Source organism: Alteripontixanthobacter muriae (assembly GCF_013336795.1).
Lineage (GTDB): Bacteria > Pseudomonadota > Alphaproteobacteria > Sphingomonadales > Sphingomonadaceae > Pseudopontixanthobacter > Pseudopontixanthobacter muriae.
In genome coordinates this window covers 57672-113611 of sequence record NZ_JAAFZT010000035.1, presented here as the reverse complement: position 1 = coordinate 113611, position 55940 = coordinate 57672, and the positions used below count along the sequence as shown (strand labels likewise).

The window sequence follows — 55940 nt, the reverse complement described above, 5'->3', positions numbered from 1 at the left end:
CTGAGCGTCCACAGGATCGGGTCCACGCGATCCTTCATCATGGTACGAATCGTGCCGGATTTCACCGCGCTGAAATCCAGCCCGTCGGTCAGCGCGGCAAGCGCCCATCCCCGGTCCGGGTCGGGAGTAGACCGCAGGTAATCCGCAATCAGCGCCAGCTTGGCATTGCGGCTGCCGGTATAGACCAGCCGGTCGATCAGGGCGGCGAATTCTTCCACGCCTCAGCCCGCCCGCTCAATCATCTTCATCCTCATACCCCACCATGGAAAGGGCGCGGGCGCGGCGCTGCGTTAGCTGGCACCAGCGCAGCAGCGCTTCCTCGCGTCCGTGGGTGATCCAGGTTTCCTGCGGGTTCACCTCTTCGATGGTGCGGGTCAGTTCGTTCCAGTCGGCATGATCGGAGATGACGAGGGGCAGTTCGACGTTGCGCTGCCGGGCGCGCTGGCGAACCATCATCCAGCCGCTAGCCATTGCGGTGATCGGGTCGAGCAGGCGGCGGCTCCACCGGTCGTTCAACGCGGAAGGCGGGCAGATGACGATGGAGCCGCGCATATCGTCCTTCACCTGATCGGCAACGAGCGCCAGCGGGCCGAGATCGATGCCGAAATCCTCGTAAAGCCGGCACATCTTCTCCATCGCGCCGTGCAGATAAATTATGTCCTTGTGCCCGGCAGCCCGCAATTCGGCGATCACGCGCTGGGCCTTGCCCAGGGCATAAGCGCCGACCAGCACGCAGCGGTCGGGATTGCTTTGCAGCGCGCTAAGCAGCTTCGCCATTTCGTCCGCGATCGGCGGATGTTCGAAGACAGGCAGACCGAAAGTCGCTTCGGTGATCAAAATGTCGCACGGAGTGACCACGAAAGGCGGGCAGGTCGGATCAGCGCGGCGCTTGTAATCGCCGGTGACGATCACTTTCTCACCGGCATGTTCCAGCAGGATCTGGGCGCTTCCCAGCACGTGGCCTGCGGGAATATAGGTCGCATCCACGCCGCCTGGCAGCCGGATGGTCTCGCCATATCCGACAGGCGTTGCACCGTCGGCGGTATTGTAGCGCAACTTCATGATGGCGAGGGTTTCGGGCGTGGCGACCGTCTGCCCGTGCCCGCCGCGCGCATGGTCGGCATGGCCATGCGTGACCAGCGCCTTGTCGACCGCTTTCGACGGGTCGATCCAGCAATCGGCCGGGCCAACGTGGATGCCGTGCGGGTCGGGTCGTATCCAGGAAAAAGGAGGGCTCACCGTTCTTAAATGAACGGCGAGCCCTCCCTGTTCCTCAACCGATGGTCGGCGCGCGGCTATTCGGTGCTTTCGCCTTCGCCGCCGCTTGCGCCATTCTCTTCGTCGGCATCGTCATCGTCGTCGATATCGGCTTCCGGCTCGTCCGCTGTTGCCTTGCCCTTCTTCTTGCGTTCGGGCTTGGGCGGGGCAGGGGTCAGCTCGAAATTCGGCTTGCCATCCTTCATGCTGACATGGACCTCGCCGCCATCCGACAGCTTGCCGAACAGCAATTCCTCGGCCAGCGGCTGCTTGATCTTGTCCTGGATCAGGCGGCTCATCGGCCTTGCGCCGTACAGACGGTCATAGCCCTTGTCGGCGAGCCAGTTGCGCGCATCACTGTCAAACTGGATGTGGACGTTCTGTTCCGCCAGTTGCAGTTCCAGCTGCAGCACGAATTTGTCGACCACGCGGCTGACGGTGCTGCGGCCCAGATACGCGAAGGGCACGATGGCATCGAGGCGATTGCGGAATTCCGGCGTGAACATGCGCTTCACCGCTTCCTCGCTCGCATCTTCCTTGGACACGTCGCCGAAGCCGATGCCGCTGCGCGCCATGTCGGCGGCGCCCGCATTGGTCGTCATGATCAGCACGACATTGCGGAAATCGACGGTCTTGCCGTGGTGATCGGTCAGCCGCCCATTATCCATCACCTGCAGCAGGATGTTGAACAAATCGGGATGGGCCTTCTCGATCTCGTCCAGCAGCAGCACGCAATGCGGATTCTGGTCGACGGCATCGGTCAGCAATCCGCCCTGGTCGTAGCCGACATAGCCCGGAGGCGCGCCGATCAACCGGCTGACCGAATGCCGTTCCATATATTCCGACATGTCGAACCGCTTGAGTTCGATGCCCATGATGCTGGCCAGCTGCCGTGCGACTTCGGTCTTGCCGACGCCCGTGGGGCCGCTGAACAGGAAGGAACCGATCGGCTTGTCCGGGTCGCGCAGACCGGCCCGGCTCAGCTTCATGGCCGTGGCGAGGCGGTGCACGGCAGGATCCTGACCGAACACGACATGCTTCAGATCGCGCTCCAGGTTTTCCAGCGCCTTCTTGTCGTCGCTGGAAACGGATTTCGGAGGGATGCGCGCCATGGTCGCGATGACCTGTTCGATCTCACGCGCGGTGATCTTCTTTTTCCGCTTGCTGGGCGGAACGAGCATCTGCATCGCACCGACCTCGTCGATCACGTCGATCGCCTTGTCCGGCAGTTTCCGGTCGTTGATATAGCGCGCTGACAATTCGACGGCCGTCTTCAATGCTTCCGAGGTGTATTTCACCTTGTGGTGATCCTCGAAGGCGGTCCGCAGCCCGTCCAGGATCTTGACCGTGTCTTCCACCGTCGGTTCGTTCACGTCGATCTTCTGGAACCGGCGCAGCAGGGCGCGATCCTTTTCGAAGTGGTTGCGGAATTCCTTGTAGGTGGTCGAACCGATGCAGCGGATCGTGCCGCCAGACAGCGCGGGTTTGAGCAAATTGGACGCATCCATTGCCCCGCCACTGGTCGCGCCGGCACCGATCACGGTGTGAATCTCGTCGATGAAGAGCACGGCTTCGGGCATCTTTTCTAGTTCGTTCACGACCTGCTTGAGCCGTTCCTCGAAATCCCCGCGATAGCGGGTGCCCGCCAGCAATGCGCCCATGTCGAGCGAATAGATGACTGCGTCCTCCAGGACCTCCGGCACATCGCCTTCGACGATCTTGCGCGCGAGGCCCTCGGCGATGGCGGTTTTGCCAACGCCGGGATCACCGACGTAAAGCGGGTTGTTCTTGCTGCGGCGGCACAGGATCTGGACGGTCCGGTCCACTTCCGGCCCGCGGCCGATCAGTGGATCGATCCTGCCGTTCTCCGCCTTCTCGTTCAGATTGACGCAGAACTGGTCGAGCGCGGTTTCCTTCTTGCCCTTCTCGTCCTTGGCTGGCTCGCCATCTTCCACGCCTTGAGGCGTCCGCGGATCGCTCTTGCCGCCCTTGCCGATGCCGTGGCTGATGAAACTGACCGCATCGAGGCGGCTCATATCCTGCTGCTGCAGGAAGTAGACGGCGTAGGAATCGCGTTCGGAAAACAGGGCGACCAGGACATTGGCACCGGTCACGGTGTCCTTGCCGCTCGATTGCACATGCAGGATCGCGCGCTGGATCACGCGCTGGAACCCGGCCGTGGGCTGCGGGTCGCCGCCATCGTCGCTTTTCAGCGATTGGTATTCCTGGTCGAGATATTGTTTCACCACGTCCGACAGTTCGGCAATGTCGACACCGCAGGCATTCATCACCTGCATCGCTTCCTCGTCATCGACAAGCGCGAGGAGGAGGTGTTCGAGCGTGGCATATTCATGGCTGCGGCTGGACGCATTGGTCAGCGCGGCGTGGAGCGTCTTCTCGAGGTTCTGGGCGAAACTTGGCATCAGTCGTCTTTCGTGCAGAGGGGCATCGTGAGTTCCGGTACGAAGCCGGTCGGGCAGATCATGCCCCGATGCAGTGAACGCAGCCTATATGGGGCGCGATTTCGCGATTTCGAGTAGGTAATCGCCAGCGGGTCCGGCCGCGTCTCCGGCAGCATTTTCAACAGCGTGGCCATGCGCCATGCGGTACCGGGGGCCGCTGGCGCCGCCATCATCGGTCCGGTGCCTTGAAGAAGGCTTCCGCCGCGCTGCGGTGGGCCTGTGCCTTTTCGGCATGCGCCTTCGTTCGGGCGATTTCCGCTTCCAGCGTGGCGATCCGTACGGTGAGTTCTTGCTGGCTGTAGGGGGACAGGTCCTCAGCCTTCAGCAGGCTGGCATGGTCGCCCTTGCGGCGAGGCAGGTCGGCTTCGTCCATCGGAAACGCAGCATCGCAAGCTATCGCGCTTGCTGTCAATGGCCGCCGACGCTAATCCTCAGGCAGGGCATCGGGGCAACAGGGGCGAAAAATGATCGACGCAGCACAGGATCGCGTGCCGGAACGGATGCGCGCGGTTCATTACGATGCGCCGGGCGGTGCCGAGGTGCTGCACCTGGTCGAAATGGACGTGCCGAGGCCGGTTGCCGGGGAAGTTCTGGTGAAGGTCGAATATGCCGGGGTGAATCGCCCCGATGTCATCCAGCGCAAAGGGCTCTATCCGCCGCCGCCGGGCGCTTCGCCGCTGCTCGGGCTCGAGATTTCCGGCACCATCGCCGCGCGCGGTCCGGATGTAGATTGCCTCATGCCGGGCCAGCCGGTTTGCGCCCTGACACCGGGTGGCGGCTATGCCGAATATTGCCTCGTTCCCGCCGGTCATTGCCTGCCGGTGCCGGGCAGTCTGACGATGGAGCAGGCTGCGGCCATTCCCGAAACGCTGTTTACCGTCTGGCACAATGTCTTTGAACGCGGCTGGGCGTGTGAAGGGGAGACCCTGCTGATCCACGGCGGCACCAGCGGGATCGGCACCATGGCGATCATGCTGGCGCGGCAGTTCGGGATAAAAACCCTAGTGACCTGCGGGACGGAAGAGAAATGCGCCCGTGCACTGGAGATCGGCGCGACGCACGCGATCAATTACAAGACGCAGGACTTCGTGGCTGAGGTGAAGGCGCTGACCGACGGGCGCGGCGTCGATCTCGTGCTCGACATGGTGTCGGGCGATTACGTCATACGTAACCTGCAATGCCTCGCCGAAGATGGTCGCCATGTGACCATCGCCGTACTTGGCGGCATGCAGGCGGATATCAACATGGCGGTCGTCATGCAGAAGCGCCTGTCTCTCACCGGATCGACGCTGCGGCCGCGGTCCGAGCAGTTCAAGACCCTGCTGGCGGACGAGATCGCGAAGAATGCCTGGCCGCTGTTCGGCGATGGCACGCTGGCCCCGGTGATGGACCGGACCTTCCCTCTTGCAGAAGCCGCCGCCGCTCACGCCTATATGGAGGCGGGCGAGCATATCGGGAAGATCGTTCTTTCGCTCGGTTGATAGCATCGGACGCTCCGCTCACTGGCGGCGGTAAAGACCTTGCCGTTATCCGCGCAATAGCGTAAATCCTGATCGGCAGGCCGCTCCGCAAGGGGCGGCCCTTATATTTTCAGCGCGCTCTCGGGCAGCCCTTCGCCGCCGCGCGACCGACAGGCAGAAAGAACGATCATGGCCAAGCAACCCACCCCCCTGATGCCGCATGCGACCGCCACCTGGCTGATCGACAACACCGCACTCGGCTTTAGCCAGATCGCCGAATTCTGCGGGCTCCACATCCTGGAAGTGCAGGCGATGGCCGACGACCTCGCCAGCAGCAAATATACCGGACGCGATCCGGTACATTCGGGCGAGCTGACACAGGAGGAGATCGAGCGCGGTCAGCAGGATGCCTCCTACACGCTCAAGATGCAGAAGGCGCCAATCGAGGTGACCCGCACCAAGGGTCCGCGCTACACGCCTGTTTCCAAGCGTCAGGACAAGCCCGACGGCATCGCCTGGATCCTGCGCAACCATCCCGAAGTATCGGATGCGCAGATCGGCAAGCTGATCGGCACGACCCGCAACACCATCGGCGCGATCCGCGAACGCAGCCACTGGAACATCCAGAACATCCAGGCGAAGGACCCCGTGACTCTCGGCCTGTGCTCGCAGCGCGAACTGGATGCCGTAGTCGCCAAGGCGGCGAAGAATATCAAGACCGAAGATGGCGAGGAAGACCCCGTCGCAATCGATACCGGCAGCGACCGGGAACGCCTGATCCAGGAACTGCGCGCCGAGCGCGAGGCCCAGACCAAGGCGGCGGGCGAGGCTGCACAGAAAGCCGAAGCCGCGGCATGGCTGGAGCGCCGCCGCGCAGAAGGCGCTGCCGAACCGGAAAACCCGCATGCTGACGAGAGCGGGAATGCGCTGGATAGCAATCGCGAAATCGACGAAGGCTGACCTTCCCGGCAGGGGGTCGCAACAGCGGCCCCTGCATGGCAAAACACTTGCCGCACAAGGCCTGATCCGGCATTGAACTTACATGAATGTAAGCAGAGTAAGCTCAGCCTCGTCCGGACCTGCGGCCCCTGAACATCCGTCTCCTGCCGATTACGGGCATCCGCTGCCATGGGACACGGAATTCGAGGCAATTGCGCTGCCGGAACTGCTCGAACGTACTGCAGCGCGCTCGCCGCACGCTCATTGCGTCGATTTTCTCGGGCGGCGCTATTCCTACGTCCAACTGCTGAACGAGGCGCGTCATTTCGCATCCGGGCTTCAGGCTATGGGGATTGCCAAAGGTGACCGCGTCGGCCTGTTCCTGCCGAACGTGCCGATCTATGTCTCTACCTATTACGGCGCGATGATGGCCGGCGCGACGGTGGTGAACTTCTCGCCGCTCTACACCGCTGACGAACTTTGCGCCCAGGTCGAGGATTCGGGCACTCGCCTGCTCGTCACGGTAGATGTCGCTGCCCTGTTGCCGACCGCGATCGAGGTGATCGACAAATCCTCGCTCGAGCGGCTTGTGGTCGGCCGGCTTGCCGATATGCTCCCGGTCAGCAAGGGGCTGGCTTTGCGCGCGTTCGGCCGCAGCCAGACAGCGACTGTTCCTGATCGCGGCGATGTGCGACTGTGGGGTGATTGCCTCCAGAACCGCGACCCGAAGCCCGTCAGCATCGATCCGGAAACGGACCTCGCCGTCCTGCAATATACCGGCGGGACGACCGGCGTGCCCAAGGGCGGAATGCTGACGCATGCCAATCTGTCGATCAACGCGCAGCAGGTGCAGGCGCTCGATCCGTTCCCCGAAGAACGCGACATGATCATGGGCGTGCTGCCCCTGTTCCATGTCTTCGCCAATACCTGCGTCTTGAACCGGACGGTCCTGAAGGGCGGCTGCATCGCCATGCTGCCGCGTTTCGATGCCAAGCAGGCGCTGAAGACTATCGACCGCGTCCGCCCGACGGCTTTCCCCGGCGTGCCCACGATGTATCAGGCGCTGCTCGACAATCCGCGCATTACCAAGACGGATTTTTCTTCGCTGCTGATCTGCATTTCCGGCGGTGCGCCTCTGCCCGCGCCGGTACGCGACCGCTTCGAAGAAGTGAGCGGCGCACGGCTGGTGGAAGGCTACGGATTGACCGAAAGTTCGGGCGTCGTTTCCGTCAATCCCTATGAAGGACTGCGCAAGCCCGGAACCATCGGGCAGCCGCTAATGCAGACCCGGCTTCGCCTGCGCGACAAGGAAGACGCCACAAAGCCGGCACCGTCAGGTGAACCCGGCGAAATCGTGATCCGCGGCCCGCAAGTGATGAAAGGCTACTGGAACCGCCCCGACATGCAGGCGAGCGCCTTTGTCGAGATCGACGGCGAGGAATGGCTGCGCACTGGCGATGTTGCCACCATCGATGAACAGGGCTTCGCCAGGATCGTCGATCGTACCAAGGACATGATCTCCGTCGGCGGGTTCAAGGTTTTCCCAAGCCAGATCGAGGACGTGCTGGTCGAAAACCCTGCGGTGAAGGAGGCGCTGGTGATTGGCGTTCCTGATGATTACCGCGGGGAGATGCCCAAGGCTTTCGTCACCTTGCAAGCTGACGCGGAAGCCAGTGAGGAAGCACTGGCGGAATGGCTGAACGGGCGGATCGGCAAGCATGAACGCGTAAAAGGCGTGGCTATCCGGTCGGAATTGCCGAAAACCATGATTGGCAAGCTCGATCGCAAGGCTTTGAGGGAACAGGAACTCTAAGCGACCGGCATACCGGTCGCAATTTCTTCTAGCCTGCCAGCGTCAGCTTCGGCTCGTCCTCGTTCTGTGCAGTAATCCCAGCGGCTACGATCATATCTGTTCGCGCAAACAGACCATCTACTGTAGCGCCTTCCTCGATGGTCAGCGCCTCGTAACGCACATCACCCTCGATCCGTGCGCTGCGCAGGACGACCAGATTGCGGGCCGATATGGAACCCGCGATGCGGCCTGCAAGGCGGGCCGTTTCGGCCTTGATCGCGCCATGGATTTCGCTGTCTTCACCCTGAACCAAAGCGGTGCAGCTTATGTCGCCGCGCACTGTCCCGTCGATATGCAAATCGGCGCTCGCAGCGATATCGCCGGTGATGGTCACGTCGCTGCCGATGATCGAAAAGGACGAAGCCGGGCGATGCGCATGCTTTGACTGCGATCTCGTCATGTCAATTGCCACGGGCTTTTTCGAGAACATCGGGTGCAGCTTCCAGGAAGGGGCGCGGGTCGACTGCGCGGCCATTGATACGAACTTCGAAATGCAGATGCGGGCCGGTGGAGCGGCCGGTGCTGCCGATGGCACCGATGATCTCGCCGGCCTCGACCGTCTGACCGGGACGCGCATTGAAACGCGACATGTGGGCGTAACGCGTCATCAGGCCGTTGCCATGCGTGACCTCGACAACTTTACCGTATCCCGATTTCAGGCCGATGAAGCTGATTCGCCCCTTGGCTGCTGCATAGATGGGCGCGCCCGTAGGGCCGCGAAAGTCGAGGCCGCTATGCATCGCGCCGCTGCCGTTGAACGGGTCGCGGCGGAAGCCGAAGCCGGACGAGATTGCGTCCATGCTTGCGGGCATCGCCTGCGGAATGGATTGAAGGCCGCGTTCCAGCGCCGCCATTCGCTCGACCGACAGGCCGAGTTTCTCGAAACGCGGATCGAGACCTGCCGATTCAAGCGGACCACCCATGCCTGCCTTGCGTTCGCTGCGCAGGATGGCGTCGGGGTCAAGACCGAGCTGCCGAATGGCGGAAGATGCCCGCTGCGACCGGCGGTCGGCATAAGCGGTCAGGCGATTGACGAAATCAACTTGCCGCGCTTCTATGCGGGCCAGCATCGCCGTTTCCGGCAGGACAGCGCTGATCTTCGCCGCTGTCTGCGCGGCCTTGCCACTCTCTTCGAGGCCTTCGCTGGCGGCGAGCGCTTCGTCTTCCTTCAGATCTGCAGGCAGGCTGTCGACCATGTCCTCGATGAACTGCTGGCGACGGGCAAGATCGCTCGCCACGGCGTCGATGTCATCGCGATAGGCGTCGACGCTCTCCTGCGCGGTCGCGGCTGCGGCAGCGCGGGACAGCAGCATGGTGCGGTCCGCTTCGGCGCGGTGCTGCGACCAGGCCATCGCGCCAAGCGCTCCAAGCCACAGCAGGAGCGCCAGCAGCACGGCGCTCGCGGCACCGATCTGGAGGCGCGAGGAAAGCCTGATGAATCGGACCTGTCCTTGTGACCGCATGATGAACTCACGGTCAGGAAACAGGCGCAGAAATCGGCGGCTTGCACCGCGCGTATTGTTCATGATGTTCAAGACGACCCAAGTTCCCGTCGTTGTTTTCTGACCGGCGCGCTAACAAAGGTTCATTCCTGAATCGAATCTCGAGGACCGATTCAGGGGTGAGTGGAGGCAGCAACGGGGTGAGGTGAAGAAGATTAACGGAACTTAATCTGAATCTTCGGGAACCGAAGGCTGGGAAAGCGGTTTAGAAGGGATTTTTGCGCCACCAGTTGGGTCGGCAGACGGCTGTGCGATTATGCGCTACACCTTACTTTCTCCAGCAAGGATTTTTGACAATGCGCTATAATCGCCTCGGTCATACTGGCCTGTTCGTTTCGGAACTCTGCCTCGGCACGATGACCTTCGGCGGGGAAGGGATGTGGACTGCGATTGGCACTCTCGACCAGTCGGAATCGAACGCGCTCGTCAAATCAGCGCTCGATTCCGGCGTCAATTTCATCGACACCGCCAACGTCTATTCCAACGGACTTTCCGAGCGGATTACCGGACAGGCGCTGAAGGATTGCGGCATTGCGCGGCACGATGTGGTGCTGGCGACCAAGGCGCTCGGGCCCATGGGAGACGGCATTAACGACCGGGGTGCCTCGCGCCATCATCTGATGAATCAGGTGGATGCCAGCCTGAAACGGCTTCAGCTCGAGTATATCGACCTATACCAGATCCACGGCTGGGATCCGGCGACTCCGATGGAGGAGACCCTGCGCACGCTCGACGACATCGTGCGTTCGGGCAAGGTGCGTTACATCGGCGTGTCGAACTGGGCAGCGTGGCAGATCGCCAAGGCGCTGGGCTTGTCCGAAAGGCAGCGCCTGGAACGATTCGCATCGCTGCAGGCCTATTATTCGCTGGCCGGGCGCGACCTCGAACGGGAGATCGTGCCCATGCTGGAGAGCGAGGGCGTTGGCCTGATGGTCTGGAGCCCGCTTGCAGGTGGCTTCCTGTCCGGCAAATACACCCGCGATGGCACGGAAGAAGGCCGCCGCAAGGAGTTCGATTTCCCGCCGATCGACAAGGAAAAGGGATATGACGCGGTCGAGGTGATGCAGGCTATCGCGCGTGAGAAGAGTGCGTCCGTCCCGCAGATCGCCCTTGCATGGTTGCTGGCCAAGCCGTTCGTCAGCAGCGTCATCGTCGGCGCGCGCAAGCCCGAGCAGCTGAAAGACAATCTCGGCGCAATTTCCGTCGAACTGTCTGAGGAAGACATGGAACGGCTGAATGCTGCGGCACCGCCGGTCTCGACATATCCCGGCTGGATGATTGATCGGCAGGGCGAGTATCGCAAGGGTGCCATGGCCGGCGAACGACCGAAGAACTGAACCAGGGTGGCGGCGAGACTGACAGGATTGCTGGGCGGCAGCTTCAACCCCGCGCATGGCGGGCACCGGCGCATCACCCGCTTTGCCATGGCGGAACTGGGGCTCGACGAAGTCTGGTGGATGGTCAGCCCCGGCAACCCGCTGAAGCCGAAAAAAGGCATGGCGTCGCTGCACGCCAGGGTTAGATCGGCGCAGGCTCATGCCCGGCGAATGCCGATACGCGTTACCGCCGTGGAGCGCGAACTGGGCACCCGCTACACTGTGGACACTTTGCACACCCTCACCCGCCGCTGGCCGAAGCGGGACTTCGTCTGGTTGATGGGCGCCGACAATCTGGCGCAGTTCCACCTCTGGAAGGATTGGCGCGAGATCGCCCGCACGATGCCGATTGCGGTAATTGCCCGGCCCGGCTATGATGTCGCGGCGATCGCAAGCCCGGCGATGGCATGGCTGCGGCGCTATCGCGTGTCGCCCGCCAGTTTCAGACAAGCGGGCGGATGGGGCACACCGGCTCTGATTTTAATGCGTTTCGATCCCGATCCTCGTTCGGCAACGGCCCTGCGCCGCGCCGATCCCGATTGGGCGATGCGCCGGTCGCCATCCGACATTACCTTGCTTCGCGATGCCGTGACCCGGCGTCTCATTCCCATTACAGGCGACCCGGCAGCTGCCGGCGCGCCGACGTGACCCCAGGAGAAAATCGACCGCCGATGAACCAGGCGAACACCCCATCCGACAAGAGCGGCCCCGAATCCGGCAAAGCGCCCGGCGAAACCGGCTCGCATTTCTCCGACGCTGCGCCTGCGGGACAGGCCGCCAGCCGCCACGGCCGCGCGCCGACGCGCATGAGCGCCGAGGAAAAAGCCACCCTGCACAAGCTCGTCCTCGACCAGCTCGATGACGACCAGGCGCAGGATGTCGTATCCATTCCGCTCGAAGGCAAAAGCTCGATCGCCGATTTCATGGTGATCGGTTCCGGCCGCTCGACCCGGCAAGTCGCGTCCATGGCGCAGAAGCTGGCCGAAAACCTCAAGAAGGCAGGCTACGGTCCGATCCGGCTCGAAGGCCTGCCTGCCGCCGACTGGGTTCTGGTCGATGCGGGCGATGTCGTCATCCACCTGTTCCGACCGGAAGTCCGCAGCTTCTACAATCTGGAACGCATGTGGGCCTTTGGCGACGCGCCGCCGGTCGGCGAAAGTTGAGCGACTTCGCGTAGCGCGGGAAGGGAGCATCGGCGTGCTGCTGCATGTCATCGCCAGGGGAAAGATCGCCCGTTCGCCCGAAGGGGAACTGGTCGCGCGCTATGAAAAGCGCATCGCCTGGCCGCTGCGGCTGACAGAATTGCCCGAGAGCGGCGGCCGTTTGCCCGAAGCGTCATCGCCAGTGCGCAACGTGGTTCTGGACGAACGCGGCAAGGCGCTGGGATCGGAAGATTTCGCGGCAATCCTGGGCGATTGGCGTGACAGTGGCATTCGGGAAGCACGATTCAATCTTGGCGCGGCCGACGGGTTCTCCAGTGCCGAGCGTGCCGAAGCGGACCTTGTCCTGTCCTTCGGAGCCGCGACATGGCCGCATCTCCTGGCCCGGGCCATGCTGCTGGAGCAGTTATACCGGGCGACGACTATCATCGCCGGACACCCCTATCATCGTGCGTAGCTTGCGTCCCTGGCCCTGGCTCTCGGGCCGCAGGGCCGCTGCGGCAGCGCTCGTGGCGGCGGCGCTGTTCGGCACAGCGGCCATCGGTTTCGCCGGTTCGCAGGTTCTGGCACAGGCAAGCACACGCTATGGAACCGCGAGTTCGGGTGATGCGCAGGAAATCCGCGAGGCGCTGAACCGCGCCCGGACAGCGGCGGCAACCGCCCGCCAAAGAGGCGCTTTGCTCGACCGCAGGGCGCGCTCTACCACCATGGCGGCAGAGCGCACCGCGAACGAGGCCGCAGCGCTCGCCGCCAACATCCAGGAGGCAGAAGCAGGCGTTGCTATCGGCACCGCGAGGCTCGCCTTGACCGATGCGGAACGCCGCGTGCTGGGCGAAAGGCTTGCAAAGCGGCAGAAGCCGTTGGTGCGGTTGACGGCTGCGTTGCAGAAACTGGCACGGAGACCCCTGGCCCTGTCCGCGCTGCAGCCCGGATCGCTGCAGGACACCGTCTATCTGCGAGCGATGCTGGAAACGACGATCCCGCAGGTGCGACAACGCACCGCAGCTTTGCGCGCAGAAATTGCCCGCAGTGAACGGTTGGCAGCCGAAGGTCGCCGGGCGGTGGCGGGTTTGCGCGCTCAGGAACAGGCGCTGGGCGAACGGCGGCGGGAACTCGCCACGCTGGAAACGCGCCAGCGCCTCGCTTCGCGGCAAGCCGTAGGCAATGCGGATAGGGAAGAGGAAAGGGCGCTGGCGCTGGCGGAAGAGGCGCGCGACCTGAACGCGCTCGTGGGGCAATTGGACGCTGCGGGTACTTTGCGGCGGGACTTGGCCGCCTTGCCGGGGCCGATCATACGCCCGGTCCGACCTGAAGCTTCAGAAGTCGTGACGGCAGCTTCCGCCGGAGCTGACGTCGCTCCGCCGCCTGCTGCGTTTGCCCCGCCGCGCGGTTTTCAACTGCCGGTGCAGGGCAGGACGATTGCGGGTTTCGGCTCCATAGGTGAAGCGGGTGCGCCGCGCCGCGGGGTCTCGCTGGCACCGGCCGGCGGGGCGCAGATCGTGGCACCTGCTGCGGGCAGGGTCGCCTTTGCGGGGCCGTATAGCGGCTATGACAATATCGTCATTCTCGAACATGCCGGAGGTTGGACCAGCCTCGTCACCGGTCTCGCCCGTACGGATGTAACGGTGGGTGAGACCTTGGTCGGAGGCGCATCGCTCGGCACGGCGACCGCGCGCAATCCGGTCGTTACTCTGGAACTCCGGCGGAGCGGGACGCCGGTCAATCCGCTCACCTATCTGGAGTGATTCGCGTGATGGAAGGCCCGCCCTGCTCTTGCAAGCGGGCCGTCGATCCTCATCTGGTATTCAGGCCTGCTTCGTTATAGGCTTGGTCCTGATCTGAAAGGCTGCCTCGCTCCATGAATTTCGCCGCTCTCGCCCGTTCCGCCGCACTTGTCACTGCCGTGGCACTTATCCCCGCTACGACCGCCGGCATGGCGCAGGTGGACGGCCGTGCCGGCCCCGAGTTTTCCAAGCTGTTCGCCACCTATCAGCGGATCAAGTCCAGCTATGTCGAACAGGTCGATGACGAGAAGCTGATTCGCGGTGCCATCGACGGTATGCTCGCCAGCCTTGATCCGCATTCCGCCTATCTCGACGGATCGGATCTTGAGCGGCTGGAAACGATGATCGACGGCAATTATTCGGGCCTTGGGCTGTCCGTCATCATGGAAGATGGCGCGGTGAAGGTCATTTCGCCTTTCCGCGGCAGCCCCGCCGACCGTGCGGGCCTGAAAGCTGGCGATTACATCACCCATCTGGATGGCGAACTCATCTATGGCGGCGATCTCGACGATGCGGTCGCCCGGATGCGCGGCAAGGCGGGCACCGACATCCGCCTGACCATATTCCGCACCGGACGCGAAGAACCCTTCGACGTGAATGTCACGCGGGGCGTGATCGAGCTGGAGCCGGTGACGCATGAGTTGATGCCGGGCAATCTGGGCGTCATCACCGTCAATGAATTCTCCCGCGACGTCGGCAGCGACGTGTTCGCCGCCTGGGAAAGCATGCAGGCGGAGGCGACCGGGCGCATGAACGGCCTGATCCTCGACCTGCGCTCGAACCCCGGCGGTTCGCTCGACGAGGCTGTGGCCTTGTCCGACCTGTTCCTCGACGATGGGCAAATCGTGTCGCAGCGCGGCCGCGCGCGCGGCGAAACCATCATGTATGATGCGGAAAGCGTCTTCCGGGGCGAAATCGCCGAGGGCGTGCCGATGATCGTGCTGATCGATGCGGGGTCGGCCAGCGCTTCCGAAATCGTCGCCGGTGCCTTGCAGGACCATCGCCGCGCAGTGATCATGGGCGATCGCAGCTTCGGCAAGGGCAGCGTACAGACGCTGCTGCCGCTCACGCGCGACAGTGCGCTGAAGCTGACGACGGCGCGTTACTTCACGCCCTCGGGCCATTCGGTGCAGGAAGGCGGCATCAAGCCCGACATCGCCGTTCCGCAGATTTCCGATCCCGATCTCGCCCGCCGCGCCAAGTTCCGCCTGCGCGAATCCGATCTGCGCGGGCATCTCGTGAATGAAGCCGGATTGAAGGACGAAGCGCTGGAGCAGGACGCTATTGCCGACCCGCGCTTCCAGCAGACGGCGGAAGAGCTGAAAGAGCAGGGTATCGAGGATTTCCAGCTGCATTACGCCTTGCAGACCCTGCGCCGCACGGCACCCAATTCGGTCGCCCGCCGCCAGTAAGCATCGAGGGAGGCGCGCCATGATCGACACACCCTCGGCCCTTCTCGCCCGCAGGTTAGCCTTCGGTATTCCGGCGCTGGCACTGGGCGGAGCCTATGTCGCGCAATATGGCTTCGGTCTTCCACCTTGCGAGATGTGCTGGTGGCAGCGTTATCCGCATTTCGCGGCACTCGGCCTTGCTTTCGTGTCGCTGGTGGCTGCTCCGCCGCGCCTGTGGGTTGCCTTCGCAGGCATCGCCATTGTCCTATCGGGAGCCATCGGCGGATTTCATGCCGGCGTGGAATATGGCTGGTGGGAAGGAATCACCGCCTGCACCGGACCCGCTGGCGCTGCGGGCGGTGATGCGCTCGAAGCGATCATGAATGCACCGCTGATTCGCTGCGACATGGCACCCTGGACCATTCTGGGCATTTCGCTGGCGGGGCTGAACTTTCTGCTCTCCACATTCGGCGGCCTCTGGATATTGTGGCTGCTGGCAAGGCGTAAGGTGCCGGGCTTATGAGTGACATTGCTGCAACTACAGATCTGCCTGTCAGGCTCATCGCCACCTCTGGCCCAAACGCCACCTCGGTCAACGAACATGCCGGCGCTGCAGCGGCACGTGCGCGTGCCGGCATCCACAGGGGCATCGATGTCGGTCGGATGATCCGCGTCGATCAGGCGGGCGAGTATGGTGCCACGCGCATCTATGCGGGACAGCTTGCCGTCATGGGCGACCGTGCGTCGCATTCGGCGGAGATTACCGCCATGGCGCGCGAGGAGGACCGGCATAATGCCGAATTCAATGCGTTGATGACCCGGCGCGGGGTTCGCCCGACCATCCTGCAACCATTCTGGTCCGCTGCCGGATACACGCTCGGAGCGGTAACGGCCCTGCTGGGGCCGGAAGCGGCGATGGCCTGCACCGCCGCGGTGGAGGAGGAGATCGACCGTCATTATTCCGACCAGCTCGACGAACTTGAGATGCATGGCGTCTGCACCGACAGCGCCGACCCCGAACTTTCCGACATGATCGAGGATTTCCGCGAAGACGAACGCCAGCATCGCGACACGGCTCTGGCGCATGGGGCGGAAAAGGCCTTGGGCTATCCGCTCCTGTCCGGCGCCATTCGCCTTGGCTGCCGCGCCGCCATTCGCCTGGCGGAGCGGATCTGATCGACTGCCGCTGCCAGCACATAAACCGTTCGATCCGGAACACCGGCGCGTTCCGCACGCTTCATATATGGTTCAGCGCAGGAATTGCCTGTTGCAGACCAGCCGAACGCCAGAAACGAGTCCAGAAACGAGTATCGCCATGAAAAGCCTGATTTCCGCCGCCCTGTTCGCCGCCACTCTCGGTTTCTCCGCGCCTGTCATGGCGCAGGCCGCAGCGGATGGTGTCGTGGGTACGGGCGAGGAGCAATACCGTATGGTGATCGTCTATGGCGATGACGAAGTGCCCGCCGCTGTCGGTGAGGAGATTGTCGTGGTCGCCCGCCTGCCCGAGGCTGACCGCTTCCGCATTCCGGAAAATCTGCGCTTCAGCGACGATCCAGCGAACGAAAGCTGGGCGCAGCGGGTCGAACGGCTGGAGATGATCGGCGACTTCGGTACGCTGTCCTGTTCGACCGCGGGCGCGGGCGGTTTCACCGGCTGCACGCAGGAACTAATCCGCCGCGCCTATGGCGAGAAGGAAACGGCTCAATCCGTCCGTTTCGGACAGCTGATCGCGGCCGCCCGTGCCGAACGCCTGTCGACCATCGATGCCGAAGCTGCAGCGGAACAGGAGCGGGTCGAACAGATCGAGCGCGAATATATGCAGCGCCTGGAGGCCGAGCGCGAGGCCGAACTGCCGGACGCTGCTGCACCTGAAGGCAGCCTTGTCGTGCCGCCGCAGGGCTGACGCTGCTCGCTCTCTGGCCGCCTTCGTGCCTGTTAACCGGCGTCAGGTAAGGCACGCAGAATGACCGTGCTGCGCAAAGTTCTCAGTATTTTCGGGACCCGTCCCGAAGCCATCAAGATGTTTCCGCTGTGCCACGCACTCGCGGCCGACGCCCGGTTTGATGCGCGAATCTGCGTGTCGGGCCAGCATCGCGGCATGCTGGACCAGGTGCTGGAAATTGCGGAGCTGCGCCCCGATCACGATCTCGACCTGATGAAGCCCAACCAGTCATTGGACGCGCTCACGTCGGGGCTGCTCACCGGCATCGGATCGGTGCTGGATGCCGAGAAGCCTGATATAGTTGTGGTCCAGGGCGACACGGCAACCGCCATGTGCGGCGCACTGGCGGCCTATTACCGCAAGATCCCCGTCGCGCATGTCGAGGCGGGGCTGCGCAGCGGCAATATTCACCACCCCTGGCCGGAAGAAGTGAATCGCAAGATCGTCGGCAGTTTCGCACGGTGGCATTTCGCTCCGACGGAAACCGCCGCCGCCGCTCTCAGGCGGGAGAATGTGGAACCCGGTGCCATTCACGTCACCGGCAATACCGTGATCGATGCGCTGCACTGGATCAGTAGTCGCATTGCCGATCAACCGAGCTTGGCGGCGGGACTTGCGCCGGTGGAGCAGCGCTTCGAAGGGCGTCGCATAATCGGGGTGACCAGTCACAGACGCGAGAATTTTGGCGAAGGCATGGCGTCAATTGCCGCCGCCATTCGCGACATCGCGCAGTTGGAAGACGTTGCGATCATCTTCCCTCTGCATTTGAATCCCAATGTCCGGAAAATCATGGACAGCGAGCTCGGCGGTCTGGACAATGTCGCGCTGATGGAGCCGCTGGACTACCTGCATTTTGCCCGCCTGCTCGATATCTCTACCTTGATGCTGACCGACAGCGGCGGCGTGCAGGAAGAAGCGCCGGCACTGGGCAAGCCAGTCCTGGTCATGCGCGAAACCACCGAAAGGCCGGAAGGTGTGGAGGCCGGAACGGCGCGGCTGGTGGGCACGGACCGGCATCGCATCGTCGCCGAAACCCGCCGCCTGCTCGAGGATCGGCACGCTTATGCGGCCATGGCCCGGGCGCATAATCCTTTCGGCGATGGCAAGGCCGTGCCGCGGATCGTCGACGTGCTGGCCCGCTGAACCGAGATCGTTACTGCAATCTTTACCGGCACCGCGCTATGGCGATCGGCACTGACTGAATGAAACGGGAAAAGCGAATGCGCGGCGAGAGCAAACCTGAGGTCTGCGTGATCGGCCTTGGCTATATCGGGCTGCCGACTGCGGCGATCATCGCACGGGCCAATTGTCGTGTCATCGGGGTCGATGTGTCGCAGCAGGTGGTGGATACCATCAATCGCGGCGAAATCCATATCGAGGAAGTGGATCTGGACGGGCTGGTCCACGGCGTAGTGCAGCGCGGTTTGCTCAAGGCCAGCAACGAAGTGCAGGCTGCCGATGTCTTCGTCATTGCGGTGCCGACTCCCTTCGTGAAGGATGGCGATCACACGCCCGACCTGTCCTATGTCATGAGCGCCGCCGACGATCTGGCGATCGTTGTGAAGAAGGGTGACACGATCATCCTCGAATCGACCTGCCCGGTTGGGACAACGGACAAGATGCGCGACCGGATTGCCGCGTTGCGTCCCGATCTGGGCATGCCGGGGCTTGCCGTCGGCACGCCGGACGTGGCCATCGCCTATTGCCCCGAACGCGTGCTGCCTGGACGTATCCTCGAGGAACTGGCGAATAACGACCGCTCCATCGGCGGCATCACCCCCCGCTGCGCGCGCAAGGCCCTGGCCTTCTACAAGCGCTTCGTTCGCGGCACCTGTGTGACCACCGACGCACGGAGCGCGGAGATGTGCAAGCTGGTCGAAAACGCGTACCGCGATGTGAACATCGCTTTCGCGAACGAGCTTTCGATGATTTCTGACACCATGGGGCTGGATGTCTGGGAGGTAATCCGCCTCGCCAATCGCCATCCGCGTGTGAATATCCTGCAGCCCGGGCCCGGTGTGGGAGGCCATTGCATCGCCGTGGATCCTTATTTCATTATCCACGGCGCGCCCGAACAATCGCCGCTGATCCGCACCGGAAGGGCCGTAAACGATGCCAAGATGCGGCATGTGATCGAGCATGCGACGCGTCTGGTCGGCGACAACCCGGGCCTGAAGGTCGGCTGCCTGGGCCTCGCCTTCAAGGCGAATATCGACGATTTTCGCGAAAGTCCCGCGCGGCTGGTTGCGGCAACCCTGGCCCGCCGCTTCGGCGAGCGGATCGCCATTGTCGAACCTTATGCTGAAAGACTGCCGAGAGAATTCGAGGACACCGGCGCAGCGCTGGTCGACATCGACACTGCTCTTGAGGAATGCGGCATCCTCATCGTGCTGGTAGACCACGATCTGTTCCGCGTGATTCCCGCCGAAGAACGCAGCCGCGCACTGGTCTATGACACCCGCGGCATCTGGCCGGATGTGGACGGAGAAGCGGCCGCAGGTGACTTGCGGCTGGCAAGTTGAAGCAGGCCTCAGTCAGACCCCGTGATAATCGCGGTACCAGCGCACGAATTCAGGCACGCCCTGCTCGATTGAAACGGCGGGTCTGTATCCGAGATTGTCGCTGATCGCGTCGATGTCGGCAAAGGTCTTGGGCACGTCGCCCGCCTACATCGGCAGAAATTCCGTGTTGGCCTTGCGGCCACAGGCATCCTCCAGCAATTCCACGACGCGCATCAGATGCTCGCTGCGGTTGTTGCCGATATTGTAGATGGCATGCGGCTTCATGCTGCCGCCCGGCTTGGCGATTCCATCATCGGCCGGCGGATTGTCCAGGCACGCAACGATGCCGCTGATGATGTCATCGATATAGGTGAAATCGTGGTACATGTCGCCGCCGTTGAAGATAGGAACGACGTCGCCGCCAGGGATTGCGCGGGTGAATTTCCAGAGCATCATGTCCGGCCTGCCCCATGGGCCATAGACGGTAAAGAACCGCATGCCGGTGAGCGGAAGGCGATAGAGATGCGCGTAGGACTCGCTCATCAATTCATCCGCTTTCTTGGTCGCGGCATAAAGCGAGAGCGGGTGATCCACCCGGTCCTCCACCGAAAAGGGCATGGAGGTATTGGCGCCATAGACCGATGACGAACTGGCATAGACCATGTGGCCGACCTCACAATGCCGCGCCAGTTCCAGCATGTTGAGATGGCCGAGTTCATTATCAGTATGATCCCGTGCAGACCACGAAAACAAGCGTCCATGGTGCCATTAATTGCTAGGTCTTGCGAAGCGCACGGGGGCTAAGATCCTGCAGGCGAGCACCTCAGAAGTTTACGGCGACCCCGCCATGCATCCTCAAAACGAATGCTACTGGGGTAATGTAAATCCCATTGGTGTACGTAGCTGCTATGATGAGGGTAAACGATGTGCCGAGACGTTGTTCTTTGACTATCATCGTCAAAACGATGTCAAGATAAAAGTCATGAGGATTTTCAACACGTACGGCCCGCGCATGCACCCAGAAGACGGCCGCGTAGTATCGAACTTTATTGTTCAGGCGCTACAAGGCGAGGAAATCACCATCTATGGAGACGGTTCTCAGACTCGCAGCTTTTGCTATGTCGACGATCTTATCGAAGGATTGATTCGGCTAATGGATACACCCGACGAGGTTACAGGGCCGATCAACATCGGCAATCCGCATGAATTTACAATATTAGATTTGGCAGAAAAGGTCGTCAGAGCGACAGGCAATAGGTCGAAACTTAGTTTTCACCCGCTCCCTTCCGATGATCCAACTCAACGGTGTCCTGATATCGCACTTGCAAGAAAGGTGCTCAACTGGGAACCGCAGATTCAGCTTGAGCAAGGCCTGGAAAAGACTATTCGCTATTTTGCGGCCTTGATTGCCGACGCTCGGACAAGCAAGCAGAAGCCGCAGGCGGGTTAATTTCGGCAGAGCAGAAAGAGTGCATATTTCGATGCATAGTAAAGATGCCATTTACTTCCCGACGTAAATACTTGTGAGATGCTTCTGTAGATAGGCTTTAATTATTTTCTAAATAGACGATTTGACGGCCAGGACGACAAGAGTACAGCCAATCCTGCTCTTACTTTTCGAAGTTCTATGATGACTACCCCAAATTAAACGTTAGCCAAAGAGCGGTGGACCACGTACGGCGTTCTTTATGCGGACAGTCAGCACTGTAGTTAACCCGAGTAGGTAAACCTGTAAACGCCCGCTCTTTACAATAAGGAGCAAGTTCGCGATCTATCTCGCCGAACTGTATTCTGTTGCCTTAAGCTCTTCGATCGAATAGCCGTTAATACAACAAATTGGCCACCGGTGATTTGCGTACCGTTTCAGGGCCTTCTGTATGCATCAACTGAAAGCTACAGAGAGCCGCTTGTCTTTTTGTTTGGAAAAGGTGACGGCGCTCAAGTCAAGCCGATATCTGGCGCATCTTCCTGTTTCATGCCGACAAGATGGTATCCTGCGTCGACATGATGAACTTCGCCGGTAACGCCTGACGACAGGTCGGACAGAAGATAAAGGCCTGCACCGCCGACATCGTCTATGGTGATGTTGCGGCGCAGCGGTGCGTTCAGCTCGTTCCATTTCAGGATGTAGCGGAAATCGCCGATGCCGCTGGCGGCCAGCGTCTTGACCGGCCCGGCGCTGAGCGCATTCACCCGTATGTTGCGCGGCCCAAGATCGTTGGCGAGATATTGAACACTCGACTCCAGCGCCGCCTTCGCCACGCCCATCACGTTGTAGTGAGGAATGACCTTTTCCGCGCCGTAATAGGTCAGGGTGATTATCGAGCCGCCGCTTTCCGGCATCATTTCCACCGCGCGCTTGGTCACGGCAACGAGGCTGTAGGCGGAAATGTTCATCGTCATCAGGAAATTGTCGAGGCTGGTATCGAGATAATGGCCGCGCAATTCGCTCTTGTCGGAAAATCCGATGGCGTGGACCACGAAATCGAGCGTTTCCCAGCGGCTCTTCAATGTGTCGAAAGCGGTGTCCAGCGCCGCCATGTCGGACACGTCGCATTCGAAAACGAAGTCGCTGCCAAGCTGAGCGGCCAGCGGTTCGACCCGCTTCTTCAGGGCGTCGCCCTGATAGGAAAAGGCGAGTTCGGCACCATGCTCCGACAGCTTCTTCGCAATGCCCCAGGCGAGCGACTTGTCGTTGGCGAGACCCATGATGAGGCCTCTCTTGCCGTGCATCAGACCGTTCATCCCGCGCCTTCCTCCATCGCCTTGTCCTGCCGGCGCCGTTCGTCCGCCTGGCCGATAACGTCCATTTCTTCAGGCGTTTCCGCCAGGGCCGCGTTCAGTTCCGCGCCGACGACGACCCCTAGCCCGACCAGCCAGAAAAAGAAAAGCGCGATCATGATCCCGGCCATGCTGCCGTAGGTCAGGTCGAGCGTGAAGAAGCTGCGCAGAACCGGCGGCAGGGCCATGGTAACGACCACCCACCAGACGGTCACCGCCAGTGCACCCGGCCATTTGGGATAGGCGCGGTCGCGATAGCCGTGAGGCGTCAAGGTGTAGAACAGCAGGTAGATCGAACCGAACAGGCCCAGCGCGGGCACGATCCGCGTCAGTTGCAACTGCGTGGCTGCACTGACGAGATTGGGCAGGTATGCAGAGATTACCTCCTGAACGGCACCGATCACCACTTGGGCGATCAGCGACAGCATCAGGATGATCACTGCGGCCAGGATGATACCGAAGGACAACAGCCGATACCGCCAGAACGCCAGCGTCGCCAGAGTGCCGTAAGCCCGGCGCAGGATGTCGCGTATGGTTTCGACAAGGCTCGATACCGTCCAGAGCCCCACCGCGCCGCCGATCCAGAGCAGCCACCCGCTGCGGGCGTTGATCACATCGAGGGCAACGGGTTCGATCACGTCGGCAACAACGGGCGGCAGTGCGAGGAGAATGGCGTTGATCGTCGCCGCGCGTTCGCTTTCTTCGCCAAAAACGGAAAAGATCGCCGCACCGGTGATGAAGAAGGGGAAGATCGCCAGCAGCGCCATATAGGCGAGATTGCCCGCGTGAATGAAACCGTCGTTATACGTGCCGATCGCGACCCGGCGTAGCACTTCCCACGTCCGGCTCCCCGGCCCGACCTTGCGCGTGACCCGGTGCCGCAGCGCCTGCTGGCGCCGGGCCTCGGGCGTGAGGTCTTCGGGAAGGCGTTCTTCCGGCGGGACAATCGTGCTTTCGGCCAAACCTACCCCGTCTGCGTGGTGCGCTGGTTGGGAAACTGGTCGCGGAACGTCGGACCTCCGTCAGACTTTCCCTTCAGACTCCCAAGCCGCTGCGTGGGTTGCTGCCGTCTTTCCAGCCTTCCAGCCGCTTTGCAAGTTCTGCGGTATCGCCGGGCAGTTCGATCTGCAGCGTGACGCGCTGGTCGCCCCGGCCGCCCGCCTTTGTCGTGAAGCCCTTGCCCTTGAGGCGCAGAACCTTGCCGCCGCTGGTGCCGGGCGCCAGAGTCATCATGACCGGCCCGTCCACGGTGGGAACGCGCACCTTCGCGCCGTTCACCGCCTCGTCCAGGGTGATCGGCAGGTCCAGTTCCACATTGTCGCCTTCGCGCCGATAGAAGGGATGCGGGTCGATGTTGATCGTAACCAACCCATCGCCAGCGCCGCCGGGGCCTGGTTGTCCCTTGCCCTTCAGCCGCATCTGGGTTCCGTCCTCAACGCCGGCGGGCAGTTTGAGGTCGATCGTCTTGCCGTCCGACAGCGTTATCCGCTGGTCGGCGCGGGTCGCCGCATCGACAAAGGGAACGCGCAGCCGATACTGGATGTCGGCGCCTTTCTGCGGCGGGGGCGGTCTGCGGCCCTGAAAGCCGCCGCCCATACCGCCCGGTGCCCCGCCTGCACGCCCGCCGAACAGGCCTTCGAAAATATCGCCGAGATCGGGCTCGCCCGCCCCGCCGAAGCCCTGAAAATCCTCGGGCCGGAAGCCGCCTTGTGGCCCGCCTGCCGACCGGCCGCCGCCCATACCGCCGAAGCCGCCGCCCATTCCGCCGCCGAAGGGGCTGGTCGGATTGCCTTCGCCGTCGATCTCGCCCCGGTCGAACTGGGCGCGCTTCTTGGCATCGGACAGCAGATCGTAGGCGTTCGTCACCTTGCTGAACTTCTCCGATGCCTGCGGATTGTCCTTGTTGCGGTCGGGGTGCAATTCCTTCGCCAGCTTGCGATAGGCGCTCTTGATATCCTTCTCGGATGCGGAACGGGTTATACCAAGTGTCTGATAGGGGTCGGCCATGGTGTGACAGCTAGGTAATGCACCGCGGCAGCGCAAGCGTGCCGCAATGGCGCGGTGCACTTTCCTCCCGCCGCCATTGAAGCTAGGGCCGGCTCACTATCGGCAGCGACCGGATATGGTCGGAACAGGAGCCTTCGCATGGCGGACGATCTGGCAACCAGCGCTATACCCGGCGTCAGCGATCAGGACGGCGATCCCTTCCGCTTGTTCGACCTTTGGTTCGCAGAGGCACAGGACAGCGAACCCAACGATCCCAATGCGATGGCCCTGGCGACCGCCACGCCTGACGGCATCCCGTCCGTACGCATGGTGCTGTTGAAGGAGCATGCGCCGGAAGAGGGCTTTACCTTCTACACCAATGCGCAGAGCCGCAAGGGCACCGAGATCCGCGCCAATGGCCATGCCGCTCTGCTGTTTCATTGGAAGAGCCTGCGCCGTCAGATCCGCATCGAAGGGCCGTTGCAGGAAGTCAGTGCCGAACGGGCGGACGCCTATTTCCATTCCCGCGGCCGCGATTCGCAGATCGGTTCAGCCGCATCCGACCAGTCGCGCCCCTTGCCGACCCGTGCGACCTATCTCGCCCGGATCGAGGAACTCGCCGCCCGCTTTCCCGAAGGGGATGTGCCGCGTCCCGATCACTGGACGGGCTTTACCCTGAGACCCGACCGAATGGAGTTCTGGCTCGACCGCCCCAATCGCCTCCACGATCGGCGCCTGTTCACGCGCCGACCGGGTGAAACGGGCTGGGCAGATACGCTGCTGTACCCGTGAGCACGCACTCATCCGATGCCGCGCTGACCCGCAGCGCTGCCTATGCCTCCATCGCCACGGCGCTGTTCCTGGCGGTGCTGAAGGGCTGGGCGACATGGCGCACGGGCAGCGCCGCGATGCTCGGCAGCCTCGCCGATACGGGTCTGGACCTCGTCGCCAGTATCGCGACGCTGGCAGGCGTCTGGATCGCCGCGCAACCGGCGGACCGGGAACATCGCTTCGGCCACGGCAAGGCGGAGGCCTTGTCCGCCATGTTCCAGGTAATGCTGATCGGCGTGTCGGCCGTTGCCATCGCTTGGCGTTCCGCCGTGCAATTGGTGGGCGGAGGACGCACGGCGGCGGCAGAAGAGGGCATCGCCGTCTCCGTCGCCGCGATTGTCGCGACTCTTGCGCTTATCGCCTGGCAGCGCCACGTGATCGCCCGCACCGGATCGGTCGCGATCAAGGCCGACAATGTGCATTACCAGTCCGACCTGCTGCTCAACGCGGCGGTCATCGCTGCGCTGGTGCTCGATCAATATCTCGGGCTGGGCGCGGCGGACCCGGTCATCGGCCTCGCCATCGCCGCCTGGCTGGCCTGGGGCGCGTGGCGCGCGGGGCTGGAAGCGGTGGACCATCTGATGGACCGCGAATGGCCCGAAGACAAGCGCCAGCGCTTCGTCGAGATTGCGGCCACGCACCCGCAGCTCAGCAATCTGCACGATCTACGCACGCGCACCAGCGGAGCGCATGATTTCGTGCAGTTTCACGTCGACATGCCGGCTGGAATGACGGTGCAGGAGGCGCACGATATCCTCGAAGACGTGGAACGCGACTTGTGCCGGCATTTCCCCGGCATGGAACTGTTGATCCACATCGACCCCGAAGGCCATGTCGATAAGCCCGACGATCCGCTGGTGGAGGAAAATCTGTTCGAATCGCTGGAAAAGGGAAGCTGAGGATGCGCGCCGTGACTCTCGATTACTGGCATGTCGATGCCTTCACCTGCACAGGCAATACGGGCTCGCCCCTGCCTTTCACCGGCAATCAGGCCGCCGTCATGCCGCTGGATGAATGGCTGCCCGACGCGACATTGCAGGCGATTGCAGCGGAGAACAATTTCGCCGAAACCGCTTTCGTCACCCGCGACGGGACCGATGCGGCGGATTGGAAGCTGCGCTGGTTTACGCCCACGGAAGAAGTGCGCCTGTGCGGCCATGCAACCATGGCGAGCGGGTACGCCCTGCTCACCCGCGATGGCGGGGACAAAGTCCGGTTCAGCACGCGCAAGGCCGGAGTTCTCGAGGTGCGGCGGGGCGACACGGGCTACGAACTTGCACTGCCCGCGATCCCTACGGTGCAGGGCGAGTGGGACGAGGCGGCCAAACTGCTCGGCGCCACTCCTCAGGAAATCTGGCGCAATGCGGATGGTTACGACATCTTTTTTTTCGAGAACGAGGCCGCCGTCCGGGCGCTCGATCCGGACATTCGCGGTCTGGGATTGCTGGGCGACAATCAGTTCATCTGCACCGCGCCAGGCAGGGACACTGATGTTGTCAGCCGGGTCTTCGTACCGGGAGGCGGCGCGGACGAGGACAGCTTCACGGGGTCTGCCCACGCAACGCTGACGCCCTTCTGGGCGGATCGACTGGGCAGGGCGGAATTTACCGCGCATCAGGCCTCGCGCCGGGGCGGAGATGCTTTGTGCCGGCTTGAGGAAGACCGGGCCGTGCTGACGGGCTCCTGCGTGACGGTGGTCGAAGGGCAGTTCCGCCTGCCCGAATAAAGCGGCCTTAGCGGCTGGGGTAGAGTTCCATGATGTCGGCCAGTTCCTGCAGCATGGGCGGGCGCTGGGCATCGTCGGAATGGCCGAGGCGCACCACTGTCAGCCGCTGATCCGGCGAGACCAGCACATATTGGCCCATATGGCCGATAGCCGCGAACATCGAATCGGGCGCGCGATCGGGAAACAGGGGGTGCTCACTTTCGCCCGTTTCGCGGTTGAGCCAGGTCTGCCCGCCATAATGCGGGCTGCGCGGGCTGGGGCTGGTCATGAGTTCCACCCACTTGCGCGGCACCAGTTGCGCGCCGCGATGAGAGCCCCCGTGGCGCAGGAATTCGCCGAACTTCGCCCAGTCGCGCGCATTGCCGTGGATCAGACTGCCGCCAATCAGCGTGCCGCTGGCATCGAATTCCGGCACCATCGAGTCCATGCCCAGCGGGTCGAACAGGCGCGCATGCAGGTATGAGGAAACCGCTTGTCGCCGCACCTCGGGATCGTCGCTCTGCGTCAGGACGCGGGCGGCGATGTCGGCCAGAATGACCGTGGTGTTGCTCGAATATTCGAAGGCGCGCCCCGGCTCGGCTTCGAGCGGCTGGCTTTCCGCCCATTCGGCCATATCGTCGCGGCCGTCCAGGAACAGCATCCGCACTTCGGAGGATTCGTAGGGCGGGTTGCCCGCTTCCGTGTGCCGCAGGCCCGATCGCATCTGCAGCAACTGGCGCAGGGTAATGTCGCTGCGCGGATCGCCGGGGCGCTGCCAGCGCGGTATCGGCGGGGTGCGATCCAGGTTCAGCCGCCCGTCGGCGACCAGCATCCCGATCATCACCGCCGTGATGGTCTTCGCCATCGACCAGCTGACGAAGCGGGTTTCCGGCCCGTAATCCGGGCCATACCGTTCTGCCGCAACCTCGCCCTCGTGCATCACCACCAGCGCTCGCGTATCGCCGAGCCGATCCTCGTCGATGAAAAGATCGTCGACCGCGCGGGCGAGTTGCTCCGTCGGCGCGCCCGGATCTTCGCTTACGGCGGCCAGTGCCATGCTCGACAACGGTTCGGGCGCTGCCACTTCATCGCTGCACGCGCCGAGGCTTGGCAGCAGGGCAAGGCAGGCGATAAGGGGGGCGGGCCGCAGCGTCATGGCGCGTCACTGGCATGGAGGTTTCCCGCTTGGCAACGACAAAACAGAAACGGCCCGCCTCGGGCGGTCGCCAGCGCCGCGGCACCGCGCCTGCCCCGCGCGGTTCAGGGGGGCGATCTTCTGGCCGGTGGTGGTGGATCGTCCTGTTGATCGGCGTGATCGGGGCGGGCGCTGCATATTATTACCGCGCGCCCATTCAGGGCTACACCGGTGCAGGCACGGCATACGCAGCGCGGGTGGGTTGTTCATGCCGATTCGTCGCGGGGCGCGATATCGAGGATTGCGAGAAGGACCGCATCGCCGGAATGGAAGCGATCTCGCTTTCAGAAGATCTGGCGTCCAAAAGCGTTACCGCCAGCTTCCCCCTGCTGAAGAGCGATACTGCGACCTATCGCGAGGGCTATGGCTGCGTCCTGCAGGAATATCGCGACTAGGGGTTTTCGGATGGAAGCCGGCACTCTGCATTGCCGGGCATGAGGGGTGGGGTTCGCGGAATGCCCGGGGGTGGGCAGACAGCGTCACCACGCGCTTGGCAGGCTTCGAAAGTGGCTCGACCTTTGCATCGGCCGCTGCTTCGGCCCGTTCCGCTGCGGCTCTTCTTTCCAGATAGGCCGAGGAGCAGACCGGTCGGGAACGCTGCGCGCTTCCGAGGTGTTATCGCGCTCACGGTCCATGGCCAGGATGCGGGCAGGAGCTTGGAGCAGACTGGCCCTTCCGTCCGGCCCATAGGTCAGACCGCGCATCGGCAGGTCCGATAGAGGCGAACCAGCCGCGCCGTCCGAAACAATGTAATTGTCTTCCGGAAGGTCGGATGCGCGATCGGAGAGCAGATAGAACACGGCTGGCAAGGCACAGAATGCCAGCAGTAGGATCAGCGCAAGCGGCGGAACATGCGTAGGCGGATGTGAGCGCATATCCATCGATGCCGGCTGTCAAGCGGGCCGTCTTTCGGGCCGTAATTCAGGCTGCCGCGCTGGTCGCATCGATCCAGCCGCCGCCAACCACCCGTTCTCCGGCATAAATCACCGCCGCCTGGCCCGGGGCGACGCCGAATTCGGCCTGAGCGAAATGCAGAATGATCGGATTTCCTTCACCCAGTTCGCCCACGACAGTGACGGGAACGGGTTTGGACAAGGACCGTACCTTGGCGGTTAGCGGTGCGTCGGGCAGCGGACCGATACGGTTCGTCTCGATGATCGTTGCGCTGTTTACCGCCAGCATCGCCTTGGGGCCGACGCGGACCTGCGCCGTGTCGGCATCGAGGCCGACCACATAGAGAGGCTCGGGCTGGCCGCCGATTTCCAGCCCGCGTCTTTGTCCGACGGTGAAGTGGACGATTCCCTCGTGCTGTCCCAGCACCTCGCCGGTTCTGGCATGCACGATCGGACCGGGGCGGGCACCTTCCGGTCGCAGCTTCTTCACCACCTTGGCGTAATCGCCATCGGGCACGAAGCAGATATCCTGGCTGTCGGGCTTCGCAGCGTTCCTCAAGCCCGCAGTGTCGGCCAGTTCGCGCACCTGCGTCTTGGGCATCCCGCCCAAGGGGAAGCGCAGGAAGTCCAGCTGATCCTCCGTCGTGGCATACAGGAAATATGACTGGTCGCGCGCCGGGTCGCAGGCGCGGTGCAGTTCCGGTCCGGCTGCGCCATTCTCGCGGCGCACGTAATGTCCGGTGGCGAGGCAGTCCGCCCCCAGCTCACGCGCCATGCGGAACAGATCGGTGAATTTTGGCCCCATGTTGCAGCGAATGCAGGGCACCGGCGTGCGGCCCTTCAGGTAATCATCCGCAAAATTGTCGACAACGTCGTCGCGAAAGGCGCTCTCGTGGTCGAACACGTAATGCGCGATGCCCAGCCGGTCTGCAACCGCACGCGCATCGGCTATATCCTCTCCGGCGCAGCAGGCGCCCTTGCGCCCGGTGGCGGCACCATAGTCGAACAATTGCAGGGTTATGCCGATCACTTCAGCTCCGCTCCGGGCGGCGAGAGCGGCCACGACGGAGGAATCGACTCCGCCTGACATCGCGACGACGATGCGGCATTCGGCAGGCGGGCGCGGGAGTTCGAACACGGTCGACGGATCTTCGATCGAGCCGAAGGCTGAAGCCGGGGCCGATTGCGTGGTATCCTTGATGAAAGAGGGTGCGTTCATGCAGCCGCTCATACACGCGCAACGGTGATGGCGAAAGGGCGGGCGGGGGCGGCAAGGGTCCCGCAACCGGCCGGTAAGCCTAATATTCGCTGAAGGCGGCATTTACCGGATATTGACCATGCGACCGCTAAGTGAACGGCATGATCGAGATCAGCACATTGGAACGGTTCGGCTTCGACGCGGAAAAATCCGCCGGTGAACCTGACGACTCGCCGGAACTGCGGCCGCTTTTCTGGGCCGAGCTGACGGCCCGCCTCGCCGCCGCCCGCGACTTGCGGCATCTTCTGCGTGCCGAGGCGGATAGCGAACTTGACACGCATGGCGGGTCCGAAACGGAACAATCGCCATCGGTTAACTAGGGAAAACCGCCCGTTAACCAATTTGCTTTAGAGCATGGCAAACCACCACGATGCAATGCTCACCCCCGGTACAAGCGGACCGTGGCGACCGAGAGATACAATGATTGAAAACCAAGACATCAGGCCTGCGCAGGTCATTGGCCCACTCGGAGAGCCGCTGACGGTAGCCGATCTGCCGCCGCCGACCACGAAGCGATGGGTCGTTCGCCGCAAGGCGGAAGTGGTGGCCGCCGTCAATGGCGGGCTGCTGACGATGGATGAAGTGCTCGAGCGCTATGGCCTGACACTTGAGGAATTCGCTTCCTGGCAGCGTGCTGTCGACCGGTCGGGCATGCAGGGCCTTCGCGTCACGCGCATCCAGCATTATCGCGACCTGTATGAACGACAGCTCAAATATTGAGCACAGACGAGGGCTGCAGGAAAGCAGGCTTCTGATCAGGTCCGATTAAATCTGTCCGCCAGTATTGCTGGAAAACGGCCATAAATCCATCGCGCTGCCTTTCATCGCGCGTTTAGAGACGAAACAGCGGGAACAAGTGCAAGCCTGTCGTAGTTTCTCGTCTTGAAGTAAGAAAAGAACACTTCAGGAGGAAGTACTATGGAATGGATTATCGCGATCATCATCGGCGGTATCGCCGGTTGGCTCGCCAGCCTCGTCATGAACCGTGATGCCTCGATGGGCATCTTCTGGAACATCGTCGTCGGCATCATCGGATCGTTGATCGGCAATCTCATCGCAAATGCATTCGGCTGGGGCGGCACGATTCAGGAATTCTCGCTTACCGGCCTCATCATCGCTTTCGTCGGTGCCTGCGTTCTTCTGGCGATCGTGAACCTCGTGCAGCGTGGCCGCGTACGGTAAATACATATTTTAGCAGAATAGCTCGACGAAGGGCGGGTGCGGCGTTGCTGCACCCGCCTTTTCTCATTCTGCGGCCTGCTTCTATCAAGCAGGACTGCACGTTCGTCGGACGATAACGTCATCCGTCGACCAGTCGATTGCGCTGCCCACCGCGCCGGTATATGCACGCGCCCAGATACGCCCTGCCCTTGTCGGCAGGTGATTTAGGCGTATAACACACCGCGACTAAGCGAAGGCGGCCCGATGAATTACGAAACGACGATCGACTCAGGCTCTGCCCGCAGGCGGGACCCCGGAATGCACGATACAGGCTCTTCCGGCCTGTCGGCACCCATGCGCTCGGACGGCTTCGAAGGCGACGGCTACCACGAAGACGATGTCGCAGTTGCGAAAAAGCGTGCGCGCAAGAGGTGGGTCATCTTCGCCATCATCGCCGCGCTGGTTCTGGCCGCAGTCGCCTATTTCCTCATGGCCGGGGAAGAAGAAGCTGTAGCCGAGGTGGAGCAGGTGCCCACGGTCAGCGTCGTCTCACCGGGCAATGCCACTATCGAAGGATCCATTTCCGCCACCGGATCGCTGGCTGCACGCCGCGCCTTGCCGGTCGGTGTCGCGGGCGAAGGTGGGCGCGTCGTCGCCGTTCCCGTGGATGCCGGCGATTGGGTGAGCGAAGGCCAGACGCTGGCCATCATTGACCGGTCGGTTCAGAACCAGCAGGCCGCAGGCGCTTCGGCGCAGGTACAGGTGGCGCAGGCCGATGCCGACCTTGCCCAATCCAACCTCGACCGCGCCCTGCAGCTGGTTGATCGCGGCTTCATTTCCACAGCGGATGTCGACCGGCTGACGGCCACCCGCGATGCCGCCGTCGCCCGCGTGCGCGTGGCGCGTGCGCAGGCCAGCGAATTGCAGGCCCGCAACGAGCGACTCAACGTCACCGCGCCCGCCTCGGGCCTCGTGCTGGAACGCAATGTCGAACCCGGCCAGATCGTCGGTGCCGGTTCGGGTGCGCTCTTCGTTATCGCTCGCGGCGGCGAAATGGAGCTTCTGGCACGCGTTGGCGAAGACGATCTGTCGCGCCTGTCCGTCGGTGCGCCTGCGCAGGTGACGCCTGTCGGCAGCGAACAGACCCTCACCGGCCAGATCTGGCAGCTCGCGCCCACCATCGACGAGCAGACCCGCCAGGGCACTGCGCGCATCGCCCTGTCCTACGACCCGGCCCTGCGCCCGGGCGGTTTCGCCAGTGCCGTCATCAACAGCGGCACTGTCGTGGCGCCGGTACTGCCGGAGAGCGCGATTCTTTCCGACGAGCAGGGCAGCTATGTGCTGATCGTCGGCGAAGGCAACCGCCTGGTGCGGCGTGCCGTGACGACCGGCAACGTCACCGAGGAAGGCATCACCATCGCAGGCGGCCTGTCGGGGAATGAACGCATCGTGCTGCGGGCAGGCGGCTTCTACAGCGAGGGCGACGTCATCGCCCCCCAACAGGTGAGGCAGGGGTCGTAAGGGCCTGATTACATGAATCTGCGTAACATATCTGCCTGGTCGATCCGTAATCCGATCATTCCCATCATCCTGTTCATCGGGCTGATGATCGCCGGAATTCTGTCATTTTCCGGCATGCAGGTGAACAATAATCCGGATATCGATTTCCCGGCCGTCAACGTTACCGTGGCGCAGCCCGGTGCCGCGCCGACAGAGATCGAGACGCAGATCACGCAGAAGGTCGAGGCCGCGATCCGGTCGGTCAACGGAGTCGACGAGATTCAGTCGACGGCCAGCGAGGGGTCGAGCAACACCTTCGTTCAATTCGCCATCGGCACGGACTCGAACGAAGCCGTAAACGAGGTGAAGAATGCCGTTGACCAGATCCGCAGCGATCTGCCTGACGGCATTCTCGAGCCGCGAGTGACGAAGATCGATGCGGGCGGCGGCGGTCCGATCGGCTATTACGCGGTGCAGGCGGACGACATGACGATGGAGCAGCTGAGCTGGTTCATCGACGATACCGTTTCGCGCCGCCTCTTGGGCATTGAAGGCATGGCCGCGGTCAGCCGGGCTGGCGGGGTGGATCGTGAAATACGGGTGATCCTCGACCCGTCGCGAATGCAGTCGCTGGGCGTCACCGCAAGCCAGATCAACGCGGCTTTGCGCCAGGTGAATGTCGATGCCGCTGGTGGACAGGCCGAGATAGCCGGCTCGCGGCAATCCGTGCGCGTCCTCGGCAATGCCGATACTGCTTTTGATCTTTCGAACACGCGCATCAACCTCGGCAACGGCAACACCATCAGGCTGTCCGATGTCGCCAATGTCAGCGACAGCTTTTCAGAACAGCGGTCCATAGCCAAGCTGGGCGGGCGACAGGTCGTAACCTTCGGTTTCGAGCGGGCGAAGGGCGCGTCGGATGTCACGGTCTATGATGCCGCCATCGCTGAGCTGGAGGCGCTGGAGGAAGAAAACCCCGGCGTGACGTTCACCCAGCTTTTCACCACGGTTGATTACACCAAGAGCCAGTACGAAAGCTCGATGGCGGCGATGATCGAAGGCGCGCTGCTGGCGATCTTCGTTGTGTTCCTGTTCCTTCGCGACTGGCGCGCAACGATCATCAGCGCCATTGCCATTCCGCTGTCGGCCATTCCAGCCTTCTTCTTCATGGATTTGCTCGGGTTCACGCTGAACACGTTGTCGCTGCTAGCGCTCAGCCTCGTGGCGGGTGTGCTGGTCGATGACGCCATCGTCGAGATCGAGAATATCGTGCGTCATATGCGCATGGGCAAATCGGCCTATCAGGCGAGCATCGAGGCCGCTGACGAAATCGGCCTTGCCGTGGTCGCCACGACCTTTTCGATTGTCGCGGTCTTCATGCCGGTCGGGTTGATGCCGGGCATTTCGGGGCAGTTTTTCAAGAATTTCGGACTGACGGTCGTGATTGCGGTGCTGCTGTCGCTGCTTGTCGCCCGCATGATAACGCCCATGCTGGCAGCCTATTTCCTCAAGGCGCATGGCCATGCCAGCCACGGCGAGGGCCGAGCCATGGACCTGTACATGAAGGTGCTCGGCTGGACGCTGGAGTCCAAACATAGCCGCGCCATCCGCAGCCGTCTGCAGCCGGCACCGACCGGCTTCGCTTCACGCCTCGTCTTCGTTCTCGTCACGATCGCGACAATCGCGGCGTTTGGCGGCGCGACGTACTTCGCCTGGAGCTATCTCGGCGGGGCTGGCGTTCCCGCTTTACTGACGATGATTGCGGCGCTGATCGCCGGCGTTCTTGCGGCCTTCTTGTTTGCCGTGCTCGTCAGCTGGCTGTTGCGCAAATTGCCCGGGCGTTTCGGACAAGCCTATGCCTGGTTGTCAGGCCGGACACATGCGCGAATGCACGACCACCGCCTCTGGATGTTCGGCATCGGCGTTACAGCGTTAATCGGCACCTTTGCGCTGCTGGCCAATCTGCCGCAGCAGTTTCAGCCCACCATCAATGAGGATACCAGCCGCGTCAGCATCGAGATGGTGCCGGGCACGACCATCGAACAGACGGAAGCGGTGGCAGACAATGCCACGCGCCTGCTTGAGGCGCAGCCTGAGGTTCTCCGGGTTCTTGAGCGGGTGAATGAAGGCAGCGGCACTCTTTACGTCACCCTGACTCCGGATCGAGAGGCGACGAGCATCGAATTTGAGCGCCGCCTCGCGCCTGAACTGCAGGAAATTCCCGATGCCCGCATCTCGTTCGCTTCGCAATCCGGTGGATTCGGCACCGGTCGCGATATCTCGGTCATGCTGACGGGATCGGATCCCGATGTGCTCGATGCGACGGCGCAGACGCTGGTTCAGCAGATGCAGAGCCTGCCGGGCATCATCGCCCCGCGGGTTGACGCCGATCTGCAGCGGCCGGAACTGATCATCGAACCGCGCCTAGATCTCGCTGCGCAGCTTGGCGTCACCACCGCTGCACTCAGCCAGACGATCCGCATCGCGACGCTTGGCGAGATCGACCAGAATGCGGCAAAATTCTCGTTGAGCGACAGGCAGGTGCCGATCCGCGTCGTGCTGCCCGAAAGCTCGCGCCGCGATATCGGCACTATCGAAAACCTGCCGGTACCGACGGCTTCTGGCGGTTCGGTACCGCTGGACCGGGTGGCGGAAATCCGGTTCGGGTCCGGGCCCACGCAGATCCAGCGCTTTAACCAGTCCCGTCGTATTTTCGTCGGTGCGGACCTGGCGCAAGGGGCTGTGAAGGGGCCGGTGAACGAGGCCATTCAGCAATTGCCGATCATGCAAGATCTGCCCCCCGGCGTGTCGAACCGCCCCGTCGGTGAAGATGAATGGCAGGCCGAGATGATCAACAATTTCATGGTCGCGGTGGTCACCGGCGTCCTGCTGGTATTTGCCGTGCTGGTGCTGCTGTACAAACGCTTCGTGTCGCCGCTGGTGAACATGACCTCACTGCTGCTGGCACCGCTGGGCGGATTGCTGGCGATTTGGCTGATCGGGCAACCAGTCTCCATGCCGGTCTATATCGGCCTGCTGATGCTGCTTGGCATCGTGGCGAAGAACTCGATCCTGCTGATCGATTTCGCGATCGAGGAGATGGATTCTGGCGTGCCGAAATACACGGCGATCATGGATGCCGGGCACAAGCGTGCGCAGCCCATCGTCATGACTACGGTCGCGATGACCGCCGGCATGGTCCCCACCGCCCTTTCCCTGACGGGCGATGCGGCCTGGCGTGCCCCCATGGGCGTGACGGTGATCGGCGGGTTGATCGTGTCCACTTTCCTCACGCTGCTGATCGTTCCCGCCGGTTTCAGCCTCGCTGACGGCTTCGAAAAGCGCCTCGGCCCCTGGCTTCGCCGCACCTTCCTCACCTATCAGGACGGGGATGAGACAAGCTGGAGCGATCCTGACGAGGACGATCGCAGGGGCGGCGGGGTAGCGGTGCCGGCCGAATAGTGAAGCCCGCCGTAACACCGCCTTCTCCTCCGCAGCGCGTGGCCATGGCTGCCGCCGCAGAACAACCCGACCGGGCGCGCCGGATGCGGATCGCTGCGACCCTCATGCTCGTGCTCATGGCGGGATTATTCCTGCTGGCCCGCGAGTTCGAGCATCAGCACACCGCCTGGGGTTATCTGCATGCCTTTGCCGAGGCTGCCCTGGTTGGCGGCCTGGCGGACTGGTTCGCCGTCACCGCCCTGTTCCGGCGCCCCATGGGGCTTCCGATCCCGCACACGGCAATCATCCCTGAAAACAAGGATCGCATCGCCGATACGATGGCCGATTTCCTCAGGGCCAATTTCCTGACCCCCGCCGTCATCGCCCGACGCATGCAGTCGATGAACCTCGCCGCAGGTGCCGGCGCTTTTCTGACGGGACCGGCACAAGGGCCAAAAGGCGATAGTGAGGGGCTTCGCGGCAGGATCGGCGCCGGTGCCGGCGAACTGTTTGCAGAAGTGCTGGAATCTTTGGATCAGGAACGGCTTGGCGGTCAGGTGCAGGCCGGGCTGAAGGCGCAACTTGCACGTATCGAGATCGCGCCGCTGATGGGCCAGATGCTGTCCGCCGTTATTGCCGACAAGCGTCACCTGCCGCTGATCGATGCTTTCATCCGCTGGGCGGGAGTGACGCTGGAAGAGAACGAGCCGCTGGTCCGGGAAATGATCCAGAGCCGCGCCAATGCCTTTTTGCGTTTTGCCGGCCTGGACGAACGGCTCGCCAATTCAGTGCTGGATGGCATGTACCGCATGCTGGCCGAAGTCCTGGTCGACCCCGATCATCCGCTGCGCCGCAAAGTCGAGGATGGGCTGGAAAAGCTGGCGCACGATCTGGTTAACGATCCTGCGATGCGCGCGCGTGTCGAGGGGGTGAAAGAGGAATTGCTGGCCAATCCGGCGCTCGGCAATTGGTGGACAGGCGTGTGGGAGCGGATGCGCACCAGCCTCATCGCCATGGCGCGCGGCGGCGGCACGGCTGGCGAAGGCAAGTCGCAGATGGCGGGCTATTTCGCAGAACTGTCAGCCGAACTGGGCAAGGCGCTACAGGAAGACCGGCGCTTGCAGATCCAGATCAACCGCTTCGCCCGGCGGACGGCTGTGGGCGTGGCAACGCGCTACGGCGGGCAGATCGTGCGACTCGTTTCCGAAACGGTGCGCCGCTGGGACGCGCAGACAGTCACCAGCCGGATCGAGGGCGCTGTCGGCCGCGACCTTCAGTTCATCCGCATCAATGGCACTCTGGTCGGCGGATTGGTAGGGTTGACCATCCATTCTCTGGACGCCGTTTTCTCCTGACCGGCCCTGTCAGGGTATCATGAAGTGTACGGTGGTTTGATGAAAGGACTTCATCGGCTTGCCCGCTGCATCCAGGGCCGGGTCAAAATCGGCACGTTTCAGGATTGACGAACAGACCGCGTCGTCGAAGGCTTTGGGGCGCGTCGTGCTCTGGATGTGACACTCCGTCGGCGACCCGTCTGCACCGACGATTATGCGTACATTGACAATTGCAGGCTGTCCGGCCCGCACCATTTTCATCGGGTAGTCCGAAGTTCTTATCCAGTCCTCGGCATTTAGCGGGACAGGCTCGCGCATTGCCGATGCATGCTTTTCTGCGTCGAGGCCCCATGCCTCGATGAGTCCGTTGGCGCAGTCGTCCATGACGGTGTTAACTTCCTTCATCGATCCGAAGTCGAACCGCAACTCGTCGGATCGGTCGGCTACGATCATGTAGGTCACGCCATCGGCCAACTTTCGAGACTCAGCACGCAGAGCGGCCTGATCTTCTTCCGACTGATCCAATCGGCTTGGCGTGTTCTCGGGGCGGATCGATACTGAGGAAAAAATCAGGACAGGTTCGATTTCGCCTAAGCTGCCGCGGTAGGGACTGGTCTCGTTCACATCAGTGCCCGGTCCGAACCCGACTTCCACTCCGTGCCTTTCCTGGATCTCGCCGACAGGTTTACCGGCGAGGACCATGTAATCCCCGCTGCTGCCGGGCCGCCTACGGATCATGACCATGGTTGTTTGATTGTCTCCCTCACCGAAGATCCGGGCGAGGCGACATCCTTCATCGTCAAAGGAAATGGCCCATTTGGAAGAGGGCGCGAGTATGATTGTTTTGGCCTGCGCCGGTGCTGTGACAAGTGCGGCGGCAATGCTGGCGAGCAGGATCTTTTTCATTGCCGCGTTCTCAAGAGAATGAACTAATCGGTCAACTGAGTCACGAATGCTCTTCTCTTTCAAGCATTTCGCAAGGTTCGCCGGAAAGGTCGAGCTGCAATCGCCCTGCTTTTTGCAGATAGCGGAGAAACGAGAAGGCGAAAGGTCCCAACGAAAAAGGGGCCTGCAGACCTGCAGACCCCCCAGATTCTTGTCATCGAAGCGCTTTTTACAGCTTTTCGGTCAATTCCGGCACGATCTTGAACAGATCGCCGACGAGCCCGATGTCGGCGACCTGGAAGATCGGTGCGTCCTCATCCTTGTTGATGGCGATGATGGTTTTGGAGTCCTTCATACCCGCCAGATGCTGGATCGCGCCCGAAATGCCGATGGCGAAATAGACGTCCGGGGCCACGATCTTGCCGGTCTGCCCGACCTGGTAATCGTTGGGCACGTAGCCTGCGTCCACTGCGGCGCGGCTCGCGCCGATACCAGCGCCGAGCTTGTCGGCGAGCGGGGTAATGTACTGTTCGAACGTGGCAGCATCTTTCAGTGCCCGGCCGCCCGACACGATGATGCCGGCGCTGGTCAGTTCCGGGCGTTCGCTTTCGGCCAGCTCCTGGCTGACGAATTCTGAAAGGCCCGAATCGCCCTTGCCTGACACTTCCTCGACCGATGCGGAACCGCCTTCGGCTTCTGCCTTGTCGAATGCGGTGCCGCGTACGGTCAGCACCAGCTTCGCGTCGCTGGACTGTACTGTCGCAATGGCATTGCCTGCATAGATCGGGCGGGTGAAGGTCTTGTCGCCTTCGACCGACATGATGTCGGAAATCTGCATCACGTCTAGCAGCGCGGCGACGCGCGGAGCGATGTTCTTGCCGGTGGTCGTGGCGGGCGCGACGAAGGCGTCGTAATCCGCCATCAGTCCGGCAACCAACGGCGCAACATTTTCGGCGAGCTGGTGCTCGTAAGCAGCGTCGTCGGCCAGCAGCACCTTGCCGACGCCGGCGACCTTCGCGGCTTCGTCGGCGGCGGCGCGGGCATTGCTGCCGGCCACCAGCAGATCGACGTCGCCGATGGCGGCTGCGGCCGTGACGGTCGCCAGAGTTGCATCCCTGACGGATGCGTTGTCATGTTCGACGAGAACGAGAGTTTTCATGGGTTCTTCCTGTCAGAAACTTGCGGGGGCGGCTCGGCCTGCCGTGAGGCCCAGATGTCAGGCCCAGATGTCAGGCCCAGATGTCAGGCGATGCCCAGCGCCTTAATCTTGGCGACCAGCGCATCGACATCCGCGACCTTTTCGCCAGCCTGTCGAACCGGCGGTTCGGAGACATTGGTCGTCGTCAGGCGCTTGGCCGTATCGACGCCGTAATCGGCGGGCGTCTTGCTATCGAGCGGCTTCTTCTTCGCCTTCATTATGTTGGGCAGTGAAGCGTAACGCGGCTCGTTCAGACGCAGATCGGTGGTGACGATGGCGGGCATCGTCAGCTTGACCGTTTGCAGGCCGCCGTCGACTTCACGCTTCACGGTCACGCTGTCGCCGTCGACCTCGACCGTATTGGCGAAGGTGCCCTGCGGGCGCTCCATCAGCGCGGCCAGCATCTGACCGGTCTGGTTGGCATCGTCGTCGATCGCCTGCTTGCCCAGCATGATCAGGCCGGGCTCTTCCTCGGCGGCGATGGCCTTGAGGATCTTGGCGACAGCCAGCGGCTCGACCTCTTCATCGGTTTCGACCAGAATGGCGCGGTCAGCGCCCATGGCGAGTGCGGTGCGTAGCGTTTCCTGCGCCTTTGCCGGGCCGATGGACACGGCGACAATTTCTTCCGCCTTGCCGGCTTCCTTCAGGCGGATCGCTTCCTCGACGGCGATTTCGTCGAAGGGGTTCATGCTCATTTTCACATTGGCGAGATCAACGCCCGATCCATCCGCCTTCACGCGCGGCTTGACGTTGTAGTCGATCACCCGCTTGACGGGGACGAGAATTTTCATGGCTGCCTCTTCGCTAGAAGTTGCGCGGCTGCACGCCGCGTTCGATTAGGTAACGTCGCGCCCTGCCTTCGCGTTCCGGAACCGGAAGGTCAAGGGGCGCGGGAACGTTGCTTTTCCTGCTTTCGGTGCGGCGGTGGCGATGTCGTAACGTCCGCCTGTTTGCTCCGTACTCATGAAAAAAGGGCGGCACCTCGCGATGCCGCCCAATTTACTGGTGATGGTCGCCCACAGGCGCGAATCAGGCGGCCTGCTTCACCTGCGCCACGATCTTCTTCGCGGCATCGCCCAGATCGTCGGCGCTGACGATCGGCAGGCCCGAATTGGCGAGAATGTCCTTGCCTTGCTGCACGTTGGTTCCTTCCAGACGGACGACCAGAGGAACGGAAAGATTCACTTCCTTCGCCGCGGCGACGATACCGTCGGCGATGATGTCGCACTTCATGATCCCGCCGAAGATATTTACCAGGATGCCTTCGACAGCCGGGTCCTTCAGGATGATCTTGAACGCTGCGGTGACCTTTTCCTTCGTCGCGCCGCCGCCAACGTCGAGGAAGTTCGCCGGAAATGCGCCGTTCAGCTTGATGATGTCCATAGTCGCCATGGCGAGGCCTGCACCGTTCACCATGCAGCCGATGTTACCGTCCAGCTTGATATAGGCGAGGTCGTATTCGCTGGCTTCGACTTCGGCGGGGTCTTCCTCGCTTTCGTCGCGCATCGCTTCCACATCCTTGTGACGATAAAGCGCATTGCCATCGAAGCTCATCTTGGTGTCCAGCACCAGCAGATTGCCGTCTTTGGTCTCGACCAGCGGGTTGATCTCCAGCATCTCGCCATCGAGTTCCATGAAGGCGGTGTAGAGCTGCTTCGCCACTTTCTGGCATTGCTTGTTGAGGTCGCCCTCAAGTTTCAGCGCGAAGGCCACGGCGCGGCCGTGATGCGGCATGAAGCCCTGCGCCGGGTCGATGGTGATCGTGGTGATCTTTTCGGGCGTCTCATGCGCCACGTCCTCGATGTCCATGCCGCCTTCGGTGCTGGCGACCATGGCGACCTGCCCGCTGGCGCGATCGACCAGAAGGGCTAGGTAATATTCCTTCTCGATATCGACACCGTCGGTCACATACAGGCGGTTGACCTGCTTGCCTTCGTCACCGGTCTGGATGGTGACCAGCGTGTTGCCGAGCATGTCCCTGGCATCGCTTTCGACATCCCCCACCGATTTGGCGAGGCGCACGCCGCCCTTTGCATCGGCGGGCAATTCGCTGAACTTGCCCTTGCCGCGGCCACCGGCATGGATCTGCGCCTTCACGACATAGAGTGGCCCGGGCAGCTTCTTCGCCGCTTCGACTGCTTCTTCGACGGTCGTCGCTGCATGGCCGGCGGGGATGCCGATGCCGTATTTCGCAAGAAGTTCCTTGGCCTGGTATTCGTGAATGTTCATGGCGTGTCCGGTCCTGTTGGCGGGTTGAGCCCTGGGGGCGAATGTTCATGGTGCCTCTTGCATATGCATGGGCGCTTGAAAAGTGCCCCGTCCGGGCGCAGGGGGTGCCCGCGCATGATCGACCACGACAGACTCCTCGAAATCACCCGCGAGGCCGGGCGAATCGCACATGGGCAATGGCCCGGTGCAGGGCATGACCTCGACAGCTGGGAAAAATCACCGGGCAACCCGGTGTGCAGCGCCGATGTCGAGGTGGATACCTTTTTGCGCCGCGAATTGGGCCGCTTGCTGCCCTCTGCCGGGTGGCTTTCAGAAGAGACGGCTGACAATCCGGACCGTTTAAATCGTGATCTGATCTGGCTGGTCGATCCTGTCGACGGAACGCGCGATTTCATCAGGGGGCGCAAGGGCTGGGCGGTGTCGGTCGCCCTGATATCGTCCGGTCGGCCGCTGATCGGCATGCTCTGCGCCCCGGCAAGAGGCGAGGAATGGAGCGCGATCGCCGGGCGGGGCGCATGGTGCAACGGTGAACGCCTGCAGGGCAGCACGCGAAAGGGCTTTCCCGGTTCACGGACGCCCGCCGATGCCCTGGCGAACGAAGATCGCGATCTGGTTACGGTGGAAAAGCCGAACTCCATCGCCCTGCGCATAGCCATGGTTGCCGCGGACCAGGCCGACATACTCGCCACCCTTCGCTGGGGGTTCGAGTGGGACATCGGTGCGGCCGCCCTGATTGCGCGCGAGGCAGGCGCGGCAGTCACGGACGCGTTCGGCAACAAGCTGGCCTATAACAAGCGCGACCCGCGCGCTTTCGGGTTGCTCGTCACAGCGCCCGCCATTCACGGTGACGCGGTCGACAGGCTAGCCGAACGCGCCAGCCGACTCGCTCGCCCAAGCTGAAGAACTGCAATCTTGTAAGCTGCAACGAAAAGGGCCGGCAATGCCGACCCCTTCCTTGCGCTGATCTCAAGGAACTCGATCAGTAACCCTGCTGCCTCTGGGCCGCTTCGACCTCTTCCTGGCTGAATGGCACAATCTTGATCTCGACGCGGCGATTCAGCGCGCGGCCTTCTGCCGTGGCGTTGTCGCCCACGAAGTAGGACGGATCTTCACCGAAGCCCTGCGAACGGATGCGAGCGGCGCTGACCCCGCGTGAGGTCAGATAATTGGCCACTGCCTGCGCCCGCTGTTCGGACAGGCGCTGATTGAATGTGTCGGAGCCGGTCGAATCGGTATAGCCGTAAACGTCGATCAGGCTGTTCGGATATTGCTGCAGGCTGGCTGCAACCCGGTCCAGCGTATTCCGGAAAGTCTGGTTGATCTGATAGCTTCCAGTGGCAAAAGTCACGCCATCAGGCAGGTTCACGAGAATTGCCTGGCCATTGTCGACTTCAGTGACGTCGACACCCGTCCCGCTGGTCTGTTCGCGCAATTCCCTGATCTGCTGGTCCATGCGGTAACCGACATAGCCTGCGGCAGCACCGCCGCCGACTGCGCCGATGATGCGGCCCGTCTTGCCGCCGATCAGGCCACCCAGAAGGCCGCCTGCAAGTGCGCCGCCGGCTCCGCCGAGAACGGTCCGTGAAACTTTCTGCTCACCGGTGTTCGGGTCGGTGACACAGGCCGAGAGGCTGACGAGGGAGAGCGCTGCGACGCTGGACATCAGGACGCGCGATTTGATAAATTTCATTATAGATTCCTCATATTACACGGTTCTTTGCCGCATGTTCGCCGGCGCTCCCACACGCGCCTACCCATTCACAACCATTCGTCTCCCGCCCTGTTCCCGGCGAGCCTGTCCCGCAGGATCAGGAGGCAGCCGGCAATCCGCAGATCCCTGCACCAAAGTTTGTGGCGCGGGCAAAATAATCTGCTAGCGCGGCATGTGTGACCCCGTTTCCCTGGCCAGACCTGATCATCATCGCCGGCCTGATCGTCCTCAATGGCGTGTTCGCCATGTCCGAACTCGCCATTGTTTCGGCACGCACCGGCAGCTTGCGCGCGGCGGCAGAAGGCGGCAGCAAGGCAGCGCAGACCGCGCTGTCTCTGGCCTCCGATCCCGGCAAGTTCCTTTCCACCGTGCAGATCGGCATCACCCTGATCGGCATCATCGCAGGTGCCTATTCCGGGTCGAGCCTGGGCGGCCCCGTTGGCGAACGGCTGGCTGCCCTCGGCATGCCGCCCGAATATGCCGCCGAGACAGGCTTCGTCCTTGTCATCGCGCTGACCACCTATTTCAGCCTTGTCGTCGGGGAATTGGTGCCGAAGCAGATCGCCCTCCGGGCTGCAGAGCCTATCGCGGTCATCATGGCCAGGCCCATGCGCATCCTGGCGCGGGTCGCCGCGCCGCTGGTGTGGTTGCTCGATTCCTCGTCCCGCGTCCTGATGCGGCTCCTCGGCATACGCCCGTCAGGCGAATCGCATGTCACCGCCGAAGAACTGCACATGATCTTTGCCGAAGCGACGCGTTCCGGCGTGATCGAGCAGGAGCAGCACGCCATTCTGGCCGGCGTGGTGCGCCTGGCGGAGCGCCCCGTGCGCGAGATGATGACCCCGCGAACCGAGGTCGACTGGATCGACATCGCCGCCGACGAGGCTGCGATCCGCAGGACCATCGACGAAAGCCCGCATTCGCTGCTTCCGGTCGCGGACGGGTCGCCGGACCGGGTGGTGGGTGTGGTCAAAGTGCGCGAGGTTCTGGCCGCCCTGGTTTCAGGACATGGGGTCAACCTCGCCTCGCTGACTCGCAAGGCCGAGGTGATACCCGATCAGCTCGATGCCATGGATGCGCTGCGAACCTTGCAGGGCAGCGAAATCGCCATGGCGATGGTGCATGACGAATACGGCCACCTCGACGGCATTGTGACGCCGGTCGATCTGCTGACCGCTCTGGTCGGCAGTTTCGCCAGCGACCAAGACCAGGGCGAATCGCCGACCATCATCGAGCGCGAGGACGGTTCGATGCTGATCTCCGGCGCACTCAATGCAGATACGCTGGGCGACAGGCTGGGGCTGACCTATTCCGATGACCGGGAATTCGCCACGGCGGCAGGCTATGTCCTGTCGGTGCTTAAACATCTGCCGACCGAAGGTGAACATTTCACCGATCAGGGCTGGCGTTTCGAAGTGATCGACATGGATCGCCGCAAGATCGACAAATTGCTGGTCAGTCCGCTGGCAGAGCGGCCTGTCCTGGACGAGAACGTCTAGCCAGCGGTTCGATGCCGCCGCGACCCGCAGGGTCCGGCGGCGTTCAAGCCTTTATCAGCCTTGCGGAATGACTGCTTGCGCCGTCGCGCCATCGCCCTGCGGGGCTGCCACGATGTCGCGGGTGACGCTGCCCTTGGCGACAGTATTGGTCTGTTCGTCCCCGATGGCGGAGCGGATGCCGGGCTCGGCGCTTCCGGCGCGGTCGAGTGCGCTGGCTTCGACTTCGCTGCGCGCGGCGGGGCCGCCGAACAGCACGTCGAGCGCCTGTTCCGCCGCCGTGCCTTCGGACGGGCGCGGCGCGCCGGGAGCGGGCGGCACGAGGTTGAAATCGGGCGGTACCACCAGCGGTGCCTGGCGCTGGACAGCGAATTCATCGGGTCGTTCGCGGTTCAGGAACCCGCCGCCACCGCAGGCCGCCAGCATGGCGCAGGCGCCGGTTGCCAGAAACAGTTTCGCGGGGGCAAGTCGTGTCAGATGTCGCATGATCAGCTCTCCACGGCGCCTTGCGCCGGTTCTTTGTCGCTCGTGTCCCTGTCGCGCAGAAAGAAGGACCGAACAAGGATGATGACGACGCCGATGGTTATGGCCGCATCGGCGATGTTGAAGATGAGGAAAGGCCGGAAAGTGCCGAAATGCAGATCGGCATAGTCGATGACATAGCCGAGTTCATAACGGTCGCGTATATTGCCCAGCGCCCCGCCAAGGATGAGCGAAAGGGCCAGAATGTCTCCGAGCAGTCTCTCGCGCAGCATCCAGACGGTCACGACAAGCGCGATACACGCCGTCACTGCCACAAGAATCCAGCGCATCTCCATGGATTCGGCGGTGAACAATCCGAGAGAAACGCCGAAATTCTGCGTCCAGCGCAGGTCGAAGAAGGGCAGCCATTCGATGACGCCTCCCGGCTGGTTCCGCAGGTCGAGCGGCCCGACCATCAGATATTTGACAAATTGATCGATCACGAAGATCGCCAGCGCGACGGCCAGTCCGATCAATCGGTATCGGGTCACGGGATTGCTCATGCCGCGTCTGCCCGCTCGACGACGGTTTCGCAGCGATCGCACAGATCGCCTTCTTCCGCGACGGAAGGCAGCAGGCGCCAGCAGCGGCCGCATTTGTCCTCGGATGAACGGTTCACCATCACCCCTTCCGCTTGCCCGCGCCGCACTGACGCGGTGATGAACAGCTCTGCCAGATCGTCATCGGAAAAGCCCGCCGGAACCATGTCTTCAGGCACCGTGACATCGGCTTCGAGGCCGGAGCGAATAGACTTTTCGCGCCGCAGCGGTTCGATGGCCTCCATCACACGCTCACGAAGGCTGCGCAATTCTGTCCAGCGCTGCATGTCGGCATCGGCGGCGGGAACCTCCGGCCATGTGAGCAGATGCACGCTTTCGGCGTCCGGATAGCGGTTCTTCCAGACTTCCTCAGCCGTGAAGACCAGCACCGGTGCCGCATAGCGCACAAGCGCATGGAACATGATGTCCAGCACATTGCGATAGGCGCGGCGACGGTCGAAGTTCCGCCCGTCGCAATAGAGGCAATCCTTGCGAATATCGAAGAAGAAGGCCGAAAGGTCCTCGTTGCAAAAATCCGTCAGCAGGCGGGTGTAGGCATTGAAGTCGAAATCCGCCGTCGCCTGCCGCAGCCGGCCGTCAAGCCGCTCCAGCAGGACAAGCATGTAGCGTTCCAGCTCCGGCATCTCGGCGACCGGCAGCGCCTCTGCGGCATTGTAATCGTCCAGAGCGCCGAGCAGATAGCGGAAGGTATTGCGCAGCTTGCGGTACTGGTCGGCCACGCCCTTCAGGATTTCGTCGCCGATGCGGTGGTCTTCAGTGAAATCGACCGACAAGGCCCAGAGGCGAACGATGTCCGCACCATACTGATCGACGATCTTCAGCGGATCGACGGTGTTGCCCAGCGATTTGGACATCTTCTTGCCCTTGGCATCCATGGTGAAGCCGTGGGTCAGCAGCGTGTCGTAGGGCGCCCGGCCCCGCGTTCCGCAGCTTTCGAGCAGGGACGACTGGAACCAGCCACGATGCTGGTCGCTGCCTTCGAGGTAGAGATCGGCGGGGCTGCGGAGTTCCGGCCATTCTGCCGATTCCAGAACGAAGGAGTGGGTCGATCCTGAATCGAACCAGACATCGAGAATGTCGGTCACCATCTCGTAATCGGCGGGATCGCGGGGGTTTCCGTCGGCATCACTGCCGAGGAAGTGCGCAGCGCTGCTTTCGGCCCAGGCATCCACGGTGTCGGCGGCGATGGCTTCCTGAATGCGCGCGTTCACTTGCGGGTCGACCAGCAGTTCGCCCGTTTTGCGATTCACAAATAGGGCGATGGGCACACCCCAGGCGCGCTGTCGGCTGATCAGCCAGTCGGGACGGCCCTCGACCATGGCGGTCAGGCGGCGGCGGCCCTTTTCCGGCACGAAGCGCGTATCGGCAATCGCCGCCATCGCGGTTTTGCGCAGGGTCTTGCCGCAGAGATGATCCTGCGCCTCGTCGATCGCGATGAACCATTGCGGCGTGCAGCGGTAGATCACCTTGGCCTTGCTGCGCCAGGAATGCGGGTAGGAATGCCGGTAATCCGCGCTGGCGGAGAGCAGCGCGCCAGCCTCGCGCAGATCGTTGCAGATCGGCCCGTCGGGTGCGTTGAAGGGTTTGTTGATGACGCTGCGGCGGCGTTCGTCCTCGCTGCCCAACCACGGCCAGTCGTCACGGTAACGTCCGTCGGCCATGACGGCGAAGACGGGTTCGATACCGTTCGCCTTGCATAGTGCGAAATCGTCCTCGCCATGGTCCGGCGACATGTGGACAATGCCGGTGCCGCTGTCGGTGGTGACGAAATCGCCCGCCAGCATCGGGCGCGGCTTGGCGTAGAATCCGCCGAGATGGTGCATCGGATGGCGGACCATGGTTCCGGCGAGGTCTGAGCCTTTGCCGCGCCACTTCACTTCCCACGCCTGATCGCCAACAGGCCCAATTCGATCCTGAACCTGCGTCAACAAAGACTTTGCAATCAGCAAGGTTACGCCATCAGCGCCTTTTCGAAGGAAATCGTCACCAGGGTTGCCTTGCGAAATCGCAACATACTCAATCTCAGGCCCGAAAGCCAAAGCCTGGTTCACCGGGATCGTCCACGGCGTCGTGGTCCAGATCACCGCACGCGCGCCGACCAGTTCCGGCACGCCGCTCTCGACAATCTCGAACGCCACGTCAATCTGCGGGCTGTCGGTCAGATCGGCATATTCGACCTCGGCATCGGCGAGCGCGGTTTCTTCCACCGGGCTCCACATCACCGGCTTTGCACCGCGGTAGAGCTGGCCGGTCTCGGCGAATTTGTGCAGCTCGCGCACGATCTGCGCCTCGGCCTCGGGCCGCATGGTCAGGTAGGGCTTGTCCCAGCGGCCCCCGATGCCGAGCCGCTTCAGCTGTTCGCGCTGCACATCCACCCAGCGCGCGGCATAGGCCCGGCATTCGGCGCGGAATTCCGCTGGCGGAACGTCGTTCTTGTCCCGCTTCTTCTTGCGGTAGAGTTCCTCCACCTTCCATTCGATCGGTAGGCCGTGGCAGTCCCAGCCGGGGACATAGGGCGCATCCTTGCCCAGCAGCGTCTGGGTGCGCACCACCATGTCCTTCAGCACATGATTCAGCGCATGGCCGACATGAATATCGCCATTGGCGTAGGGCGGGCCGTCATGGAGGATGAACTTCTCCGCGCCTTCGCGCGCTTCGCGGGTGCGTTCATACAGCCCTTTTTCCTGCCAATCGGCAAGGATGCGGGGTTCCTTCTGCGGCAGGCCCGCCTTCATCGGGAAATCCGTCTTCGGCAGGAAAACCGTATCGCGGTAATCCCGCTTTTCGTACGCCTCACCGTCCGGCTTGCGTGTGCCGCTCTGCTGCTGTTCGTCGCTCATATCGCGGCTGCGCTTAGGACACTCCTCGCTTCCTCGCAATCCCGCTCCATCTGCGTGGTCAGCGCCTCGAGGGAATCGAATTTCGCCTCACCGCGAAGGAAGCGATGCAGCGCAACCTCGATCTCCTGCCCGTAGAGATCGCCCGAAAAGTCGAAGAAGTGGGGTTCGAGCAGTTCCTTCGGCGGATCGAAACTCGGGCGGATGCCGATATTGGCAGCCCCTTTCAGCATCTGCCCGGTGGCCAGGATGCGTCCGGTGACCGCATAGATGCCATAGGCCGGTCGCAGATAGGAATCGAGCGTCAGGTTTGCCGTGGGATAGCCGATGGTGCGCCCCACCTTGTCGCCATGTTCGACAATTCCGCGCAAGGCAAAGGGCCGGGTCAGCAGCGCCGCTGCCCCTTGCGGATCGCCCTGCCGCAAGGCTTCGCGCACCCGGCTGCTGGAAACCGGCGCGCCGTCATGCATCACCGCCGGAACCGCACGCGCGGCGATGCCGCAGTGTGCGCCCAGCCTTTCCAGCATGGCGCGATCGCCTTTCGCGCCCTTGCCGAAGGTGAAATCCTCACCCGTGACGACACCCGCTACGCCGAGATGTTCGTGCAGCAGCTTGCCGACGTAATCCTCTGCCGAAGTCGAAGCTAGTTCGGCGTCGAAATGGAACACCAGCATCGCTGTGGCGCCTGCGGCGAGATAGAGTTCCTGCCGTTGTTCCAGCGTCGTCAGGCGGAAAGGCGGAGCATCGGGGCGAAAATGGCGCACCGGATGCGGATCGAACGTAGCGATGATCGAGGGGCGGCCTTCCTCATGCGCCCAGCGGATCGCTTCGCCTGCAACGGCCTGATGCCCGCGGTGGAAGCCGTCAAAATTGCCGAGCGCGATGATCGCCCCGCGCAATGGGTCGGGCATAGCCTCGCGGTGGTCCAGCCATCTCATGGCTCTTGCGTGCGCTCGCAAGTGACGAAGGCATAGGCCGGGCAATCGCCATTGGCCGGGAACTCTTCTCTCGCGATTTCCCGCCATTCGGTGCCGAGCGGCGGCATGATTGTGTCACCGTCAAAATCGCCGTGGATCTCCGTCATCTCGACGCGCTGACAATGCGGCAGGAATTCTTCGAAAATATCTGCCCCGCCAATGATCGAGACAGCTTCGTCGCCCGCAATGCTGCAGGCCTGATCGGGCGTATGGGCAATCTCGACGCCTTCCCTGTGCCAGTCAGGCTTGCGGGTCAGGACGATGTGCCTGCGGTTGGGGAGCAGGCCGGGCAGGCTGTCGAAGGTGCGCCGACCCATGATCATGGCCGTGCCGAGCGTCAGCGCCTTGAAGTGCCTGAGGTCCGCAGGCAAATACCAGGGCAGGGTGCCGGCCTTGCCGATAACACCATTACGCGCCCGGGCGTAGATCGCGGTAAGGCGCTGCCCCTGTGTTTGGCCCTGTCTGTGGCCCTGTCTGTGCTGGCCGGATGGCGCATCGGTCACGCCCATGTCACACCCGCGTTACCCGTGTGACATGGCCCATCTTCCGGCCCTCGCGCGCGGACGCCTTGCCATAGAGGTGCAGGTGATTGGCCGGATCTGACAGCAGCGAGAAAGCGGAGCCCGTTTCCGCTCCGATCAGATTGCGCATTTCCACGCTGCCCAGCGTAGCCGTGTCGCCCAGCGGCAGGCCGCAGATAGCGCGGATGTGGTTCTCGAACTGGCTGGTCGCCGCACCTTCGATGGACCAATGCCCTGAATTGTGCACGCGTGGCGCCATTTCGTTGAATACCGGCCCGTCTGCCGTGGCGAAAAATTCCAGCGTCAGTACGCCGACGTAATGCAGCGCATCGGCCACCTGCCGCGCCAGATCGCGCGCTGCTTCGATATGGCGGGTGACGTGATCCGGGGCGGGCAGGATGGAGCGGGCCAGAATGCCCCCTTCATGTTCGTTGAGCGCGCTGTCCCAGAAGCGGATTTCGCCATTCTGCCCGCGCGCCAGAATGACCGAGAACTCTGCGTCAAACCGCACGAACCCTTCATAGACGCAAGGCTGCGTTGGGGTGGGGAGGCCGGACAGGTCATGCGCGGAATCGACGCGCCACTGGCCCTTGCCATCGTACCCTTCGCGGCAGGTCTTGAGGATGGCGGGCGTGCCGATCCGTTCCGCAGCCTGGGTGATGTCGTCTGCCGAGTGGATGGCTGCGTGCGGGGCAGGGCGGCCGCCGAGCCCTTCCACGAAGCGCTTCTCGGCCATCCGGTCCTGCGCCACTTCCAGTGCGCGATGACCGCAGGGCACACGATCCTGCGGCAAGGCCTTCACCGTATCGACCGGGACATTCTCGAATTCCCATGTGATCACATCGCATTTCTGCGCAAAGGCAGCCAGCGCGGGGCGGTCGTCCCAATCTTTGGTGAAGAAATCCGCGCAGACAGGGCTGGCGACGTTATCGCCCTCCGGCGCATAGCCGATGCAGCGATAGCCGAGTTGCGCCGCCGCCATGGCCATCATTCGGCCCAATTGCCCGCCGCCCAATATGCCGATGGTTCCGCCCTGAGGTATGGTCTGCACCGTCATCAATCCTGGCTCTTTTCGCCGCTATTCACCGGACGATCGGCCACGGCGGCGGACCGTGCTGCGCGCCAGACGACAAGGCGCTCGTTCAGGTTGCTGTCGGACAGGGCGAGAATACTCGCCGCCAGCAGCCCTGCGTTGGTCGCGCCCGCCTCGCCAATTGCCAGCGTGCCGGTCGGAATGCCGGCGGGCATCTGGACGATGGAGAGCAGGCTGTCGAGGCCGGCAAGCGCTTTCGACTGGACCGGTACGCCCAGCACCGGCAGGTGAGTCAATGCCGCCAGCATCCCGGGTAGATGTGCCGCACCGCCCGCGCCTGCGATGATGACATGAAAGCCCTGACCTGCCGCATCGCGCCCGAATTCGACCATTCGTTCGGGCGTGCGGTGAGCGGAAATGATGCGGGTGTCGTGCGCCACGGCGAGCTCGTCCAGCACCTCGGCGGCTTTCTTCATCGTCGGCCAGTCCGACTGGCTGCCCATGACGATGGCGACCCGCGGATTGTCTGGCCCGCCCTGCTGCTCGGCGCCCGCCATGTCAGCGATCCTTGAGATAGGCGCGTTCGCCCACGCGCATGGCTTCATCGAATTCATAGACGATGGGCTGGCCAGTGGGAATCTCGAGCTCCGAAATCTCCTCGTCGGAAATGTTCGAAAGATGTTTCACCAAAGCGCGCAGGCTGTTGCCATGGGCAGAGATGATGACCGTCTCGCCCTGTTCCAGCACCGGCATGATGGCGCTGCGAAAATAGGGCAGCACCCGCTCGATCGTCATTTTCAGGCTTTCGCTGGCGGGTACGGTCACACCTGCATAGCGCGGGTCCCGTGCCATGTCGTATTGATGGCCGGCTTCCATTTCGGGCGGGGGCGTGTCGAAGCTGCGGCGCCAGATGTGCACCTGTTCATCGCCGTGGCGGTTGCGGGTCTCCTGCTTGTCGAGCCCAGTCAGGCCGCCGTAGTGCCGTTCATTGAGGCGCCAGTCCTTCACCTCGGGGATCCACAAGCGCCCGCATCCGGCCAGCGCCAGGTGCAACGTGCGAATCGCCCGCGTCTGCAGCGAAGTGAAAGCCCGGGTCGGCAGCAGGCCCTTCTCAGCCAGCAGCGCTCCTGCCGCTTCAGCCTCGCTCACCCCCTGTTCGGTCAGGTCGACGTCCCACCAGCCGGTGAACCGGTTTTCCAGGTTCCACTGGCTCTGGCCGTGGCGGATAAGGACGAGAGTGGGCATGGCGCAGGCTCCGTATTTATGGGCGAGAGGTGCTGGAGCGACGAGCCGTTAGCTTTTCGCGTCAGGGTTGGAAAGGGCGGCATCCGGTGTCGGCGTATCGTCAGCTTCCTCCGACGGACCGGAACCCGGTACCATGGCGCGGGCCTGCGCCTTGCGGCGGCGAAGATTCTCGCGCAGTTTCGCGGCGAGGCGTTCTTCTCTTGTGGGCATGTTCGCTTTGTCTGCCATGCGACAGGCGATTGCCGCAGCGGCGCGCGATTGACAAGTCCGCTGCCGGAGTCCGCTTCCACACGCGATAGATCAGCGTGTCGCTTGACAAGAGGGCGGTGCGTAGCCAATAGCGCGCCCCTGCCCGTCACGGGCAGGGGCATTTGCCGCGAATCCTGCGAAATGGTGTGCTGCTGTAGCTCAGTGGTAGAGCGCATCCTTGGTAAGGCTGAGGTCGAGAGTTCAATTCTCTCCAGCAGCACCATTTCCCTTTCTCCGTCCGAGCGGCTATCGCCCCTGCCAAAAGGTGGGAGAGGAACGGCGATGGATTTCACCCTGAACGAAACGCAGGCGAGCCTGCAGGACGCGGCACGGACATTCGCCCGCAGCGAACTGCCGGCGCTGGCGCGCGAGCTGGAGCGCGACGACCGCCCGGTTCCTGCCGACATGCTGCGCCGATATGGCGAAATGGGCTTTCTCGGCATCAATCTGCCGCAGGCCTATGGCGGCATGGGCCTGGGGCATCTCGACGCGCTGATCGTGCTGGAGGAATTCGCCCGCATCTCTGCCGCTGTCGCCTTTCCTGTGTTCGAGGCGCTGACCGGGCCGGTGCGGATCATCGAACTGTTCGGGTCCGAAGCGCTCAAACAGCGCATCATTCCGGAGGTTGTGCGCGGGACGGGCATCGTCGCCATCGCCATGTCGGAACCCGATGCCGGAACCGCGCTGACCGATCTTGCCACCACCGCGAAGGTCGAGGGCGATACGGTGGTGGTCAATGGCATTAAGCGCTGGAGTTCCGGCGCGGGGCATTCGGACCATTATGTCACCTGGTGCCGGTTCGACGGTGTGGCCGGGGCGAAAGGCATCGGCGCGGTGCTGGTGGACCGCGACAGCCCCGGCGTGAGTTTCGGCAAGCGCGAGGAGATGATGGGATTTCGCGGGATTCCGTCCGCCGACATTCATCTGGACGAGGTGGCCGTGCCGCTGGACAATCTGATCGTCGGGCAGGGCCGCTTTGGCGACCTGATGCGCGCCTTTGGCCTGGAGCGCTGCGGGAATGCGACCATGGGCCTCGGCATCGCCGCCGCAGCGCTGGACGATGCGCTGGAATATACCTCGTCGCGTCAGGCGTTCGGGAAGCCGATCGTCGACTTTCAGGCCGTGCAGATGCAGCTTGCCGATATGGCGATGCAGGTGGATGCCGCTCGGCTTCTGATCCACCGCGCAGCAGCGCAGGCCGATCGCGGGAACGAGGAAGCCAACCCTTACGGCCTCCCCTCCACCTACGATTCCAGCATCGCCAAATGCTTTTCGAACGAGATGGTCCGCAAGGTCACGCAGGCGGGCGTGCAGGTGATGGGCGGCTACGGCTACTCCAAAGAATATCTGATGGAACAGCGGCTGCGCGACGGTTTCGCTTGGGGAATCGCCGGAGGGACGACCGATGTTCAGAAGACCAACATTGCGGCAAGCCTGGTGGGCAGACGCTTCAATCAGCGGTCGTGAGGATCGCAGCGGCATGTTATCGCTTGTCCGGCGGCTCGCCGCGCTTAGGATTATGCCTCGATGACCAATGATAACGCTGAATGGGCCGAACCTGCGGAGCCGGAGACCTCCGCCGACGAGGGCGGGTTTCCAGCATTAGCAGCCGACAATGAAGGCTTGCGCCCGCTTCATCCGAACTACGCCAAGGTGATCCGGGTGTGGGCCCTGATCATCGCAGTGCCGATCCTGATCGTGGCGCTGATCGTGGAAGCGGCGGAGGTTCTCTTTCCCGGTTTCGTCCTGCTGCCCGTGCTGCTTCTGCTGGGCTTGCTCGTGCTGCGCCTGCCGACCCGGCGGTATCACGCGCGAGGCTATGCCATGGGCGATGAACGGCTGCGGGTGGTTCGCGGGCTGCTGTTCCGCTCCGATGCGGTCGTGCCGTTCGGGCGGGTGCAGCATATCGATTTAAATCGTGATCCCGTGGAACGTTACTACGGCTTGTCAACGCTGACGGTGCATACCGCAGGCAGTCACAACGCCAGCGTACGCCTGCCGGGACTGCTGGATGAGGATGCGCGCGTCATGCGCGAGACGATCCGCGCGCATATCGGCCGCGAGTCGCTGTGACCACTTCCGATGACGCCGGCACCGCCGTGCTCGGCGAGGCAAGCGGCCCCGCACCATGCAAGGCGACGGAAGGCAGGAGGACGCATCCCCTCGGCTTCATCGTTCGCGGCCTCCAGGGGGTGAAGAATGCCCTCTTGCCGATGGTTGCACTGGTCTTTGCCAATGATGATCTCAGGCTCGGGCTTACGGCTGCGATCGGGCTGGGTTTCATCATCGTGATCCTGTCGATGAGCGTTGGCTACATCGCATGGCGAAGACTGACCTACCGAATAGGGACAGACGATATTCGTGTCGAAAGCGGTATCCTGTCCCGAGCTGCGCGTTCCGTTCCTTTCGAACGCATTCAGGATGTCAGCCTTGAACAAGGTTTGGTGCCCCGCCTGCTGGGCTTGGTGGAAGTGCGGTTCGAAACCGGCGCGGGCGGCAAGGACGAATTGAAGCTTGCCTTTTTGACAGAAGCGGAAGGGGAAGCGCTGCGCGAAACGGTCCGCATCCGCAACAGCGGCCCGGCTGACCCTGCATCCACGGAGGCTCTTAGCAAAGCGGACGAGCCGCAGGCTACGCGAACGGCACCGCCTCTTTTCGCGATGGACAACAGGCGGCTGCTGACCTTCGGATTGTTCGAATTTTCACTTGCCGTGGTGGCGGTGTTCGCCGGTGCGGCGCAGCAGTTCGATTTCCTTCTGCCTTTCG

General features: G+C 62.7%; 57 protein-coding genes, 1 tRNA gene and 1 pseudogene (2 of these 59 cut by a window edge). 31 read left to right on the top strand and 28 right to left on the bottom strand.

The genetic code is table 11. The features are described from left to right. The 5 genes in view from G7A66_RS10485 to G7A66_RS10465 are tightly spaced (at most 56 nt apart) and all read right to left on the bottom strand, a layout consistent with a single transcriptional unit that may run on beyond the window. Positions 1-218: the beginning of a cisplatin damage response ATP-dependent DNA ligase gene (locus G7A66_RS10485; protein WP_174295621.1), read on the bottom strand. The gene continues 1402 nt to the left of window position 1, outside the view; 218 of the gene's 1620 nt are visible here — the first part of the coding sequence; its start codon is at positions 216-218; its stop codon lies beyond the left edge, outside the window. Between the two features lie 16 nt (positions 219-234). Next, the gene (locus G7A66_RS10480; RefSeq protein WP_174295620.1) at positions 235-1239 is read right to left on the bottom strand and encodes a ligase-associated DNA damage response exonuclease; all 1005 of its coding nucleotides are present in this window, start codon (positions 1237-1239) and stop codon (positions 235-237) included. Between the two features lie 56 nt (positions 1240-1295). Then, positions 1296-3680, bottom strand: coding sequence for an ATP-dependent Clp protease ATP-binding subunit ClpA (gene clpA, locus G7A66_RS10475; RefSeq protein ID WP_174295619.1), 2385 nt, complete (start codon positions 3678-3680; stop codon positions 1296-1298). Continuing rightward, the gene (locus G7A66_RS10470) at positions 3680-3853 is read right to left on the bottom strand and encodes a hypothetical protein (protein ID WP_174295618.1); all 174 of its coding nucleotides are present in this window, start codon (positions 3851-3853) and stop codon (positions 3680-3682) included. Before G7A66_RS10470 ends, clpA begins: the two co-directional genes overlap by 1 nt. Positions 3854-3888: 35 nt before the next feature. Continuing rightward, on the bottom strand, positions 3889-4092 hold the full coding sequence (locus G7A66_RS10465) for a DUF1192 domain-containing protein (RefSeq protein ID WP_174295617.1): 204 nt from the start codon (positions 4090-4092) through the stop codon (positions 3889-3891). A 91-nt stretch (positions 4093-4183) separates the two neighbouring features. Between G7A66_RS10465 and G7A66_RS10460 the strand changes: the two genes are divergently transcribed. The 3 genes from G7A66_RS10460 (at position 4184) to G7A66_RS10450 (ending at position 7931) form a co-directional block, all read left to right on the top strand. Continuing rightward, positions 4184-5200: an NAD(P)H-quinone oxidoreductase gene (locus tag G7A66_RS10460; RefSeq protein ID WP_232366807.1), complete on the top strand. Its 1017-nt coding sequence runs from the start codon at positions 4184-4186 to the stop codon at positions 5198-5200. 168 nt (positions 5201-5368) lie between these two features. Then, the gene (locus G7A66_RS10455) at positions 5369-6139 is read left to right on the top strand and encodes a DUF1013 domain-containing protein (RefSeq protein WP_174295616.1); all 771 of its coding nucleotides are present in this window, start codon (positions 5369-5371) and stop codon (positions 6137-6139) included. Positions 6140-6221: 82 nt separating this feature from the next. After that, complete coding sequence (locus G7A66_RS10450) at positions 6222-7931, top strand: long-chain-fatty-acid--CoA ligase (RefSeq protein WP_174295615.1); 1710 nt, start codon at positions 6222-6224, stop codon at positions 7929-7931. A gap of 28 nt (positions 7932-7959) precedes the next feature. On the opposite strand, the gene G7A66_RS10445 is transcribed toward G7A66_RS10450, so the two are convergent. Together G7A66_RS10445 and G7A66_RS10440 are read right to left on the bottom strand one after the other, a co-directional pair. Then, positions 7960-8370, bottom strand: a complete 411-nt coding sequence (locus tag G7A66_RS10445) for a bactofilin family protein (RefSeq protein WP_174295614.1) — start codon at positions 8368-8370, stop codon at positions 7960-7962. 1 nt (position 8371) lies between these two features. Further along, positions 8372-9496: a M23 family metallopeptidase gene (locus G7A66_RS10440; protein WP_232366806.1), complete on the bottom strand. Its 1125-nt coding sequence runs from the start codon at positions 9494-9496 to the stop codon at positions 8372-8374. Between the two features lie 272 nt (positions 9497-9768). Here G7A66_RS10440 and G7A66_RS10435 point away from each other — a divergent pair, with 272 nt between their 5' ends. From G7A66_RS10435 to wecC, 11 genes are all read left to right on the top strand, one after another. Continuing rightward, positions 9769-10809 (top strand): aldo/keto reductase, encoded by a 1041-nt coding sequence (locus tag G7A66_RS10435; RefSeq protein WP_174295613.1) that lies wholly within the window; start codon positions 9769-9771, stop codon positions 10807-10809. Positions 10810-10815: 6 nt separating this feature from the next. Then, the gene (locus G7A66_RS10430) at positions 10816-11496 is read left to right on the top strand and encodes a nicotinate-nucleotide adenylyltransferase (protein ID WP_174295612.1); all 681 of its coding nucleotides are present in this window, start codon (positions 10816-10818) and stop codon (positions 11494-11496) included. A gap of 158 nt (positions 11497-11654) precedes the next feature. Beyond that, entirely contained in the window at positions 11655-12011 is a 357-nt protein-coding gene (gene rsfS, locus G7A66_RS10425) for a ribosome silencing factor (RefSeq protein ID WP_174295992.1), read from the top strand. A gap of 34 nt (positions 12012-12045) precedes the next feature. Beyond that, positions 12046-12465, top strand: a complete 420-nt coding sequence (locus G7A66_RS10420) for a 23S rRNA (pseudouridine(1915)-N(3))-methyltransferase RlmH (RefSeq protein WP_174295611.1) — start codon at positions 12046-12048, stop codon at positions 12463-12465. Position 12466: 1 nt separating this feature from the next. Further along, a complete protein-coding gene (locus G7A66_RS10415) occupies positions 12467-13753 on the top strand; it encodes a murein hydrolase activator EnvC family protein (RefSeq protein WP_174295610.1) in 1287 nt (428 codons plus the stop codon). 113 nt (positions 13754-13866) lie between these two features. Next, positions 13867-15204 carry a S41 family peptidase gene (locus G7A66_RS10410; protein WP_174295609.1) on the top strand — a complete coding sequence of 446 codons (1338 nt, stop codon included), beginning with the start codon at positions 13867-13869 and terminating at the stop codon, positions 15202-15204. Positions 15205-15223: 19 nt separating this feature from the next. Next, positions 15224-15706, top strand: coding sequence for a disulfide bond formation protein B (locus G7A66_RS10405; protein ID WP_174295608.1), 483 nt, complete (start codon positions 15224-15226; stop codon positions 15704-15706). Positions 15707-15846: 140 nt separating this feature from the next. Further along, positions 15847-16359, top strand: coding sequence for a demethoxyubiquinone hydroxylase family protein (locus G7A66_RS10400; RefSeq protein ID WP_174295991.1), 513 nt, complete (start codon positions 15847-15849; stop codon positions 16357-16359). Positions 16360-16498: 139 nt separating this feature from the next. Beyond that, positions 16499-17086, top strand: a complete 588-nt coding sequence (locus tag G7A66_RS10395; RefSeq protein WP_174295607.1) for a hypothetical protein — start codon at positions 16499-16501, stop codon at positions 17084-17086. 60 nt (positions 17087-17146) lie between these two features. Beyond that, a complete protein-coding gene (gene wecB / locus G7A66_RS10390; RefSeq protein ID WP_174295606.1) occupies positions 17147-18268 on the top strand; it encodes a non-hydrolyzing UDP-N-acetylglucosamine 2-epimerase in 1122 nt (373 codons plus the stop codon). A gap of 77 nt (positions 18269-18345) precedes the next feature. After that, the gene (gene wecC, locus G7A66_RS10385) at positions 18346-19647 is read left to right on the top strand and encodes a UDP-N-acetyl-D-mannosamine dehydrogenase (RefSeq protein ID WP_174295990.1); all 1302 of its coding nucleotides are present in this window, start codon (positions 18346-18348) and stop codon (positions 19645-19647) included. A 12-nt stretch (positions 19648-19659) separates the two neighbouring features. Here wecC and G7A66_RS10380 read toward each other — a convergent pair. Further along, positions 19660-20346 (bottom strand): annotated as a pseudogene (locus G7A66_RS10380) (NAD-dependent epimerase/dehydratase family protein); the annotation flags it as partial. A gap of 52 nt (positions 20347-20398) precedes the next feature. Here G7A66_RS10380 and G7A66_RS10375 point away from each other — a divergent pair. After that, positions 20399-21076 (top strand): NAD-dependent epimerase/dehydratase family protein, encoded by a 678-nt coding sequence (locus G7A66_RS10375; RefSeq protein ID WP_232366805.1) that lies wholly within the window; start codon positions 20399-20401, stop codon positions 21074-21076. A 488-nt stretch (positions 21077-21564) separates the two neighbouring features. Here G7A66_RS10375 and fabI read toward each other — a convergent pair whose 3' ends face one another. From fabI to G7A66_RS10360, 3 genes are all read right to left on the bottom strand, one after another. Continuing rightward, complete coding sequence (gene fabI, locus G7A66_RS10370) at positions 21565-22371, bottom strand: enoyl-ACP reductase FabI (RefSeq protein ID WP_174295605.1); 807 nt, start codon at positions 22369-22371, stop codon at positions 21565-21567. Then, positions 22368-23369 (bottom strand): YihY/virulence factor BrkB family protein, encoded by a 1002-nt coding sequence (locus tag G7A66_RS10365; protein ID WP_206675167.1) that lies wholly within the window; start codon positions 23367-23369, stop codon positions 22368-22370. Before G7A66_RS10365 ends, fabI begins: the two co-directional genes overlap by 4 nt. Before the next feature lie 73 nt (positions 23370-23442). Further along, on the bottom strand, positions 23443-24414 hold the full coding sequence (locus tag G7A66_RS10360; protein ID WP_174295604.1) for a DnaJ C-terminal domain-containing protein: 972 nt from the start codon (positions 24412-24414) through the stop codon (positions 23443-23445). A gap of 138 nt (positions 24415-24552) precedes the next feature. Between G7A66_RS10360 and pdxH the strand changes: the two genes are divergently transcribed. Genes pdxH through G7A66_RS10345 form a run of 3 tightly spaced genes read left to right on the top strand, consistent with a single transcriptional unit; the run spans position 24553 to position 26950 of the window. Next, a complete protein-coding gene (gene pdxH / locus G7A66_RS10355; RefSeq protein WP_174295603.1) occupies positions 24553-25185 on the top strand; it encodes a pyridoxamine 5'-phosphate oxidase in 633 nt (210 codons plus the stop codon). Then, positions 25182-26123 carry a cation diffusion facilitator family transporter gene (locus tag G7A66_RS10350; protein ID WP_174295602.1) on the top strand — a complete coding sequence of 314 codons (942 nt, stop codon included), beginning with the start codon at positions 25182-25184 and terminating at the stop codon, positions 26121-26123. The genes pdxH and G7A66_RS10350 overlap by 4 nt, the downstream gene beginning before the upstream one ends. Before the next feature lie 2 nt (positions 26124-26125). Continuing rightward, positions 26126-26950, top strand: a complete 825-nt coding sequence (locus tag G7A66_RS10345) for a PhzF family phenazine biosynthesis protein (RefSeq protein WP_174295601.1) — start codon at positions 26126-26128, stop codon at positions 26948-26950. 7 nt (positions 26951-26957) lie between these two features. Here the strand turns inward: G7A66_RS10345 and G7A66_RS10340 are convergent, their stop codons facing one another. Continuing rightward, entirely contained in the window at positions 26958-28085 is a 1128-nt protein-coding gene (locus G7A66_RS10340) for a serine hydrolase domain-containing protein (protein WP_174295600.1), read from the bottom strand. Positions 28086-28114: 29 nt separating this feature from the next. Between G7A66_RS10340 and G7A66_RS10335 the strand changes: the two genes are divergently transcribed. Continuing rightward, positions 28115-28519, top strand: a complete 405-nt coding sequence (locus tag G7A66_RS10335) for a hypothetical protein (protein WP_232366804.1) — start codon at positions 28115-28117, stop codon at positions 28517-28519. Between the two features lie 84 nt (positions 28520-28603). On the opposite strand, the gene G7A66_RS10330 is transcribed toward G7A66_RS10335, so the two are convergent. Together G7A66_RS10330 and mnmA are read right to left on the bottom strand one after the other, a co-directional pair. Beyond that, positions 28604-29005, bottom strand: a complete 402-nt coding sequence (locus G7A66_RS10330) for a hypothetical protein (RefSeq protein ID WP_174295599.1) — start codon at positions 29003-29005, stop codon at positions 28604-28606. Positions 29006-29045: 40 nt separating this feature from the next. Then, complete coding sequence (gene mnmA / locus G7A66_RS10325; protein ID WP_174295598.1) at positions 29046-30236, bottom strand: tRNA 2-thiouridine(34) synthase MnmA; 1191 nt, start codon at positions 30234-30236, stop codon at positions 29046-29048. A gap of 140 nt (positions 30237-30376) precedes the next feature. Here mnmA and G7A66_RS10320 point away from each other — a divergent pair, with 140 nt between their 5' ends. From G7A66_RS10320 to G7A66_RS10295, 6 genes are all read left to right on the top strand, one after another. Continuing rightward, positions 30377-30595: a hypothetical protein gene (locus G7A66_RS10320; protein WP_174295597.1), complete on the top strand. Its 219-nt coding sequence runs from the start codon at positions 30377-30379 to the stop codon at positions 30593-30595. Between the two features lie 100 nt (positions 30596-30695). Beyond that, positions 30696-30995, top strand: a complete 300-nt coding sequence (sciP, locus tag G7A66_RS10315) for a CtrA inhibitor SciP (RefSeq protein ID WP_174295596.1) — start codon at positions 30696-30698, stop codon at positions 30993-30995. Positions 30996-31193: 198 nt separating this feature from the next. Then, positions 31194-31457 carry a GlsB/YeaQ/YmgE family stress response membrane protein gene (locus G7A66_RS10310; protein ID WP_174295595.1) on the top strand — a complete coding sequence of 88 codons (264 nt, stop codon included), beginning with the start codon at positions 31194-31196 and terminating at the stop codon, positions 31455-31457. A gap of 243 nt (positions 31458-31700) precedes the next feature. Continuing rightward, entirely contained in the window at positions 31701-32957 is a 1257-nt protein-coding gene (locus G7A66_RS10305) for an efflux RND transporter periplasmic adaptor subunit (RefSeq protein ID WP_232366803.1), read from the top strand. Between the two features lie 12 nt (positions 32958-32969). Further along, on the top strand, positions 32970-36398 hold the full coding sequence (locus G7A66_RS10300) for an efflux RND transporter permease subunit (protein WP_174295594.1): 3429 nt from the start codon (positions 32970-32972) through the stop codon (positions 36396-36398). An 83-nt stretch (positions 36399-36481) separates the two neighbouring features. Then, the gene (locus tag G7A66_RS10295; RefSeq protein ID WP_174295986.1) at positions 36482-37732 is read left to right on the top strand and encodes a DUF445 domain-containing protein; all 1251 of its coding nucleotides are present in this window, start codon (positions 36482-36484) and stop codon (positions 37730-37732) included. A gap of 9 nt (positions 37733-37741) precedes the next feature. On the opposite strand, the gene G7A66_RS10290 is transcribed toward G7A66_RS10295, so the two are convergent. The 4 genes from G7A66_RS10290 to sucC form a co-directional block, all read right to left on the bottom strand. Then, complete coding sequence (locus G7A66_RS10290) at positions 37742-38680, bottom strand: energy transducer TonB (RefSeq protein ID WP_174295593.1); 939 nt, start codon at positions 38678-38680, stop codon at positions 37742-37744. 145 nt (positions 38681-38825) lie between these two features. Further along, entirely contained in the window at positions 38826-39755 is a 930-nt protein-coding gene (locus G7A66_RS10285) for an electron transfer flavoprotein subunit alpha/FixB family protein (protein WP_174295592.1), read from the bottom strand. An 83-nt stretch (positions 39756-39838) separates the two neighbouring features. Further along, complete coding sequence (locus G7A66_RS10280) at positions 39839-40585, bottom strand: electron transfer flavoprotein subunit beta/FixA family protein (RefSeq protein WP_174295591.1); 747 nt, start codon at positions 40583-40585, stop codon at positions 39839-39841. 238 nt (positions 40586-40823) lie between these two features. Next, entirely contained in the window at positions 40824-42023 is a 1200-nt protein-coding gene (gene sucC / locus G7A66_RS10275; RefSeq protein ID WP_174295590.1) for an ADP-forming succinate--CoA ligase subunit beta, read from the bottom strand. Positions 42024-42137: 114 nt separating this feature from the next. On the opposite strand from sucC, the gene G7A66_RS10270 reads away from it, so the two are divergent. Then, a complete protein-coding gene (locus G7A66_RS10270) occupies positions 42138-42923 on the top strand; it encodes a 3'(2'),5'-bisphosphate nucleotidase CysQ (RefSeq protein ID WP_174295589.1) in 786 nt (261 codons plus the stop codon). Between the two features lie 79 nt (positions 42924-43002). Here the strand turns inward: G7A66_RS10270 and G7A66_RS10265 are convergent, their stop codons facing one another. After that, positions 43003-43713, bottom strand: a complete 711-nt coding sequence (locus G7A66_RS10265; RefSeq protein WP_174295588.1) for an OmpA family protein — start codon at positions 43711-43713, stop codon at positions 43003-43005. Between the two features lie 197 nt (positions 43714-43910). Between G7A66_RS10265 and G7A66_RS10260 the strand changes: the two genes are divergently transcribed. Then, positions 43911-45233 carry a hemolysin family protein gene (locus tag G7A66_RS10260; protein ID WP_174295587.1) on the top strand — a complete coding sequence of 441 codons (1323 nt, stop codon included), beginning with the start codon at positions 43911-43913 and terminating at the stop codon, positions 45231-45233. 54 nt (positions 45234-45287) lie between these two features. Here G7A66_RS10260 and G7A66_RS10255 read toward each other — a convergent pair whose 3' ends face one another. Genes G7A66_RS10255 through G7A66_RS10215 form a run of 9 tightly spaced genes read right to left on the bottom strand, consistent with a single transcriptional unit; the run spans position 45288 to position 53153 of the window. Beyond that, the gene (locus G7A66_RS10255) at positions 45288-45716 is read right to left on the bottom strand and encodes a DUF3035 domain-containing protein (RefSeq protein WP_174295586.1); all 429 of its coding nucleotides are present in this window, start codon (positions 45714-45716) and stop codon (positions 45288-45290) included. Positions 45717-45718: 2 nt separating this feature from the next. Further along, complete coding sequence (lspA, locus tag G7A66_RS10250; RefSeq protein ID WP_174295585.1) at positions 45719-46255, bottom strand: signal peptidase II; 537 nt, start codon at positions 46253-46255, stop codon at positions 45719-45721. Next, a complete protein-coding gene (gene ileS, locus G7A66_RS10245) occupies positions 46252-49152 on the bottom strand; it encodes an isoleucine--tRNA ligase (RefSeq protein WP_174295584.1) in 2901 nt (966 codons plus the stop codon). The genes lspA and ileS overlap by 4 nt, the downstream gene beginning before the upstream one ends. After that, positions 49149-50087, bottom strand: a complete 939-nt coding sequence (locus G7A66_RS10240; protein WP_174295583.1) for a bifunctional riboflavin kinase/FAD synthetase — start codon at positions 50085-50087, stop codon at positions 49149-49151. The genes ileS and G7A66_RS10240 overlap by 4 nt, the downstream gene beginning before the upstream one ends. Further along, positions 50084-50635, bottom strand: a complete 552-nt coding sequence (locus tag G7A66_RS10235; protein ID WP_174295582.1) for a dihydrofolate reductase — start codon at positions 50633-50635, stop codon at positions 50084-50086. Before G7A66_RS10235 ends, G7A66_RS10240 begins: the two co-directional genes overlap by 4 nt. Before the next feature lies 1 nt (position 50636). After that, entirely contained in the window at positions 50637-51698 is a 1062-nt protein-coding gene (locus tag G7A66_RS10230) for a 5-(carboxyamino)imidazole ribonucleotide synthase (protein ID WP_332310534.1), read from the bottom strand. Between the two features lie 5 nt (positions 51699-51703). Then, on the bottom strand, positions 51704-52237 hold the full coding sequence (purE, locus tag G7A66_RS10225; RefSeq protein ID WP_232366802.1) for a 5-(carboxyamino)imidazole ribonucleotide mutase: 534 nt from the start codon (positions 52235-52237) through the stop codon (positions 51704-51706). A gap of 1 nt (position 52238) precedes the next feature. After that, positions 52239-52925: a 2,3-diphosphoglycerate-dependent phosphoglycerate mutase gene (gpmA, locus tag G7A66_RS10220; protein WP_174295580.1), complete on the bottom strand. Its 687-nt coding sequence runs from the start codon at positions 52923-52925 to the stop codon at positions 52239-52241. A gap of 48 nt (positions 52926-52973) precedes the next feature. Next, a complete protein-coding gene (locus G7A66_RS10215; RefSeq protein WP_174295534.1) occupies positions 52974-53153 on the bottom strand; it encodes a hypothetical protein in 180 nt (59 codons plus the stop codon). 169 nt (positions 53154-53322) lie between these two features. On the opposite strand from G7A66_RS10215, the gene G7A66_RS10210 reads away from it, so the two are divergent. The 4 genes from G7A66_RS10210 to G7A66_RS10195 form a co-directional block, all read left to right on the top strand. Further along, positions 53323-53397, top strand: a tRNA-Thr gene (locus tag G7A66_RS10210). A 59-nt stretch (positions 53398-53456) separates the two neighbouring features. Further along, entirely contained in the window at positions 53457-54641 is a 1185-nt protein-coding gene (locus G7A66_RS10205) for an acyl-CoA dehydrogenase family protein (protein ID WP_174295579.1), read from the top strand. A gap of 60 nt (positions 54642-54701) precedes the next feature. Beyond that, positions 54702-55247 carry a PH domain-containing protein gene (locus tag G7A66_RS10200; RefSeq protein WP_174295578.1) on the top strand — a complete coding sequence of 182 codons (546 nt, stop codon included), beginning with the start codon at positions 54702-54704 and terminating at the stop codon, positions 55245-55247. Next, on the top strand, positions 55244-55940 hold the 5' portion of the coding sequence (locus tag G7A66_RS10195; RefSeq protein ID WP_332310533.1) for a PH domain-containing protein. Its footprint extends 911 nt past the window's final position; 697 of the gene's 1608 nt are visible here — the first part of the coding sequence; its start codon is at positions 55244-55246; the stop codon falls past the right edge of the window. The genes G7A66_RS10200 and G7A66_RS10195 overlap by 4 nt, the downstream gene beginning before the upstream one ends.

Bases quoted from the DNA above. Each gene is read 5' to 3' on its own strand.
- clpA (WP_174295619.1), bottom strand. From the start codon at position 3,680: ATGCCAAGTTTCGCCCAGAACCTCGAGAAGACGCTCCACGCCGCGCTG.
- G7A66_RS10470 (WP_174295618.1), bottom strand. From the start codon at position 3,853: ATGGCCACGCTGTTGAAAATGCTGCCGGAGACGCGGCCGGACCCGCTG.
- G7A66_RS10465 (WP_174295617.1), bottom strand. From the start codon at position 4,092: ATGGACGAAGCCGACCTGCCTCGCCGCAAGGGCGACCATGCCAGCCTG.
- G7A66_RS10460 (WP_232366807.1), top strand. From the start codon at position 4,184: ATGATCGACGCAGCACAGGATCGCGTGCCGGAACGGATGCGCGCGGTT.
- G7A66_RS10455 (WP_174295616.1), top strand. From the start codon at position 5,369: ATGGCCAAGCAACCCACCCCCCTGATGCCGCATGCGACCGCCACCTGG.
- G7A66_RS10450 (WP_174295615.1), top strand. From the start codon at position 6,222: ATGAATGTAAGCAGAGTAAGCTCAGCCTCGTCCGGACCTGCGGCCCCT.
- G7A66_RS10445 (WP_174295614.1), bottom strand. From the start codon at position 8,370: ATGACGAGATCGCAGTCAAAGCATGCGCATCGCCCGGCTTCGTCCTTT.
- G7A66_RS10440 (WP_232366806.1), bottom strand. From the start codon at position 9,496: ATGAACAATACGCGCGGTGCAAGCCGCCGATTTCTGCGCCTGTTTCCT.
- G7A66_RS10435 (WP_174295613.1), top strand. From the start codon at position 9,769: ATGCGCTATAATCGCCTCGGTCATACTGGCCTGTTCGTTTCGGAACTC.
- rsfS (WP_174295992.1), top strand. From the start codon at position 11,655: ATGAGCGCCGAGGAAAAAGCCACCCTGCACAAGCTCGTCCTCGACCAG.
- G7A66_RS10410 (WP_174295609.1), top strand. From the start codon at position 13,867: ATGAATTTCGCCGCTCTCGCCCGTTCCGCCGCACTTGTCACTGCCGTG.
- G7A66_RS10405 (WP_174295608.1), top strand. From the start codon at position 15,224: ATGATCGACACACCCTCGGCCCTTCTCGCCCGCAGGTTAGCCTTCGGT.
- G7A66_RS10400 (WP_174295991.1), top strand. From the start codon at position 15,847: ATGATCCGCGTCGATCAGGCGGGCGAGTATGGTGCCACGCGCATCTAT.
- G7A66_RS10395 (WP_174295607.1), top strand. From the start codon at position 16,499: ATGAAAAGCCTGATTTCCGCCGCCCTGTTCGCCGCCACTCTCGGTTTC.
- wecB (WP_174295606.1), top strand. From the start codon at position 17,147: ATGACCGTGCTGCGCAAAGTTCTCAGTATTTTCGGGACCCGTCCCGAA.
- wecC (WP_174295990.1), top strand. From the start codon at position 18,346: ATGCGCGGCGAGAGCAAACCTGAGGTCTGCGTGATCGGCCTTGGCTAT.
- fabI (WP_174295605.1), bottom strand. From the start codon at position 22,371: ATGAACGGTCTGATGCACGGCAAGAGAGGCCTCATCATGGGTCTCGCC.
- G7A66_RS10360 (WP_174295604.1), bottom strand. From the start codon at position 24,414: ATGGCCGACCCCTATCAGACACTTGGTATAACCCGTTCCGCATCCGAG.
- pdxH (WP_174295603.1), top strand. From the start codon at position 24,553: ATGGCGGACGATCTGGCAACCAGCGCTATACCCGGCGTCAGCGATCAG.
- G7A66_RS10345 (WP_174295601.1), top strand. From the start codon at position 26,126: ATGCGCGCCGTGACTCTCGATTACTGGCATGTCGATGCCTTCACCTGC.
- G7A66_RS10340 (WP_174295600.1), bottom strand. From the start codon at position 28,085: ATGACGCTGCGGCCCGCCCCCCTTATCGCCTGCCTTGCCCTGCTGCCA.
- G7A66_RS10330 (WP_174295599.1), bottom strand. From the start codon at position 29,005: ATGGATATGCGCTCACATCCGCCTACGCATGTTCCGCCGCTTGCGCTG.
- mnmA (WP_174295598.1), bottom strand. From the start codon at position 30,236: ATGAACGCACCCTCTTTCATCAAGGATACCACGCAATCGGCCCCGGCT.
- G7A66_RS10320 (WP_174295597.1), top strand. From the start codon at position 30,377: ATGATCGAGATCAGCACATTGGAACGGTTCGGCTTCGACGCGGAAAAA.
- sciP (WP_174295596.1), top strand. From the start codon at position 30,696: ATGATTGAAAACCAAGACATCAGGCCTGCGCAGGTCATTGGCCCACTC.
- G7A66_RS10310 (WP_174295595.1), top strand. From the start codon at position 31,194: ATGGAATGGATTATCGCGATCATCATCGGCGGTATCGCCGGTTGGCTC.
- G7A66_RS10305 (WP_232366803.1), top strand. From the start codon at position 31,701: ATGAATTACGAAACGACGATCGACTCAGGCTCTGCCCGCAGGCGGGAC.
- G7A66_RS10300 (WP_174295594.1), top strand. From the start codon at position 32,970: ATGAATCTGCGTAACATATCTGCCTGGTCGATCCGTAATCCGATCATT.
- G7A66_RS10295 (WP_174295986.1), top strand. From the start codon at position 36,482: ATGCGGATCGCTGCGACCCTCATGCTCGTGCTCATGGCGGGATTATTC.
- G7A66_RS10285 (WP_174295592.1), bottom strand. From the start codon at position 39,755: ATGAAAACTCTCGTTCTCGTCGAACATGACAACGCATCCGTCAGGGAT.
- G7A66_RS10280 (WP_174295591.1), bottom strand. From the start codon at position 40,585: ATGAAAATTCTCGTCCCCGTCAAGCGGGTGATCGACTACAACGTCAAG.
- sucC (WP_174295590.1), bottom strand. From the start codon at position 42,023: ATGAACATTCACGAATACCAGGCCAAGGAACTTCTTGCGAAATACGGC.
- G7A66_RS10270 (WP_174295589.1), top strand. From the start codon at position 42,138: ATGATCGACCACGACAGACTCCTCGAAATCACCCGCGAGGCCGGGCGA.
- G7A66_RS10265 (WP_174295588.1), bottom strand. From the start codon at position 43,713: ATGAAATTTATCAAATCGCGCGTCCTGATGTCCAGCGTCGCAGCGCTC.
- G7A66_RS10255 (WP_174295586.1), bottom strand. From the start codon at position 45,716: ATGCGACATCTGACACGACTTGCCCCCGCGAAACTGTTTCTGGCAACC.
- lspA (WP_174295585.1), bottom strand. From the start codon at position 46,255: ATGAGCAATCCCGTGACCCGATACCGATTGATCGGACTGGCCGTCGCG.
- ileS (WP_174295584.1), bottom strand. From the start codon at position 49,152: ATGAGCGACGAACAGCAGCAGAGCGGCACACGCAAGCCGGACGGTGAG.
- G7A66_RS10240 (WP_174295583.1), bottom strand. From the start codon at position 50,087: ATGAGATGGCTGGACCACCGCGAGGCTATGCCCGACCCATTGCGCGGG.
- G7A66_RS10235 (WP_174295582.1), bottom strand. From the start codon at position 50,635: ATGGGCGTGACCGATGCGCCATCCGGCCAGCACAGACAGGGCCACAGA.
- purE (WP_232366802.1), bottom strand. From the start codon at position 52,237: ATGGCGGGCGCCGAGCAGCAGGGCGGGCCAGACAATCCGCGGGTCGCC.
- gpmA (WP_174295580.1), bottom strand. From the start codon at position 52,925: ATGCCCACTCTCGTCCTTATCCGCCACGGCCAGAGCCAGTGGAACCTG.
- G7A66_RS10215 (WP_174295534.1), bottom strand. From the start codon at position 53,153: ATGGCAGACAAAGCGAACATGCCCACAAGAGAAGAACGCCTCGCCGCG.
- G7A66_RS10205 (WP_174295579.1), top strand. From the start codon at position 53,457: ATGGATTTCACCCTGAACGAAACGCAGGCGAGCCTGCAGGACGCGGCA.
- G7A66_RS10200 (WP_174295578.1), top strand. From the start codon at position 54,702: ATGACCAATGATAACGCTGAATGGGCCGAACCTGCGGAGCCGGAGACC.